This window comes from Thermococcus sp. Bubb.Bath (assembly GCF_012027595.1).
GTDB lineage: Archaea > Methanobacteriota_B > Thermococci > Thermococcales > Thermococcaceae > Thermococcus.
In genome coordinates this window covers 1-55,165 of record NZ_SNUR01000005.1, presented here as the reverse complement: position 1 = coordinate 55,165, position 55,165 = coordinate 1, and the positions used below count along the sequence as shown (strand labels likewise).

The window sequence follows — 55,165 nt, the reverse complement described above, 5'->3', positions numbered from 1 at the left end:
GGCAGGGAGGCGTGGGGGCAGCCGATGAGTATCATGTCTATCCCACTCCATTCCTCGCTGAACTGCTCCCTCACCGCTTTTATGTCGGAATCTTCGACGGTTATCGTTTCCAATTTGTCGGTTATGGCTTCTCTATACTCCGGTGTTTCACCTTCGACGTGGTAGAGAGCCACGCTCCCGCTCGCGGCCATCGCCGCCCCCATTTCCTTTAAAAACTCCGTCATGGCGGGTTTTATTCCTCTGATGTATGGCACGTCGTTGCCAAGGGTTCTGCCGAGGTGGTATCCCAGGGCCGCGTAGTCCACAAAAGTTTCCACTTTGGCCTGAACGTCCACCATCACCGTTGCTTTTCTGTTCTCGTCGAGGTGAAGGCCGTAGTTAGGGGTCTTGCCAACGATTGCAGCGGCGAGGCTCGAAGGCCCGCCCTCCCTGTTGGTTCTCGCACCTATCACGGAGTTCGCGAAAATCACCGCTGAGCTCTCGCTCCAGGCTATGTGGTCGCCGAACTTGGGAAGGTTTGCGCCGTAGTAGGGGGTGCAGGTGGATGTGGTTTCTATGCCCATCTCCCTGTAAAGCTCAATAACCTGCATCTGCTTCTCCATGAATTCATCGTCGCCTATCCCGGCCGGGTTCAGCGTTGTGTAGACGGAGACCTTTGCTCCAGCATTAACGAAGTCCCTCAGGAACTCAACACCTGCCTCACCGATGTTCTTGTATGAAACCCCAGCCACCTGGGCGCTCTTGATTGGGATGAGCTGATCGGCACCGTAGATGTCGCCGAGTGCAACCAGTATCTCCATTGCCTTCTGGAGCGCATAGCCGTACTCTCCAGCCAGAATAAGCTCCTCTTCCTTCGTGAGGTACATTCTATCACCGTGAAAATTAGGGGGCCCGGAGTTATAAATCCGTATCCGCAAGATTTATAAACCCTGTACGGTTCATTAAGAACGGGTCGAGCAGCGGGGTGGGGCAGCTAGGAGTGCCCGCCGGGCTCATAACCCGGAGGTCGGCCGTTCAAATCGGCCCCCCGCTATATAGAACTTTTTGTGTAGTTTTCTTCCAATTTTTGTGTTTTCTGTTGTGATAACCCAAAAAAGTTGATCAACTTGTTCTGTTTTCGGGATATAGTGAATCCGACTTCACGCATGTATCTGTAAACACTTTCGAGTCGATATATCTTAAGTGTGAACAGGTCGGAAGTGTAATGATATTGCTCCCCTCTTATGACTACAGGTTGTCCTTTTCTTTTTGTTCTGTATATCTTGGAATATATATCGAGTCCGTTTAGCAATTCCTGACAGAATTCCAGGACTTCCTTATTGTAGTTACAAGCTTCTACTCTAATACGATTCCTTGTGATGATAGCGCTCCCCTCGCTGTCAAAGAATCCCCTCAGGAATTCCCTCGGATATTTCGTTGCCACTTCAAAAAGACGCTCTTTTGACCCCTTCAGGTACAGGTAAAGACTCTTGCTGGATGTCTCAACGTACCAGCGACCGCTTCTTGTCCTGTCGTTCTCGAATCCTGACCTTGGTTTTAGTCCAATATCTTTTAATGCCTCAGCAAACGCGTCTGCGAATTCTTTGTCCACTACCTTTAATTTGACGTTGTATTTGTATTCTGCCCCTTTAGTCGCTGTGGCGTCTCCAAAATAAACCCCGATTATGTATGCGAGCGCAGGAGACGAATCGAGGTTTACCCTTTTCATCTTGTTGAACGTGTTATGTGTCCCTTTGCACCAGCGAAGAACCGTCGCTTTGGAAACCTTCACGTCGAGCTCTTCTGAGATTTTTCTTACAATCTGCGAGTAGCTTAATCCTTTCTCTCTGAGTTCCAGCGTCAGTTTTTGCACTTCCTCCAGCTCTTTCTGAGACAGGTTCCTCAAGGTTCGCATGATAACTATTTGAATTTGGGATTTAAAAACTTTGTTTTTTAGTAATTCCTCCTCCGTCCGAAAGCGGGCAAACCTTTTTAAACTCCTTCCGCAACGCCGATGCGAAGGGGCGGCTGGCTTTAGCTGGCCGTCACCCGGAGGTGTATGATATGGCAAGGATACACGCGAGAAAGAGGGGAAAATCCGGTTCAAAGAAGCCACCGAGGACCGCCCCGCCGGCCTGGGTTGAGTACACGGCGGAGGAGGTTGAAGGGCTCGTTATCAAGCTCAGGAAGGAAGGATACAGCGCGGCCATGGTAGGGACGATTCTCCGCGATCAGTACGGCATCCCGAGCGTCAAGCTGATAACCGGGAAGAAGATAACCAAGATCCTCGAGGAGAACGGTCTCGCTCCTGACATTCCGGAGGACCTCATGTCCCTCATCAGGAAGGCCGTCAACCTTAGGAAGCACCTTGAGCAGCACCCGAGGGACATCCACTCAAGGCGCGGCCTCCAGCTCACCGAGAGCAAGATCAGGCGCCTCGTCAAGTACTACCGCAGGACGGGCAAGCTCCCGGCCAAGTGGCGCTACGATCCGGAGCAGGCAAGGCTCCTTGTCCGCTGACCCTTTTCCTTCTTCTTAAGGTGATAGCATGGACAAGGGAGCTTTCCTTGAGCGCGTCAGGGAAGGGGCCGAGTTAATCAAGATGCACATCGAGCTAGGCCACACTATCAGACTCATCTCCCACCGTGATGCCGATGGTATAACCGCGGGGGCGATTCTGGCGAAGGCAGTGACGAGGGAAGGCGGCAGGTTCCAGCTCAGTATAGTCAAACAGGTCAGTGAAGAGCTAATAAAGGAGCTGGCGGCTGAGAAGAGGAAAATCTACGTTTTCAGCGATCTCGGCAGCGGTTCTGTCTCGCTCATCGAGGAACACTTGGAAGATGCGACGGTCGTCGTTGCCGACCACCACCCTCCGGAGAGGGACTCCTTTTCATCGGATTCACACGTTATCGTTAACCCGGTTCCGTTCGGTGCCAACAGCGTCCGCGATTTGAGCGGCTCCGGCGTCGCGTACTTCATTGCCAAGGAAATGAACCGCGACAACAGGGATCTTGCATACATTGCGACCGTTGGGGCCGTTGGAGATATGCAGGAGATAGATGGCCAGTTCCATGGCATGAACATCGACATCCTTGAAGATGGGAAGGAACTGGGTACCCTTGAGGTCAGAAAGGAGCTCAGGCTCTTCGGCAGGGAAAGCCGGCCCCTAAGGCAGATGCTCGCCTACGCCACCAACCCAGAGATACCGGAGATAACGGGGGACGAGAGGAAGGCCATAGAATGGCTCCGCACGAAGGGCTTTGACCCGGACATTCACTACTGGCAGCTCAGAGAGGAGGAAAAGAAACGGCTTCATGATGCCCTGGTTCTCCATATGATAAAGCACAACGCTCCTAAGGAGGTAATAGACCGCCTCATAGGTGATGTTGTCCTCAGCCCTCTTTATCCCGAAGGAGACCCCAGACACGAGGCCAGGGAGTTCGCCACGCTACTGAACGCGACAGGAAGGCTGAACGCAGGGACTGTAGGCGTGGCCATCTGCCTCGGCGACGAGGAGGCCTACAGAAAGGCCAGGAAAATGCTCGATGACTACAAGAGGGAGCAGATAGAGGCCAGGAAGTTCATCGTGCAGAACTGGAGCATGGCGGAGGAAGGAGAGCACTCCTACGTCTTCTACGCCGGCAAGAACATCCGCGATACACTCGTTGGTATAGCGGCCAACATAGCGATAAACGGCGGACTGGCCGACCCTGAGAAGCCGGTTGTGGTAATAGCGGACAGCGATGAGGACGAGAGCCTCGTGAAAGGCTCAGCCAGGACGACGGAGAGGGCGCTTGCGAAGGGTTACCACCTTGGGGAAGCTCTGAGGGAAGTGGCCGAGAAGCTCGGTGGAGAAGGGGGTGGACACGCCATAGCCGCTGGAATACGCTTCCCGAAGTCCCGTCTAGATGAGTTCATTAAGCTGTTCGACGAGACCCTAGGAAAGCAGGTGAGGAAGGATGGAGATTGAGGCCAGGGTGGAGATAATGTGGCACTACGAGAATCCCACGAAGGCGAGGGCCGTTGCCGAGTCAGTCCAGGTGGACAACGTGAGCATCCCCCCGGGCCTTAAGAAAAGTTTAAATGTGGAAACCCTATGCGAAGATGGAAGCGTCAGGACAAAGGTTAAATACCGGGGTGAGGTTGATACACTCATCAAAGCGCTTGACGATCTGGTGTTTTCGGTCAAGATCGCCGAAGAAATCACCGAAAAGGTCTGAACCGGAGGTGTTAAGATGGCGAAGGCTAATCCGAGAAAAAGGGCCGCTGCGGCAAAGGATAAGTGGAAGTTGAAGGAGTGGTTTGCTGTTTACGCTCCTGACTTCTTCGGGAGCAGGGAGATAGGGCTTACCCCAGCTGATGAGCCGGAGAAGGTCGTGGGAAGGGTCATCGAGACCACCCTCAAGGACGTTACCGGGGACTTCACGAAGGGGCACGTTAAGCTGATATTCCAGGTGTACGACGTTAAGGGACAGAACGCCTACACCAAGTTCAAGGGACACACCCTCGCGAGGAGTTACATCCGCTCGCTCGTCAGGAGGAGGACAACCAGGATCGACGGCATATACAATGTCACCACCAAGGACGGCTACAAGCTCCGCGTTATGGGCATGGTCATAGCCTACAGGAGAATCCAGACCAGTCAGGAGAGGGCAATCAGGGAGATCATCAGGGACATAATTTACAAGAAGGCTGGGGAGCTCAACTTCACTGACTTCGTTCTCCAGTCCGTCAGCGGACAGATAGCCGGCGAGATCGCTAAGGAAGCTAGGAAGATCTACCCAATAAAGAGGGCCGAGATAAGGAAGATAAAGGTCCTCGCAGAGCCGGAGGCCTAATGGCCTCTCAGTACCAATTTTACGTTCCTAAGCTTTTTCTCTGGCTTGTGGGTGTTAACCTTAGGTGGACTCTCTATAGGTGTTATCTTTTTTTCTGTGCAAAACCACCTAAAACCTTAAATATCCAACCGAAGACCATTAAGATGAAAATCTAAAGGAGGCGAAAGCCATGGTTGATATGGAACTGCTTAAGAAAATCGTTGAAGCTCCAGGCGTTTCTGGCTATGAGTTTCTCGGAATAAGGGATGTTGTCATAGAGCAGCTGAAGCCCGTAGTCGATGAGATAAGGGTCGACAAGCTGGGCAACGTTATCGCCCACAAGAAGGGAAACGGGCCGAAGGTCATGATAGCCGCCCACATGGACAAGATTGGCCTCATGGTGAACTACATCGACAAGGAGGGCTACCTACACGTGGTTCCGATTGGTGGCGTTGATCCGAGGAACCTCGTTGCCCAGAGGATTCGCTTCTTCACGGACAAGGGGGAGCGCTACGGCGTCGTCGGCCACATTCCGCCGCACATTCAAACCCCTGAAGACAGGAAGAAAGCAGCTGACTGGGACACCATAGTGATTGATGTTGGCGCCGATAGCAGGGAGGAAGCTGAGGAGATGGGCTTCCGCGTTGGAACTGTTGGCGAGTACGCTCCTGCATTCACCCAGCTCAACGAGAACAGGATTGCCACTCCATATCTCGATGACAGGGTTTGCCTCTACACAATGATAGAAGCTGCCAAGAGGCTGGAGAGCCACGAGGCTGACATCTACTTCGTTGGCTCCGTCCAGGAGGAGGTTGGTCTAAGGGGAGCGCACGTCGCGAGCTATGCAATAAACCCTGAGATTGGAATAGCGGTGGACGTCACCTTCGCCAAGCAGGTCGGCGACAAGGGCAAGATAGTTCCGAAGCTCGGCGGCGGCCCGGTTATGGACGAGGTTGGCCCGAACATCCACCCAAAGGTCAGGCGCTTCGCCGACGAGATAGCCAAGAAGTACGACATCCCGCTCCAGGCCGAAGCATCACCGAGGCCGACCGGAACTGACGCCAACATAATCCAGATGGCGAGGGAGGGCGTTGCCACAGCGGTTCTGAGCGTTCCGATAAGGTACATGCACAGCCAGGTGGAGACTGCTGACTTGAGGGACGTAGAGCAGACCATAGAACTCGCCAGACACTTCCTTGAGGAGCTTCGCCCGATGGACCTTACTCCGTGAACACGGCCTTGTGTTTTCTCTTTCCTTAATCCTTAATATCCTCATTCTCTAAGCGTGCTTTTCCTCGAAAAGGTTTAATATGGCTTTCCCATAACTACTTTTGAATTTCTGAGAGGGGAGGAACATGATAGAGGTGGAACTCAAGGGTTATGCTAATGAGGCTGTGTTTCAGCGCGTCAGGGAGAGATACCGCTTTCTCAGGAAAGAGAACCATGAGGACACCTACTACACCCATCCGTGCAGGGACTTCTCTGAGACTGACGAGGCGCTGAGAATCCGTATCAAGCGTTTTGATGGTCATTTTGAGGCCGTTATTACGTACAAGGGCCCAAAGCTCGATGAAAGGTCAAAAACTCGCCGGGAGATTGAGGTCCCCATCACAGACCCGAATAAGCACAGGGAGATCCTTGAGGCCCTTGGATTCTCCGAGGTAATGAGGGTTCGTAAAACCCGGGAGAAGTACTACGTGGAAAAAGGTGTCGTTATAACCCTGGACGAAATCGAGGGGCTGGGCAAGTTCGTGGAGATAGAAAAGTTGACTGAAGAAGAGGAGGAAATTCCAAAAACCGTGGAAGAACTCCGGGGAATCCTTGAATCTCTTGGTGTGGAGAGGTTTGAAAGGCGCTCCTACCTCGAACTCCTACTGGGGAGGGCCTGAATGGGAAAGCTCGACGAGCTCTTCGGGAAGCTCAGTGAATCAATGGGAGGGGATTCGAAGTCAGACCTGGAAAGACTTGAGTCTATCGAGGAGTTCTTGTCCTCTGGAGATTTTGAAGCCGCCCTGAGAGAGCTGGAGAGGATTAAGAAGGAGGAGAACCTGTACGTTGGAGCCGTTATCTTTGTCAGGACCCTGGTAAATCCCCCCGATGACCTTCCGCTTAACGGCTCCATAGCGCTGGAGTATCTAACCAGACTTCTTCCTATCATAAACGGGATAGAAAACTGGCGTTACAGGGCTCTGGCGCTTTCGGAGGTTGCCATGGCATTTTACCTCCTTGGAGACGAGTTCAACGGGGACCTCGCCCTTAAATCTGCCCTTAACCTTGGTAAGGTGGCCGGTGATGACGTCCTGTCGAGCATGCTTCGGGAGCTTATAAAGAGGGAGCTTATTGAAAAGGCCGCCCATGCGTTTTCCCTGGTCAGGGACAGAAAAAGGATCGATTTTCTTCTCAGTCAGCTTGTGGAGGTTCTTTACCTTTCAGGGGAGCTTGAAAAGGCGGATGCGGCTCTGTCACACATTCAGGATCCTTTTTACAAGGCGATTGCGCTGTACAACCTTGCCCTCGTTGAGGCAGGCAGAGATAAGAACGCGGCCCTTGCGTTCGTTGAGAACGCCATTAAGTTCGCGGAGGAGATAGAAAACAAAAACGCGAGGATAGAGCTTTTAATCAAACTTGGAGACCTGAAGGCCCAGCTTGCGGGGAAAGGGATTTCTCTGGCGGAGCTTATTCTAAGGCCCTCACCTTCCGAGCTTTCGGAACATGGCGAGCACGCTGACGATGAAAACCAGGATTGAGAATATCTCCAACCTCCCAACCCACATGAGGATTATCAGGAGGGTTTTAACGTCTACCGGCAGGGTAGGGGAGGTTATTCCAACGCTGAGCCCAACGTTACCCTGGGCGGAGGCCGTTTCAAAGAATGCATCAACGAGGGGAACGTTCAAGCGGAGCATGATGTACAGTGTGCCGACCAGAAGGAAAGCGAGGTATGTTATTGTAAACCCTGTTACCTCTTGGACGTCCTCGGAGGTGAAGACATAGTTCCCGACTTTCCTCTTTATTACCGCTCCCTTTGGGAGGAGGGACTGCTGAACCGTCCACTTAAGGCTCTCGTACATCAACGTAAAGCGGATGAGCTTTATACCGCCGGCAGTGCTCCCCGCGCCACCTCCTATGACCATCAGAAGGCCGAGGACGAACTTTGAGAGCTCCGGATAGTTCGCGAGGTTTGATATGTCAAATCCGGTACAGCTTATAGCTGAGACGGCGTGAAAGACCGCCTGTATTATTGCATCTCCAAGCGTGTCCCCGTGCTGGACGAGGTCGTAGGCTATTATTGCTATTGCGGGGACTACAAACAGGAACATGTACCTGACCTGAACGTCTTCGAAGAACGGTCTGAGGCTCTTTTCCTTGAACATCCTGTAATGGACGGTAAAGTTGACGGCACCCATTATCATCAGGAATATCGTTATGGCATCTATGCTCATGCTATGGAAGTACCCTATACTCTCATCGTGGGTGCTCATACCGCCAGTTCCAAGGCCGGTCATCGCATGCGTGAGTGCATCGAAGAGGCTCATGCCGTTTATGTAATACAGATACGTACCGAGGAGAGTTAGGATTAGGTATATCTCAAATATAACCCTCGCGGTGTTTGCGAGGTTTGGAAGGATCCTCTCGCTCCTAGCCTCGGCCTTGTACAGCCTGGCGGCAGCGACACCTGGCCTTATGAGGACAGTGAGGGCCACCAAAACGATGCCTATTCCTCCCAGCCACTGCATCCACGCGCGCCAGAAGAGCAGTATCCTTGGATAGCTCTCCAGGTGGCTCATCATCGTGAGCCCTGTTCCAGTCCAGGCGCTCATGCTCTCAAAGTATGAGTCGATGAAGCTCATCCCCGCTATCCTCATGAACGGGACGACGCTCACGAAGGAAGCGAACAGCCAGATGAACGCCGCGGATATCATGGCCTGTCGGAGGTTAACGTCCTCGATCTTCCCCTGATGACGTGACATCCAGGCCCCGAGGAGGATGCTGAGGAAGCCGGGCACCGCGAAGTAGTAAACGTAGCGGACCTCATCAGGATGGAACCACACGAGCAGAACTGGAATCAGGTACGCTACTCCAACGCCCTCAAGGATGGCCCCGATTAGATTCCTGACTACGAAGAGGTCTTCCGCCAAGTTCACGTACTTACTGAACTCGAACATGGTTCCATCACCCTACGGATGGAGGGAGGGGATAAAAGGTTTTCGAGCGGCAAAAGGTTTAAGGGTTAGGGCATCCTAAAAGAAGTGGTGTTGAGAATGGACGAAGTAGAGGCACTCATAAAAGCCGGTGAAATCGCCAGGCAGGTCAAGAAGGAAGTAGCCCCGATGATAAAGCCCGGGGCAAAGCTCTATGACATAGCGGAGTTTGTAGAGAAGAGGATCGTTGAACTCGGTGGGAAACCAGCATTTCCGTGTAATCTCTCGATAAACGAGCAGGCCGCCCACTACACCCCCTACAAAGGCGATGAGACCGTCCTGAAGGAAGGGGACTACCTCAAGCTCGACCTCGGTGTTCACGTTGATGGGTATATAGCCGATACCGCCCTCACCTTCCGCGTTGGCATGGAGCCCGACGACCTCATGGAGGCGGTTAAAGAGGCCCTTGACAACGCCATAGCAACGGTTAGGGCCGGTGCAAGGATCAGGGACATAGGGAAGGCGATAGAGGATACCATCCGTGGAAAGGGCTTTAATCCGATAGTGAACCTCAGCGGCCATAAGATAGAGCGCTACAAGCTCCACGCGGGGATAAGTATCCCTAACGTCTACCGCCAGGCGGACACCTACGAGCTGAAGGAGGGGGATGTCTTCGCCATAGAGCCCTTTGGAACCACTGGGGCAGGTCAGGTGACGGAAGTTCCGCCGGCGCTGATATTCATGTACGTCCGCGACAGGCCAGTCAGGAACGTTCACGCGAGGAGGCTTCTCATAAGGATTAAGAACGAGTACAAGACCCTCCCCTTCGCCTACCGCTGGCTCCAGGGGTTCTTGACGGAGGGACAGCTTAAACTCGCCCTTTCACAGCTTGAGCGGGCTGGAGCGATATACGCATATCCCATCTTGAGAGAAGTGCGCGGAGGAATGGTGGCACAGTTTGAGCACACGATGATAGTCGAGAAGGACGGGGCACTCGTGACAACCTGATTTTTTGTTTCTCTTTTTGTTGTCTTGTTCTCCGTGTAATGTTTTCTGAATAGTCCATTGCTACGCTGCATGTATATTGACTATTCAACTTGCTATGGTTGGCAGGAGAATCTGTAAGAGAAAGGGGAGTGAAAACCCTCATGGGCTCGGCGTTGGCGCCGGGGCAGGGATTTGAACCCTGGTGGGCAGGGCCCACTGGATCTCGAGTCCAGCGCCTTCCCAGGCTAGGCTACCCCGGCACTTCAGGGGTTCACTACAGCCCGGTGTTTATAAATCTTATTGCCTTCCCTGCAGGAAGGCGAAAAATTTATTAACCTGTATTTACTAAAACCATCACGGTTGCAAAGGTTTAAATTGTTGGGCACCCTACTAAATAGTGCAGGGAGGTGACAGCATGGTCGGAATTCTCGTGCAGGAAGTTATGACCGACAGGTTCCAGAAGATAGACGTCGACGCCCCGCTTTCTGAGGCGATAGGAATACTGGAGAAGGAAGACCCGGACCTGATTCTGGTTTTTGATGGGAACCTGTACAAAGGTGTCCTGACGCAGGACCTGATAGTCCGCTCCCACCTCAAGTGGGACCCGACTAAGGCCAAGGTTAGGGATGTCTACAAGCCCGCCCCGGTTTTGAAGCCCGATGAGGACCTCAGCAGGGCGGCCAAACTGATGCTTGAGGTTGACCTCCGCTCTCTCCCGGTTGGTGAATCCAAGGCGGAAATCATGGGTGTTGTAAGTGATATCGTCCTCCTCGAAAGGGTTGCCCGGGGGGCCTTTGGTAAGGAGAAGGTAAGCGGGTACATGACGAGGGACGTTATAACCCTGAGCCCTGACGACACGGTTGCCAACGCACTGGCCACGATGCGCGACAACGCTATCTCTAGGATACCCATAGTGAGCGAGGGGGGCAAACTTGAAGGACTCGTCACGCTTCACGACCTCATAATCCGCTTCCTTAAGCCCCGCTTCAAGGCTCAGTATGGTGAGGTGGCTGGTGAGAAGATACCGCCCTTTAGCATGCCCCTTAGAGATATCATGATACGCGGTGTCATAACCGTTTCCCCGGACACAACGGTTAGAGAGGCAGTCAGCATCCTTAAGGAGAACAACATAGACGGCCTCGTTGTCGTCAATGAGAACGGTAAGGTTGTTGGCATACTGACCGTCAAAGACCTTCTGCTCCCGATATCAAAGATGACAGAGAAAGAGGCCCGCTTCTACCTCCAGCTGGCCGGTGATGCCCACGTACTAAGCGACTTCAGCAGGGAGAGGATAATAAGCGACGTTAGGCGCTTCATAGACGGCTACGAGGACCTTCTTGGTCAGGAGGGGGTAATCTACCTCTACATCAGGCGCTTTAAGGAGAAGTTCAGGGGAGTGCACCTCTACCAGGCCAGGATGAGAATCGTCACGGATAGGGGAGTGTTCGTGGCAACGGGTGAGACATGGGGAGCAATTCAGGCAGTCCACGACGCCCTCAGGGCGATAGAGAGGCAGCTGCTACAGAAGGTGGAGCTCGAAAAGGACGTCCGCTACGCAAAGAGGTTTATAGAGAAGCTTGAATTCTGATCCCTTTTCACTTCTTTCCCGACAAAATCTTTTGAGAACTTTGGGTAAAATAAGAAGCTCAAAGTTCGGTTCCCGAAAACAGCAAAACCAGATAAACCGCGTATAGGACCAAAAAGTAAACCCCTATTTTCCTATCAAGGCCCCCTGACCTTTTGAGTTCCCAAATCATCGGCAGCATCGCCATGAGAACGAGGATTATCGTAAGAGTTGAGGCTCCCGTGGGGATCGGACGTATCAGCGACGCCAGCCCCAGAACCACAAGGGCGTTCATGATGTTGGCCCCTATGATGTTACCGACGCTTATGCTTCCGCGCTCCCTCAGGGCTCCATAGATAGCATTGGTCATCTCAGGAAGGGAGGTGCCGACGGCGACTATGGTGGCACCTATAACATACTCCGCCACACCAAGGGCCTCGGCAATGTTCCTGCCACCGTAAACGACGAGTCTCGCCCCAATGACCATCAAGCCCCCGTAGATCAAGAGAAGGGCGTAATCCTGCGGCATTGCTCTGACGTGGTGCTTCTCCTCCCCCTTCACTCCCACCACAAAGTGTTTTTTATAAAGCCATCTCAGGTAGAGGGCGTAGGCGGTGAGAAGAAGGGCACCATCCAAGCGGGAGAGTGAGCCGTCAACCGACAAAAGCATCAGGAAGCCGAGGGAACCTAACATGACGAGGGAGTTCTCGTAGGCAGCGCTTCCTGCTTTTAGGGGTTTTATAACTGAGGCAAGACCGAGGACCAGTGCAATGTTGGCGAAGATGCTCCCAAGGGCGTTTCCTAAAGCTATTCCTTCAGCTCCCGTCAGGCTGGCCATAGTGCTCGTCGTTATCTCTGGTAGGGTCGTTGCGAGGCTTATAACGACGAGACTTATTATCAGAGGGGAAACACCGGCCTTTCCCGCCACTTCTACGATTTTATCCGACAGTCTGTCACCGAAGATGACCAGAAGGATTATCCCAAAGACTATTGAAAGGCTCCACACCAGCACCCCCACTTTTTCTCACCGGGAGAAGTTTGAGGGGGGTTTCATAAACTTTCTGTCCGGCAAAGCTTTAAACCCACTGCATTAGTCACTACTGGTGATAGACATGAAGCAGAGGAAGGGGCTTCTGATAATCCTCGACGGTCTCGGCGACAGGCCGATCAAAGAGTTCGGCGGAAAGACCCCGCTGGAGTATGCGAACATTCCGAACATGGACAGGCTCGCCAGGATGGGAATCCTCGGCCAGCAGGACCCGATAAAGCCCGGCCAGCCGGCAGGGAGCGATACTGCCCACCTCAGCATCTTCGGCTACGACCCTTACAAGGTCTACCGCGGCAGGGGCTACCTTGAGGCCATGGGCATCGGCCTCGATCTGAGCGAGGAGGATTTAGCGTTCCGCGTCAACTTCGCCACCATCGAGAACGGAATCATAACCGACAGGCGCGCGGGCAGGATAAGCACGGAAGAAGCTCATGAGCTTGCCAAAGCTATCCAGGAGAACGTCAAGTTCCCTGTGGAGTTCATCTTCGCTGGTGCGACCGGCCACAGGGCCGTCCTCGTCCTCAAGGGCATGGCAAAGGGCTACCGCGTCGGGGAGAACGATCCACATGAAGCTGGAAAGCCGCCCCACAGGTTCACCTGGGAGGACGAGGAGAGCAAGAAAGTAGCAGAAATCCTTGAGGAGTTCGTCCAGAAGGCCCATGAAGTCCTTGAGAGGCACCCGATCAACGAGAAGCGCAGGAAGGAAGGAAAGCCCGTTGCCAACTACCTCCTCATCCGCGGTGCCGGAACATATCCAGACATACCGATGAAGTTCACCGAGCAGTGGAAGGTCAAGGCCGGGGCAGTTATAGCGGTCTCGCTCGTCAAGGGTGTTGCCAAGGCGATAGGCTTTGACGTTTACACCCCAAAGGGGGCAACCGGCGAGTACAACACCGACGCTATGGCCAAGGCAAAGAAGACCGTCGAACTGCTCAAGGACTACGACTTCGTGTTCCTCCACTTCAAGCCGACGGATGCAGCCGGCCACGACAGCAACCCGAAGCTCAAGGCCGAGATGATAGAGAAGGCCGACAGGATGATAGGCTACATCCTTGAGCACATCGACCTTGAGGATGTCGTCATAGCGATAACCGGCGACCACAGCACTCCCTGTGAGGTCATGAATCACAGCGGCGACCCGGTTCCGCTCCTCATAACGGGCGGTGGAGTAAGACCCGACCAGACCGAGAGCTTCGGTGAGAGGGAGTGCATGCGCGGCGGAATAGGCAGGATAAAGGGCCACGACATAGTGCCCATAATGATGGATCTTATGAACAGGAGCGAGAAATTTGGGGCTTGAGGTCTATTCTCCTTTCTATTCTCCCCTTAGGCTTCTGTATCATGCACTAAATTCCCATTCTCTCAACGAGCCCTCTCAGCTTATCCTTCCCGTTCCCGATCAAAGGTTCCCCGTGCGCCGGAAGGAGATTCTCGAAATCTATCTCCAAAAGTTCGGTTATCCTTCTCCTGTTCATCTCAGGGTCGAGCGAGTACTGATGCGGAACCTCTTCAAGCTGTCCTCCACGCTCAATAACGAGGTCGCCAACGAAGAGGCTCTTTGTTGCTTCATCGAGCAGGCAGATGCTCCCAGTTGTGTGTCCGGGCTTGTGGAATACCTTGAGGCCCTCAAAGGTATCCCCGTCCTTCAGCTTGATATCCGGCCTCAACCCTGTCTTTTCGAAGATAAAACCTTCTTCGTCTTCATGGGCCGCTATTATCGCGCCGGCCTTCTCTTTCAGGCATCTCAGTGATCCCGTGTGGTCGAGGTGGCCGTGTGTCAAAACGATGGCCTTCAACGGCTTTCCGAGCTCTCTAGCGACCTCAAGAATTTTCTCGCAGGTAGTGTCTATCCCCGTATCGACGGCTACGAGATACTCTCCACGGTCGATGAGGTAGGCGTTCACGAATGTATCAAAAATCCGGTATATCCCGGGGAGGACTTCCCGAACCATCTGCCATCACCGGCTTAAATTTGTATCTCAACCCTGAAATCTTTTTCGATCCTCCATTTCTTCCCCCGTTTTATCGTTCAGAGGGAAACCTTAATTAAGGTCGAGTTCCAAATCGTTTTGGTGTGAAAGATGAAGAGGGTTAGAGTTTTTGACGACCTTAAGAGGATAGGCGATGACAGGATTACGGCCATCGGCATGGGCACCTGGGGAATAGGAGGCTATGAAACCGCCGACTATTCAAAGGACAGGGAGAGTGTCGAGGCTCTGAGATATGGCCTTGAGCTCGGTATCAACCTCATAGACACTGCTGAGTTCTACGGCTCCGGCCACTCGGAGGAGCTCGTTGGAGAGGCGATAAAGGAGTTTGAGCGAGAGGATATATTCATTATCAGCAAAGTGTGGCCGACACACTTCGGCTACGAGGAGGCAAAGAAGGCCGCGAGGGTGAGTGCAAAGAGGCTGGGAACTCACATAGACCTCTACCTTCTCCACTGGCCCGGCGATAGCTGGGAAAAGATCAAGGAGACGCTCCATGCGCTGGAAGAGCTGGTTGATGAGGGGCTCATTAGGTACATCGGCGTCAGCAACTTCGACCTTGAGCTCCTCAAGAGAAGCCAGGAGGAGATGAGAAAGTACGAGATAGTTGCCAATGAGGTCAAATACTCCCTCAGGGACCGCTGGCCCGAAACTACCGGCCTGCTCGACTACATGAAGCGCGAGGGGATTGCGCTGATAGCGTACACCCCGCTTGAGAAGGGAACCCTCGCGAGAAACGAATGCCTCGCGGAGATCGGGAAGAAGTACGGAAAGAGCGCCGCCCAGGTTGCGCTCAACTACCTCATCTTGGAGGAGAACGTGATAACGATCCCTAAGGCGGGAAGCAAGACCCATCTGGATGAGAACTTCGGTTCCATGGGGTGGAGGCTCTTAAAGGAGGATAGAGAAGAGGCGAGGAGGTGTGTCTGATGTACGGCTACCAGAACAAGATAGCGCGCGTGAACCTGACAACGGGAAAGGTTGCCTACGAGAAGCTTCCTGACGAGGTGATAAGTAGGTTCATCGGCGGAAAGGGCCTCGGCTATTACATCATCTATAAGGAGGTTCCGCCGGGGACTGAGCCTCTCAGTCCAGCCAATAAGCTCGCCTTCGCGGCAGGGGGGTTAACTGGCCTCGTTCCGGGTTCGAGTAAGGTCATAGCCGTCAGCAAGAGCCCTGAAACGCGGCTCATCAGCGACTCAAGTGGCGGTGACGCCTTCGGGCCGAAGCTCAAAGGGAACTTCGACGCGCTCATAATTGAAGGGAAGAGCGAAGAACCTGTTTACCTCTACATCCACGACGGAAAGGTCGAGATTAAGGATGCGAGCCATCTCTGGGGCAAGGGCAACTACGAGGTAGCCAAAGAACTCTGGAAGGAATATCCCACGGCGAGCATGGCAATGGTCGGCCCCGCCGGCGAGAGGCTCATCAGGATAGCGGACATTATTTATGATACCGAGAGGGCCAGCGGAAGGGGGGGCCTTGGTGCAGTACTCGGGAGCAAGAAGGTCAAAGCGGTAGTAGTTGAGCCCAGCGAGAAGCCCAAGGTGGCAAACCCCGAGGAGTTCCAGAGGCTCTGGCAGGAGTACTACAACGAGTTCGCCACCAACCCCAAGTACGAGCACACTAGGACTTATGGGACGAGCGACGCCCTCAGAAGTTCTGCCTCGATAGGAATGAGCCCTGCATACAACTTCTCAAGGCCCTACATCCCGGATGAACTGGCAAGCAAACTCGGCGGAGATGAGGTCAAGAAGTACGAGGTCGAGCCGGAGTGGTTCGTTCACGGAAAGAGCTGCCCGATAAAGTGCGCCCGCTACGTTGAAGTGGAATACAAGGGCAGAAAATTCCGCGTCAAGCCCGAATACGAGAGTATAGCCATGCTCGGAGCCGCAACAGGCGTCTTCGACTTCCCGGCAGTGGCATACTTCATTCACCTCGTCAACGACTACGGAATGGACAGCATAGCCACCGGAGCGACGATCGGCTGGCTCTTCGAGATGGCGGAGCGCGGTTTAATCGGCGAGGACGAGATTGGCTTCCCTGTGAAGGGCTTCGGCGATGCCGAGGCTGAAGAGAGGCTCATAAAGCTGATGGCCGAGCGGAAGGGCATAGGGGCAATCCTTGCCGACGGGGTCAAGCGCGCCTGCGAGCGCCTGGGCAGAGGTTGCGAGTTCGCCGTTCACGTCAAGGGCATGGAGAGCCCGGCCTGGGACCCGCGTGGAAGGAGAACATACGGACTGAGCTACGCCACCGCTGATGTAGGCGCCTCCCACCTCCGCGGCTGGCCGAGGCCACACCAGCTCCCGAACCAGGGGCCTGCGAAGGAGCTCGTGCCTTCGCTTATTGAAGGAAGGGACGAGAGCTATATCACCGACATGCTTGGAACATGTAAATTTGTACCCTATAAGATGGAAGACCTGGCTAAACTCTACTCGCTCGCCACAGGCGAGGAGTGGACCGTTGAAGAGCTAAGGAGGAGAGCCTGGGCCGTTGAGAGCATAGCGAGGATACACAACGCCCTCGACTGGGTGACACCGCCGCTTGACGACACGATTCCACCGCGCTGGTGGGAGCCCGAGCCGGACGGGCCGGCGAAAGGCAACGCCGCCTTCATAAACTACAACGACTTCCTCGAAGCGAGAAGGGAGTTCTACAGACTGAGGGGCTGGCATGAGGAGCTTGGTGTCCCGCTACCTGAGACGATGGAGGAGCTCGGCCTTCCAGAGTTCAAGGGGGATGCAGAAAGGGCGCTTGAGACAATTAAGAAGAGGATGGGGCTTTAAAGTCCCTCCAGTATTTCAATTTGCCTTGGATAAATGCTTCAGTCCTCTTCCTCTACTTCTTCTCCAGCAAGTTTTCTGAGCTTATCAAGGTCAGAGCCGACGGCTATGAGAACGTCACCTTCCTGCACTACATCATCCTTGCCAGGGTTGTAGATGTAGCGGGTTCCACGCTTTATGGCCAAAATCCTCGTCCCTATCTTGCTCGGGAGTTTAAGCTGTTTGAGGGTCTTGCCGTGCAGAACCGAACCCGGCCTGACGGTTACTCTTCCGAGCTCCTCATCCGTGTCCTCCATTATCTCCTGGATTATGGGGTGCGGCTCGATGTCGTGGAGGATTATGTCTGAGACTCCGTAGGCTGCATCGCTGATGCGCTCGTTGATGTCCGCGAGGTCCATTATACTGAGAAGGCTCTCCGGGTCTTCCTCCTTCTTTGCAGCGCGAAGGGTGAGCTTTTTAACCTCAAGTGTCAGGTCGTCCATCCTTTCCTCAAGGAGGTAGACCTCTTCTGCTATCTCCTTGCTGTTGTACATGACTGAGGAAAACGCCAGGTCAATCATGAGGGCAGAGAGGTCCTTCATCTCAACCAGACAGCCCCTGATTCTCTCGAACTCATCCATTCGGCATCACCTTCAGGACTCCCCTTGCGAGCTCCTTGAGGTAGTCGAGGGCCGTCCTCGTGCCCCTTCCTATGAGTATGTCCCCCGGCATTATCCCCGTGTCCTCGTCCGGGTCAAAGAGCCACCTCTTACCACGCCTTATGGCTATAACCCACACCCCTGTGTTGGTCGGCAAATCAAGCTCCTCAAGGGTTTTTCCTACGAGAACAGACTCGGGAGATACAATGGCTTTGCCTATCGTCTCCTCGCTTTCCAGGATGACCTCGTTTATGAGCGGGTGGAGCTTCTCCTCTATAACCATCTTGGCCAAATCCGCCGCCGCGTTCGATATCTCATCTATGGAGTGCCCCATCTGAAGGATTGACGTTATCCTTTCCGCGTCGCGGAGGTTCCTGGCGGAGAGAACCGCCCTGACTGTCAGGTTGTAGTTTAGGAGGTCAAGGTACTCCTCCAGCTCAAGAACCTCCTCCGCCATCTCCTTCTCTCTGAAGAGCACCGCCGAATAGGCTAAATCGACCATCAGCTCCGCGGTGTTCTTCATCTCAACAAAAATCTCCTTGACGTTATCGGGAACCTCAACCTCGTCCCATTCCTCCATCGGAGTCCCTCCCCCGTGGGAAAGTCGAGAGAACTACTTATTTACTTTTCGTCTCGCAACGTTTATAAAAAGCGCCCCCGAAAGGGCCTGGGGGTGCGCGGAATGAGGGGTGATGACGATGCTTCCAGTGGAAGTAACCGTTGGAACGAGGGGCTGGCGCGAGAGGCTGAAGCAAACGTTTCTGGTAACATTTCCGGCATTGCTGCTTTGCCTGGCTCTTGATTTCGTCAGCGGCGGCGTTCTTGGTAAGAACTTTGAGATGATAACCACGAGTTATCCGCTCCTTTTGGTGATCCTCCCCGGTTTGAGCGATCTAAGGGGCAACGTTTTTGGGGCCATGGCCTCCAGGATGACGACCGCTCTCCACCTCGGTAGAGTCAGGGGGGTTCTGGACAGGGAGGTTATCGCCAACGTTTCAATGGCCATAGGCAGTTCCAAGATACCGCTTGTAGTCCTCTGGATCGCGGGGGCCATAAAACTCGGTTTCACCGGTTCATCTTTCGTGGTTCTCCTCATAGTTATTGCCTCCGCCCTTACCATTGGATTTATCCTCGGCTACGCAACCGCGTTCATAACCATCTTTCCCTACCGCTGGGGCGCCGACCCGGATATGATTGCTGCACCTCTGATAACCTCAGTTGCAGATGTAATCACGATTCCGAGCTTGATCTACCTGATTTTCTTCTATGAGGATTACCCGTCGCAGTTCTACATATTCACCGCCATCATGCTGGTTCTCTTCGTGATAATGATAATGAAATCCAGCTACACCCGTGAGCACAGGAGGGCATTTAAGGAGGTCGCGACGGTTCTCACAATCCTTGGAATCATCGAGATATTCTCCGGTTCAACCTTCGAGTCCTTCAGCGGCATTATCTCCAAAGTGATAATCCTCAGCGTCATCTATCCCTCCCTCCTCGACAGTCTTGGCAACTTCGCCTCAATAGCCGCCGCGACCACCTCAACGAGGCTCAACCTCTCCGGAAAGGGGGCTCTGAAGAACCGTGACTTCTACTTCGACGTTGGCAGCCTTCTCTTCCTTGCTCCGATAATAGGCTTCCTCACCAATTACATCGCCGTTTACGTTACTCGTCTCATAGGTTATCCCGGAGGGCTTATCTGGCCTTTTGTAATTGGCTATCCCTTTTTAGTCCTCATTGGCATCTTCATAGGCGTAATCATAGCCTACATCGCCCACCGCTTTGACATCGACCCTGATAATGTGGCCATACCTACGGTTACCACGATATCTGACGTCATGGGGACACTCTTCATTGTATTCCTCGCCAAGATGCTGGTGGGAACATGATAGGCCTCTCGATGACAGCCTATGGTGGGAAGAGCCTTGAGGGGTTTGAAGCGTGGGTTGGGAGTGCAAAAGAGCTTGGCTTCGAGTTCATTGAGATACTGAGCGAGTGGCCGCACTACCTGAAGCGAGAGAACGCGAGCTTTTTCAGGGAAGTTCTTGATTCTTACGGCCTGAAAGCCACGGTCCACGCTCCCTTCAGCGATTTGAACATTGCCTCCTTCAACGAGCGCATAAGGGAGGCTTCACTGGAGGTAATTAGTGAAACAGTGGAACTGGCCTCGGAACTGGGAGCCCTCATCGTCACGGTACACCCCGGCCACTGCTCCCCAATCAGCGTGAAAAACAGGGAAAACTACCTGGAAATCCACCGCCGCTCCTTAATGGAGATAACCCGCTGGAGCGAGGAGTATGGGATTAAAATCGGCGTGGAGAACATGCCCTGCTTCCCGATTCTAGATGCCCAAAACTGCGACAGGTTGATGGAGATAATCGGAGGGATGGAGATAGATGTCACCTTCGATGTCGGGCATCTTAACACGACCACCAGAAACTTTGACCGCTTTATAGAGCTCTTCGGTGGTAGAATCGTTCATGTCCACCTCCACGATAACTCCGGGAAGAGAGACGAGCACCTTTCCCTTGGAGACGGAACTGTGCCGTGGAAAAGGGTCGTGCCAAAACTGCCTGACGTGACGTGGGCCCTTGAGGTGAGCGACCTGAAATCTGCCCGTAGAAGCCTCGAATTTTTGAGAAACCTGCATTGATGGACGTTTCAGTTCATCGGAGCTCAGTTTTTACAAAACGCAACTCTTTTATACATTCAGATTGAAGTTTTACCGAAAAGCAGTTTCTGATGGAGGGAGACCAATGGCGGAAAAGATAGTGGAGGAAATGAGGCCCTTCTTCGACCCGAAGGCGGTCGCTATCATCGGTGCAACCAATAAGAAGGGTAAGGTAGGAAACGTCATTTTTGAGAACTTCAGGATAAACAAGGAGCGCGGAATTTACAAAGGGGAGATATACCCTGTTAACCCCAAGCTCGACGAGATAGAGGGCTACAAGGTCTACAAGAGCGTTGAGGAGCTCCCCGGTGATACTGATCTGGCGGTCATATCGATACCCGCGCCCTTCGTCCCGGCCACGATGAGGGACATCGCGAAGAGGGGCATCAAAGCCGTCATAATCATCACCGGCGGATTCGGTGAGCTCGGTGAGGAAGGCAAGAAGATGGAGAGGGAAATCTACGAGATAGCCAGGGCCAACGGCATAAGGGTCATCGGGCCCAACTGCGTCGGCGTTTACGTTCCTGATACCGGTGTTGACACCGTCTTCCTGCCCGGGAACAAGATGGACAGGCCCAAGAGCGGTCCGATAGCCTTCGTCAGTCAGAGTGGTGCTTTTGCCGCTGCCATGCTCGACTGGGCGGCCGGCGAGGAGATAGGCATTGGGAAGATGGTCAGCTACGGCAACAAGATAGACGTGGACGACGCCGACCTTATGGACTACTTCATCCACGACGACGAGATAAATGTCGTTACCTTCTACATTGAAGGCGTTAAGGATGGGAGGAAGTTCATTGAGGCCGCCAAAAGAATAACCAAGGTCAAGCCAGTCATCGCTTTGAAGAGCGGCAGGACCGAATATGGCGCGAAGGCGGCATCGTCCCACACCGGCTCGCTCGCCGGAGCGGACACGATATATGATGCAGTCTTCAAGCAGACCGGCATAATCCGCGCCGAGGACTTCGAGCACATGTTCGACCTCGCTAAGGCCTTTGCGGCTCTTAAAGACAAGCTTCCAAAGGGTAACAGGATAGGTATAATCACCGACGGCGGTGGAGCCGGAGTTATGGCCAGCGACGCCGTTGCCAGGTTTGGCCTCAAGATGGCAGACCTCAGCGAGGAGACTGTAAAGTTCCTGAGGGAGAACTTCCCACCGCACGCGGTTCCAAAGAATCCGACGGATGTAGTCGGTGACACTGATGCCGAAAGGTACAGAATAGCAATAGAAGGCTTCGTGAACGACCCGAACGTGGATGCGATAGTAATAATAGTCCTCTTTCAGGTCCCGCTCCTCGAAGAGGAGAAGATAATTGACATCCTCGCTGAGTACCAAACGAAGAGCGACAAGCCGATCGTTGCCGTCGCAATGGGAGGTAAGAAGACCGACTACTATGCGAGGATGCTTGAGGAGAAGGGAGTTCCCGTTTATCCAACCCCTGAAAGGGGTGTTCGCGCCATGGCAGGCCTCGTTAAGTATGCTGAATACCTTCATAGGGTTGAGGGGGAATGAGTTATGAGTGCTAAAGAAAAAGCCCTCGAGGTTATTGAGAGCGTTTTAAAGTCCGGAAGAACGGCTCTGGTAGAGTACGAGGCGAAGCAGATCCTGAAGGCATACGGCCTTCCTGTTCCTGAAGAGAAGTTGGCGAAGACCCTTGATGAGGCACTCCACTATGCGGAGGAGATAGGCTACCCGGTTGCCATGAAACTCATGTCGCCGCAGATTCTCCACAAGAGTGACGCGAAGGTCGTTCTCCTCAACATAAAGACCCCAGAGGAGCTCAAGGAAAAGTGGGAGGTCATCCACGAGAACGCGAGGAGGTACCGGCCTGACGCAGAGATACTCGGCGTTCTGATAGCGCCAATGCTCAAGGTTGGCAGGGAGATAATCATAGGTGTCACAGAAGACCCGCAGTTCGGCCACGCACTCATGTTCGGTCTCGGCGGAATCTTCGTCGAGGTCCTCAAGGACGTCACCTTCCGCATAATCCCGATAACAGAGCGCGACGCTAGGAAGATGATCAGGGAGATAAAGAGCTACCCGATCCTCGCCGGTGCCCGCGGTGAGGAGCCGGCAGACATAGACGCCATCGTCAACCTCCTCCTCAAGGTCAGCGAGCTAGTCGACGACCTCAGGGACTACATCAAGGAGATGGACCTCAACCCGGTCTTCGTCTACAACGAGGGCGAAGGAGCGGTCGTCGTCGATGCAAGGATAATCGTCAAGGAGCCGGTCGAAAAGAAGGAGGAAGAGATAGGTAGCGACTACAAAGAGAGGTGCGCCTGATTCTTTTTTGCTTTTTTCATTCAATTTACCTTTTGGGCATTTACTTCTCCTGTTCTTACGAGGAATATCCCCAGTGTGGCCAGTCCGAAGATTCCCAACGAGAGGAAGCCTAGTTTGAGCCTCAGGAAGCTTATACGAACCTGTCCCTTGAGAAAACTACTGCCCCCTGTTATCACTGTCCAGAGCTAACTGGAGAATGCGAAAGCGAAGGTCACCAGGCCCACTATGACCATTCCGGTTACTATCGGCTTTCTCCTCCCGTAGAAGTAGGTGAGAATGCCGGAGGAGGAGTTCACAAGGATTCCGGTCACGGTAATGCCACCGCCACAAGGCCTATACCACTCCCACCCGGCCCGAGGCTCTCAGCGTAGAGTGGGAGCTCTGGAGACTCGCTCATCGTTGAGCCAAGGATCGCAAAGAAACCGGTCAGGAAGAGCGGGTAGAGGGGTTTGGTTCTTACTCACCCCCCTTGGTTCGTGCTTTACACCACCCCACCAAGCAATTATTAGGAATTCTAACCCAACCCACTCGGCCTTGAAAATTCAAGGAAAATTCAGTAAAGGCGCTCAGCCGAAGATGCTTGGGCCGAACAGGTTGAGGAATATCTCAAACGCGACTAGGATGAGCGTGAGTGCTATAACACCCTTTGGGCTGACTTTGATTGCCCTGGTGTCCTCATCGAAGAACCGCATCAAACCGGCACCGGTTGGAGGAAGCGTCGTCTTGTCCTTTGCCATTCTCATCACCGTTTCAAATTCTACCTGCAGCTAATAAAAGTTTCGCCGGCTTCTCTCTTTTAAGCTTTTTCGCTAAACTTTATTAAGATTGAGGGAGAGGGGAGAATTGGTGGTGAGGGTGGAATACGACAGTCTGAGTCCACGGCTCAAAAGGGTTTACACACAGGTCCGTTACCTTGATGACTATCACTGGTCAATACGCGATGAGAGCATAGAGGGCGTTCACAAGAAGAGCGGGCTCCAAGTTAGAATTCTGGCCGCTGACAACAGGGAGCACGCCATCAAGCTCGCCGATGAAGGGAGCGGGAGCGGCATAACGATAATCGCAGTTCCTGACAAGGGCGTTTTCACGGTTCACAACGGCGTTTTCATAATGACATACAGGTACGTCCGCGCAACACTGAGCGATGTTAACGATCACATAGTGTGGAACGGTTTCAAAATCTCAAGCAACGGCGACGCCCTCGTTCAGGAGGATTTCTACGACTACCTCGGGGGAAGGCTTATAGAGCACATCAAGGAAAACGCCGTCATAGGCCAGGACTATGTTTTCTGGCAGTTCTACAAGTGCGAGAAGTGCGGCAAGTACGTCGATATAGACAGCCTTGAGCTTCACCTGAAGGGTCACGGCATAAAACTCCACGAAAAGTCTGAGGAGAGGTATGAAATCCTCGAAATCAACTTCAGGGACGGCAAGGTGTACGACCGCTTTGGGGAGGAAGTCCCGACTTCAAAGTTCAGCGAGGAGGCCAAGGAGTTCCTCAGCGAGTCAATGCACAGATGAAAATGATGGGCATTTAGAGGCCTCCTTCTCCAAACTCCTTTATCAGGAGTTTCCTCTCCTTCTCATCGAATGCGTTGAGGTTTGCCACCAGAATCATGGTCCCCCCGTGGGATATTGCTATATCCTTGACTGCAAGAAGGAACTTCATTGCGGTGTTGAAGTCCATCTCGTTTTTCAGGTACTCCAGCGCGTCCACGTAAACTCTCTTGTACCCCTTCTCCAGCTCCTTTGATATCAAATCCTGGAGGATTCCCAGCTTTTGAGGTTCAATTGCAATTATGCGGGGATGTTCCTCCCTGATTATGCCGTCTTTGGCTTTGGTGACCCAGAAAACGACGGAATCACCGTGGAAGGCTGAAGCCGCCTTCTCCGGGTCCATCCTGACGACCGCAACACAGCTCGACACGATGTCCTTTCCGAGCTTTTTGATGGCTTTTTCCATACTACTAAAGATGTAAGCGCCGGGTATTAGTCTCGTCTTCACCTTTGCACTGTATTCCGGTTCTTTTATTGGATAGAACACAAAGAACAGTGCCCCCACTGCAGATGAAAGCCTTCCCAGAGCCGCCAGGAAGAAGGCCATTGTCGAGTACCACTCTATCGGCCGCCCCACGGGATAGGTCAGGTTTAGGGCACCTACAAGGATGAGCCCAGTCGGAAAGAGCCTGTCCCAGAGGCGAGTGGACACGACGTTGCTCCAGAGCACGTAGCCAGCGTATATCATGGCTCCTCCGAGCACGAGGGAGGGGACACTTGAATTGACTGCAAAGTTGTCTCCAAAGGCGTTAATCGCAAGAAGGAACAACCAGACGTAGGAGACCACCACTATTGTTCCGAGGTAGATAACATGCCGGAAGGTCGTTTTTCCGTTCTTTAAATGGGCGGCTCCCCAGGGAAGCAGGAGTCCTATGTAGAAGTCGGAAATCTTGGATGCCAGGGGGTAGACGCAGTCGGGTATTTTTATCCCAAGTGGGGTCAGGATGTAGTTCTCTATGTTGAGGGCGTCGATAAAAAACGCTATCGAGAGGAGGGCCCACCCTTTGTCCTTGGTTTGATATGCTTTGTACGTCACGGCTGCAAACAGGGCCCATCTCGACAAAAAGTTGAGGATGGCCACCCAATCGGCCACTCACTGCACCTCCCGGATGGCCTTCTCCTGCTTGACAACCAGCAGGCTCTTGGGAGGGACGTTCTTATCAACTACCGCTCCAGGCCCGATGAAGGAGTAGCTTCCTATCTTCCTTCCTGGGTAGATGCTGACGTTTATTCCCGTTTTGACGCCGTGTCCGATTATGGCCCCAAGCTTGTGCCTCCCCGAATCCTCAAGCTTCCCCTTTATCTCCACCTTTACGTTGCCCCTGTCGTGCCTCAGATTGGCGGTTATCGTTCCAGCTCCAAGGTTGCTGTTCTCGCCAATTATCGAGTCGCCGACGTAGTTGAGGTGGGGTGCGTTGGAGTGGTCCATTATGATGGAGTTCTTCACCTCTACTGCGTTTCCGACGTGGCAGTTGTTGCCGATACTCGTGTAGGGTCTTATGAAGCAGTTCGGGCCAATGTTGGAGTTCCTGCCTATTTTGACGGGCCCGATGATGTACGCTCCGCTTCGTATCACAGTCCCCTCTCCGACCTCCACGGGGGGAATTAGAACAGCTCCCTCCTCGACCGTCCCCCTGACGTCGTGTTTGAGCTTGTTCTTGAGGAGGTACTCGTTGAGCTCCAGCAGGTTCCAGGGCCTTCCGATGTCGTTCCAGTAACCGTCGTAAACCGCGCAGACGACCTTCCTTCCGTCTTTTATCATCAGGTTCAGCGTGTCGGTTATCTCGTACTCTCCGCGGTCGCTCAGGTCCGTCTTTTCTATGAAGTCGAAGACAACCGGTTTGAACGCGTAAATCCCGAGGTTCGCGTACCCTCTGACCTTTCCGGGTTTCTCCCTCACACCTTTGACAAGGCTCCCTTCGACTTCTATCATGCCGAAGTGGCTCAAATCCTCGAACTCCTTAACTACGAGGGCAGCGTCCGCGCTCTCACGCCGAAAGGCCGATATAAGCTCCCTCAACGCTTCAGCCTCAAAGTATATGTCGCCGTTAACCACTATGAAGTCCTCATCCCCCACGTGCTCCCTCGCAGACTCTACGGCCTTGGCCGTCCCGTCTCCAGGAAGCTGCTCGACGTAGGTTATCGGCTTTCCGTTGAACTCGTCTCCAAGGGCCTCAATGAGCTTTTTACCCATGTATCTGGTTACGATTATAAATTCGTCCACGAATGGGTCTAGGTTCTCAAGCACGTACTCTATTATGGATCTGTTCGCTACCTTCAGAATGACCTTTGGTCTGTCATCCGTCAGAGGGCGGAGCCTTTCACCTCTGCCGGCGGCAAGCACAACACCCTTCACAGTACCACCTCCACTGCGTAGATTATCACTGGGATGAGGGCATACACGGCCAGTCCCTTCCAGCCGAGTTTCCCAAGATAGATTATAACGTGAATTGCGACAAGCCCTACGAGAAAAGCAGAAGCGGAGGCAATTGCAGGGAGAATGGCGCTTCCACTGAACTTCCATCCGTCCATTAGAACAACCGCCACCGTGTAGTAGCCGATACCCGCTATCAAACTTCCTCTAAAGACCTTCTCCCCGTTCTTCTCCCCTAAGGCGAGGAAAAGAACGCTCAGCCCCCCTCTGGAAGGTCCTACGATTGAGATTGCGTTGGCGACGCTGACGAGAACGGAGTGTAGCAACGCCCCCCCATCATCGGAACCAGATACCACCTTTTCAATTGATTTGCTAATGCCCTCTCCCCTTCTCCAAAGGAGGAGAGATAGCCCCAGCAGCACCGCCCCAATAGCAGCGTTCAGAGCGTCGAGCTTTTCATCCCCCACGATCCATCCGAGCCTTCTGCCAACGGGGTACGCCATGACGACTGTGAACATAAGTGAGTATATGAAAAGTCTTCCCTCTCTGATTGGCTCCTTTCGGAGCTCGCTGGTTGGCAGGAGGCCTATCTCCTTCCTGAAATAGAACAGTATGGCAAAGAGAAACCCCACGTATGATGGCACTAGGTACTCCTTTCCCACAAGGGTTTCAGGGCTCGCCGGAAAGGCAGAAGCCAATGCTCCAATGGCGCCGTGGACTATCGGGGGAATGTAGTCAATAAGTCTCATCATCACAATCACGCTCAAACTAGGCCCTTTTGAACATAAACTTTTCTGGAACCTCAATTCGATATGGACGATATCTTTTTATATTTTCACACCAAAGTGGTTCCAAGAAACGACCCGGAGGTGGTGTTATGAACCTGACAGGCATTATCCAGGGTTTGAACAAGTACGAGGGGCTCTTTGGCAAGCTCGGAATCCTGACGGTTATACTGTTCCTCCTGTTCATAATAGGGGGTTTCACCAGCTCAGGGATCGCGGGCAAAATAATGACGCTGATACTGCTTTCCCTCGTGAGCTTAATAATCTGGTTTGCCTACGAGGTCAACAAAGACCTGAACGAATGATGCCAGTTTTTTTATTCAGGCATCTTTTTAAACCCCTTTGAAAACTCTTCTCCGCGAGAGATTCAAGAGCAGTGAGGTGATTCTAATGAAAAACCCGTTTGAAAAGATGCCAACGGTTCTTACCGCTGATGAGCTCATCGATAAGGCCTTCAGGAGAGCGGAGAAAGCCGCCTCCGCTTCAACGCCAAGGGGAGGTCCCAGGGCCAAGGCGAGGGAGAAGGAGGAACTCCGCGTTAGGACCGTTTCCAACGTAATAAGGGACAACCTCCGCAAGCTCCTCGACAGAACCCCCGGTGTCTCAGAACTCCCTGCTTTTTACAAGGAGCTCGTTGATACACTCGTTGATCGCGACCAGTTCCACCGCTCCCTCGGAAGGGTGAACTGGGCGATAAAAACCATCCGGAACCTTGAGCAGCGCTACGTTGAGAAAATCCGCTACTCCAGGGATCCAGTGGAGATGGCGAGGCTCAGGAGGGGGTTCTACGGCCGTGTTGCGGACGTCATAAAGAGCATCGCGGAAGACCTGGAGTACCTCAACCAGGCCAGGAACGTGCTGAAAGACCTCCCAGTTGTCGATTTGGAGCTCCCGACGGTTGTCATAGCGGGCCACCCCAACGTGGGCAAGAGCACCCTCCTCAGGGCCCTCACCAACGCAAAGCCAGAGGTCGCGAGCTATCCCTTCACAACCAAGGGAATAAACGTCGGTCAGTTCGAGGAGCACTACCTCAAGTATCAGGTCATAGACACACCAGGATTGCTCGACAGGCCGCTCAGCGAGAGGAACGAGGTTGAGAGACAGGCGATTTTGGCGTTGAAGCACCTGGGGAATGTCATCGTCTACATCTTCGACCCCAGCGAGTACTGCGGCTATCCCATAGGAGAGCAGACCCACCTCTTTGAGGAGATTCACAGTGAGTTCGGTGAGTTCCCGTTCATAGTGGTTCTCAACAAGGTGGACATAGCCGACGAGGAGAAGATTAAGGCTGTTGAGGAGTTCGTCCGCTCCAAGGGTCTTGAACCTCTCAGGATTTCGGCCCTCAACGGAGAAGGGCTCGACGAGTTGAAAGAGCGGGTCATAGAACTCGTCAAGCCGATGGTTGAGGAGCAGGCCAAGCGGACGATGGAGACGCAACTGGCTCGCTTCAGAGAAGAGCTCAAGCTTTGACTTTCGTTGCCTTTTTATTCTGTTTTCTATCCATTGTTCCAGGAGTCCATCTTCATTCCACGATTTTTCTTGTTCTTTTCCATGAGGGAAAGTATATTAAGGGCTCTATTGGAATTGTTGTGGAATAACACTGGGGTGATAATATGGCTCGTAATGTGTACCTGAGTGGTGCGGCGGTTTTTTTGCTGCTTTTGTTAGTCCCTCCAATGATTCAGGGAGCGGACAACGGATCAGTGGGGCTTTCGATTGTTGCCAAGCCTCTCCACCCAATAGATAAAAACATGGAGGCTCAAGTTGCAACCATCATCAAGAGCAGGCTCCTTGCATTTGGAATAGAAAATGTTTCAGTTAACACCACAATCAACTCGAGCTCCGGTGAAACTCTCTTTGTCATCAGGGTATTCCCAGTTAATTCAACGGATGTTGAACTGATAAAGCACGTCATCTCAGACAGCGGTCTCCTCTACCTCGAGTTCGGTGGAACGGTGTTTGCCACCGGTGCGGACGTTACCGTTCCCTCCGGCCAGTACGGTCTAGACCTTCGGAGGGGCCCGACTGTAGGGTACGTGGGTTTCCAGCTCTCAGACAAGGCTCAGGACAAATTTAAACAGGTCGCCACCCATAAGGTAGGTGGCCTGTTGACATCTTCTTCGGTCCTCCGCTCGATTCTTTGATAGTGACTTCTCCCTCTACCCACCAGGCGCTACAAGACGTTCATACTTTCAACGGTCAGGCAGGTTCTGAAGCCCCAACTCTTCTTGAGAGGATTCAGAAGGCCCTTAACATCACTGTCATTCAGTATTCCAACCAGACTCCTAAGGAGATCGTTAACAGAGCTGTCAGCCTTAACAAGAATTCCATAGTCCTCGCCGGCGTTTCCCAGGATCTCTACAATAATGTGAGTAGCATTGTAAAGAAGGAGAACCTGGGAATAATTGTCTCTTATTTTGCCCCCAAGTCAGGCGAAGACGTTAAATTCTTTATCAAGCGGGTTCTGGGCCTCTAAGGTCCCTACACCCTTACGTTCGATCCTGCAGAAGGCAACATCCGGAATCTGCAGATAACAGGTAGTGCCCCCACAAGAGAGGCTGCTCTACATGAGGCCAAGACTCTGTATGCCGTCCTGAGTGGAGGAAAACTCCCAGTAAAGCTTACTGTAGTTTCTGTGAGTTACGACACTTCTTCGACATCTTCGGCTCCAACATCTTCTACAGAGAAAAACAGCAAGGAATCAAGCACAGGGGAACAGGCTGCCTCTACCGGGGCTGGAAAACAGGGAAGTGCGATATGCGGCCCTGCCCTTGTGATCCTTCTTGGCATTGCACCCCTCCTCCTGCGCAGAATAAAATGAAGGGCTTGTCGTTTTTTGTTTATTTTTATCGTTAACCCTTGTAAACCCCAAAATTTTACGATAAGAATTATCTGCCGTAAACTTTTTAGGCTCATGATAGTTAACGATAAACATGAAGGTGGAATCCCTTATTGAACTCCTCAAAGAAGGCGAGAATGAGAGGGTCGAGTTCAAGGCCAAGGCAACCCCCAACATAGCGAGAGAAATCTGTGCCATGGCAAACGCTGAAGGCGGTTACCTCCTTATTGGAGTCTCGGACGAGGGAAAAATTGTTGGAGTGGACATCAAAAAGGCGAGAGAGGTTCTGTCCTCAGCTCTTCAAAACATAACCCCACCAATTAGCGTGAAAACGAGCGTGGTCAGCGTTGGAGATAAGGACGTTCTCGTCGTGGAGGTTCCGAGGTCAAAGACGCTGTGCTCCATTGGAGGAGTCGCCTACATACGAATTGGCTCAAGCATCAGGCCCCTCTCAATCCAGGAAATCCTGATGCTCTCCGCGGAAATGGGGACTGTAACGTGGGACGAGTTCCCCCTGGTGGACCTTTCAGAGATGAAAGATGAATACGTGGAATGGTTTTTCTCCGCCCTTGAGAGGGCCAGGGGCAGAAAGATACCGCGGGAGAACTGGATGAGATACCTCAGGAGTTCGAAGGCGGTGAAGGGAGAACGCTTGACGAACGCGGGGGTTCTCTTCTTCACGGATGCCACCGACTTCATACCCCACTCCGGCGGTAGAATAGTATGGATGCAAGGGGATGAGGCGATAAAGAGCGCTGAATTCTCTGGCCCGGTCTGGCGCGTGGTTGATGATATGTTCTACACCCTCACACGGGAGTTCAAGACGTATGAGGTTGTTGTGGGAACGAAGAGAGTTAAACTCCCGGAATATCCTCCAAGGGCGGTTAGGGAAGCATTGATAAACGCGTTTGCCCACAGGAACTATGCCATCCCCGCGGACGTTAGGGTTTTCGTTTACCCGGACAGGCTGGTGATAAGAAATCCCGGAGGTTTAATGCCCGGAGTTGACCTGGACGACCCTGAGCACGTTCCGAGGAATCCAAACCTGTGCTCCCTCCTCTACGATGCTGGGTACATCGAAAAGTACGGCTATGGTTTGAGGATGATAAGGGAGGAGTGCAAGAAACACGGCCTTGTCAGCGTTGAATTCAGAACCCAGGCAAACAGGTTCGAGGTCGTCTTCCACAAGTGGTCGGGCAGACTGCTCGATGAGCTTGACAGAAGAATCCTCTCGGCCCTGGAAGCTCCCCGGAGAAGCGGGGAACTCTCGGAAGAGCTTGGAGTATCAAAGCCCACCCTTCTTAAGAGGCTCAAGAAACTTGAAGGGCTTGGCCTTGTGAGGAGCGAGGGGAGGGGCTCTCAGAGGCGCTACCTCCTGAACCGTTAACCCCCAATAAACCCCAGAATTTTACGATGAGGGGTATTTACCGTAAACTTTTCCCTTTACGGTGATTTACGTTAGCTACCCAGCGAGGATTGAGAAAAGACAAAGAGATTCAAAGGAGAAGAGAGTTCAGGCGTTCTCTTCCTTGATGAGGACGGCGTTAACAACTCCGTCCTGGCCTGGCCTGCTGGTGACGATGGCCTTGCCGGCCTCGGTCTCTATGATGGCGCCCCTGGTGATTATGTTTCTCCTCGCGTACTGCCTGTTGGACGGGTTCTCTATAACGTCGAGAACCTTGACCTTCTTGCCCTTTCCGTTCTCGAAGACGTTGGCGTAGAGAGCCTCGACGAGGCGGACCTTCCTGTTGCCGCCGTAGGTTCTGATTATCTTCCTCTTCTCGACTTCCTCACCGACCTTGGTGTTGGCCGGCTCCCTGCCGAGCTCCCTTTTCCTCTTTTTCCGGGCGAAAACTATTCTGCCGCCCGAGGGTTTTTTGAGTGATCTTCCCTGCCAAATAGCCATTCTTTCTCACCCCATATGATCCTGAGTCCTTTCGACCTAACGCCACTTTGGGGGGTGCGTTTATAAGCTTTTCTTACCTTCAGGGGGTGGAGGGTGAGTGGATGCTCTTCGTCGTGAGACCCGGAAGGAAAAAGAACGAGCTTGAGGCGTTCTTCATAGAGAACGAGCCCGAGAAGCTCTCTCAAATGCAGAACCTCAAGGCCGACGCGATATACCGCTTCATAATGCGCGAGGGTAGGCTCTTCAAGGTTCTTGAGGGGAGCCAGTACCGGAACCCGAAGGAGATGGAGAAGCTCCTCCGTCAGTCCCGTATCGTCCTTGTGAACGCCGATGAGTGGGAGGATTACTTCAAGAGAAGACTGCAGAACAAGCGGGTCGAGAAGGCCGAACTCTGCCGCCTCTGCCTCCTTGAGGGCAGAATAACCGTCCTCACGGAGGGGAACCGCATAAAATACCACGACGAATCCATCTGCGAGCGCTGCGCCGAAGACGAGCTAAAGAGGGAGCTCCGTTTCCGCTTCAAGAGCATTGCTATGTTCGACCAGGCGAAGAAGCTCCTGGAGAGGTTCCGTGACCTCAATAAAGTTCTCTACGCATTCGACCCACGCTTTGACCCGACGAGACACCCGGAGATAACCAAATGGGACGAGCTGAAGGCGAAGCACGTTAAGGTTGAAAAAATCAAAGTGGACGAACTCCCGGTTCCGGAGAAGTTTAAGGAGGTTCTGAAAGGGGAAGGAGTGAACGAACTCCTTCCAGTTCAGAGCTTGGCGATAAAGAACGGTCTCCTCGACGGTGAGAGCCTCCTCGTGGTTTCGGCAACCGCGAGCGGTAAGACCTTAATCGGAGAGCTCGCCGGCGTTCCGAAGGCGATGAAAGGTCGAAAAATGCTCTTCCTCGTCCCGCTGGTGGCTCTGGCAAACCAGAAGTACGAGGACTTCAAGAGGCGCTATTCCAAGCTCGGCCTCCGTGTGGCGATAAGGGTCGGAATGAGCAGGATAAAAACCAAAGACGAGCTCGTGGTCGTCGACACAGGCATAGACGCGGACATAATCGTCGGAACCTACGAAGGAATAGACTACCTTCTCCGCGCGGGCAGGAAGATAGGGAACGTCGGAACCATAGTGATAGACGAAATACACACCCTCGATGACGAGGAGCGCGGGCCCCGCCTTGATGGTCTCATCGCACGCCTTAGAACCCTCTACCCAAATGCCCAGTTCCTGGGGTTGAGTGCCACAGTAGGCAACGCCGAAGAGCTGGCTAGGGAACTGGGCCTTAAACTCGTTCTTTACGACGAGAGGCCGGTGGATCTGGAGAGGCACATAATAATCGCTAGGAACGAGAGCGAGAAGTGGCGCCACATAGCGGTGCTCTGCCGCGCCGAGGCGAACAGGAAGTCCCAACAGGGCTACAAGGGCCAGAGCATAGTGTTTACCTTCTCCAGGAAGAGAACACACGAGCTGGCTGCTTATCTTACCAGCAAGGGGCTGAAGGCGAAGCCCTACCACTCCGGCCTGCCCTACAGGCAGAGGAAGCTCACGGAGATGGAGTTTCAGGCCCAGATGCTCGACGTCGTCGTTACCACCGCCGCCCTAGGAGCTGGGGTCGACTTCCCTGCTTCTCAGGTCATCTTCGAGAGCCTCGCGATGGGCAACAAGTGGCTGAGCGTGAGAGAGTTCCACCAGATGCTCGGAAGGGCTGGAAGGCCGCTCTACCACGAGAAGGGAAAGGTCTACCTCGTAGTTGAGCCCGGAAGGAAGTACTCAGCCCAGATGGAGGATAGCGAGGACGAGGTTGCCTTCAAGCTCCTTACCTCGCCGATTGAGCCGGTTATCGTCGAGTGGAGCGATGAGCTTGAGCAGGACAACGTTTTGGCCCATTCCTGTGTCTTCAACAGGCTCGACCTCATTGAAGAAGTGCAGTCTAAATGCCTCGGTGCCAACCAGAACGCCAAGAAGGTCCTTGAGAAACTCCAGGAGTTCAGCTTCGTGAGGATGAAGCGGCCGTTAGTTGAGGTCACGCCCTACGGGAGAGCTGTGAGCATGAGCTTCCTCCTGCCCAAGGAGGCCGCCTTCATCAGGGAGAACCTCGGAAAGAAGGAAGCTAGATGGATAGCCGTTAAGCTCCTTCCCTTTGAGGGCCTCTACCTCAGCGGAACTCTCCAGAGGGAGCTTGAGGGTGCCGTTAGGGGCCGCTTAAGCGCGAACGTCTTCTCACCGAGCTTCGCCTCGATACTCGATGAACTCGACAGGGTGATTCCGGAGCTCAGCCCCAACGCCGCCGAGAGGCTCTTCACGATGTACCAGGAGTTCTTCATGTGCCCCGAGGAGGACTGCACTGAGTACGCCATGGAGCGTGTCAGCAACATGATAATCGAGCTGAGGAGGAGCGGAAAGCATCCCACCCAGATAGCGGAGCACTTCAGGAAGGTCTACGGGCTGATAGTCTACCCTGGCGATGTCTTCACGTGGTTGGATGGGATAGTTAGAAAGCTTGAAGCCATCGAGAGGATAGCGAGGGTCTTCCGCGTGAGAAAGACCGAAGAAGAGGCAAAGACACTCAGAAGGGAGATCGAGGAGGGCAGAGCACTGCGCAGGTAATCACTCCCCTCTGAACGCCGAGAGGATCCTCTCGAAGATTTCTCTCTCCTTCCCCCTTCTCCGCCGGGCGAGGCTCTCCACTATGAGCTCGGGCGTGCTCTTTCCAGGTTTTCCAAATTTGGGCTGTCTGTCGACAATCAGGTTCAGGTTCTCGTCCAGGCCTTTGGCTTCTATTCCATCCACCCTCGCGAAGGGGAGCTCCTTTTTTAAATCTTCTCCCAAGTGGGAGACGATGACGACGTAGAAGCCCTTCTCGTGCGCCACCTTTAGGAGCTCCCCGATTATCTTAACTGCCGCACCGGGTTCTGTTATCGCCTCGAACTCGTCTATTAGTATGAGCTTCCGCCCTTTTCCTTTGAGGGCCCTGACAAAGGAGCGGAGCGCGGTTTCGAAGGCCCCAGCCCCGTAAACGCTCCTCTTTCTTCTGAAGAAAAAGACCTCGTCCAGGGGCTCCACCCACGCCCTCTCCGCCGGCACGGGGAGCCCCATGTGTGCGAGAATCGTTATTTGGGTTATGAGTTCGAGCATCGACGTTTTCCCGCCGCTGTTGGCGCCTGTCAGTATTGCCACGCGCTCCCCTTCAGGTTTTTCGGCTCCTTCAACAATAAACTCCTCAGGAACCCTTCCAAGCGTGTAGCTCACCGGCTGGGAGTCATCAATAAAGAGGTGCTTGCCGTTGATGAATGAGATGCCGCCGCCCCATATCTTAGGGAAGGTGAATCCCTTGGAAAATCCCTTTAACGCCTGGAGAAAGTCCAGCTCATGGACGCGGGTTAGCTCCTCCCTCAACCCCTGGAGAAGCGGGCGGATTTTCTCCAGAACCTCCCGGCTCTTCAGGTAGAGCTCAACTTTAAGCTCCTCTTCCAAGCTGTTTCTCAGAGTCTCAATAGCCTTGGGGGATACACTTACGGGGTAAAGCTCCTCGCGGGAGAAGAGTTCTACTCTAACCCCCAATCTCTCGCTCAGCTCCTCCTCCGCCTCAGTTACCATCGAGAGTATCTCCCCCTCAATGGAGCCGAAGTGTCTGAATATTCCCTCGTAGTTTCCCTCCTTGAGCTCGTTCAGGAAGTGGATGAGCTCCCTTCCGCTGAGCGTCAGACTGAACCTCTCCAGCCTCTCGGAGATTCTCTCGTTCAGCTCACGTTCCTTCTCCGCTACTAGCTCGTCGAGCTCTCCGAGGAGTTTCGTCCTCCCCATGACCCCCTCCAGCGGGGCGAGCTGCTCCAGTATCCTACCTGCCACGCTCTCAGAACCCGTCAATTCACCTATCTTTGCAAGGGCCCTGAGGGTCTCTCTGTTTTCCCAGAGGGGCATCACGTAGAGCTCAGGGGCTATCTGTGCCGGGGTGAGTTCGACGTCGATTCCGTATCCGACCGTGCTCAGAACCAGAGGGTAGCCCTCCGCCTCCTGTGGGGAGGTCACGACGTCGCACAACCCAAGGCCCTGGGCCCTTTCGAGTTCCCTCTCTTCCACGATAAGAACCCTGTCGTGGAGGTAGTCCCTGCGGAATTTTATTGGCCTCACCCTTTCAAGGACCTTCCCCAGCTCCGGGCCCACTCTGGGCAGGTTCTCACGGAGGTAGCGCTGTCGCCTGAGAATCTCCTCCACATCCTTGACAGGTTTGAAATCGTCTAAAATGGACTCGCTTCCAGGGAGGACTAACCTCTTCCTGATTTCATCGCGGATTCCCCTGTAAACTGCCCTGGTCTCTGGGTTCATCTTGAGCTTCATCGCTGGGAAAAACGGTGGGGGCCTAAAAAAGTTACCTGCCGCTTTCCAACCATCAATTTTATAAAGCCCAAAAGTAACTTTAAAACGATCCTTCGGGGTGGTCATCGTGTTCCTCGAACGCGTCGTCAAACCTAAGTATCGAGGGTTGGTCTTCAAGTTCAAGAACGAAGGCCCTGAGAGCGTCCTCCGGGTTCTGAAGGAATGGGGGTTTAGTTTCTACGAAGTCTCCTCCCCTTCTATTGGCTTTGATGTTGAATCCCTCGTCCTGTCGAGCGGAAAACCTTACGTTTACCTCTTCATGTTCCCGGGAGGAGAGGCGTTTCTTGCCATGGGCGGTAAGGGACTGAAGAGGAGAGGATGGCCTGAGCCAAAGAAATACCTCATAAAGGACGGGAGGGGGATTGAAAACCTGCTCCGTAAGGAACTGGCCCCTAAATCTCTAATATCTCCAAAACTAGCTTACATCGCTTTTTGGATTCTCGTGTGGGTGGCCCTGCTAATCGTCTCGCGGGGAAACTTCCTTCTGTCCACTTTGATTTCCCTGATTGGACTGCCACTAAATTACCTTGAGTCATTTCTGCACTACCACCTTTTTGGCTACTGTGGGGCTTGAAGGCCCTCCCTGCACTCTTCCACGGCTTTTCCGAACTCCTCTCTCCTCAGGCATTCCTCGCCCCTCTTCAGCTTGACCGCGGCCACCTTGTAGTTTCCCCTGCCCCTGAAGCGGCAGACCTTATCCGGCTCGTCAATGAGCCTCGCCACCGCGAGCGTTTCACCGTCGCACTCAACGTAGTCTATCACCGTGTCCTGAAAGCCCGTGAATAATATGACGCACTTCCTCGACGGGTTCAGGGGTTTCAAGTCTTCGTCGATGGGTGGGAGCTTTTTAACGATGAACCCCTCTGGGTACTCGCCCGCTTTTATCCTTTTGATGAGTTCTGGAGGCTCTTCCGTCTTCTCAAACCTATCTATCTCCTCCGTTGATACGTTCACGGGCCTCGGAGAATAGCATAGGGTCTTCTCGTCATGGTACATCATGTAGGTTCCGTCCTTGAGGAACATGAACGCTATCCTCTCGCGGGGTTTATCGAAAATATAACCCGATTTGCTCTTCTTAACCTGATACATCCCTAACATCACCGTGGGCACTCCTCTTACACACTTATAATCCTTTCTACCCAGATGTGTCCAAAATTGGGGATTAACTTGAATAAACGAGCGATGGGTGCGGAAAGAATAAATGAGGATAAAGCGCAGAATAACGCGGACAGACTATTATCTCGCTTCTTTCACCTTTTCGACGACGTGAATGTTCTCTATTCTCGTGAACGGGTACTGACCCTTCTCGTCCTTCTCGACGGCCTTCACCATGTCCCATATCGTGAGCAGGGCAACGCTGACACCGGTGAGGGCCTCCATTTCAACGCCCGTCTTGTAATAGGCCCTGACCTCGCAGGTGGTCTCTATGTAGTCCTCCCCGAACTCGAAGGTCATGTCCACGCCAGTCAGCGGTATCGGGTGGCAGAGGGGGATGAGCTCCGGTGTTTTCTTCACCGCCAGAATGCCGGCTATCTGTGCCGCCGCTATGACGTTCCCCTTCTTCGTCTTCCCGGCTTTGATAAGCCCTATCGTCTCCGGCTTCAGTCTTATCCTGCCCTTTGCAACGGCCTTCCTGAAAACCACGTCCTTGTAGCCCACCTCAACCATCTTAACGCCCTTCTCATCGACGTGGGTGAGTTCCTTCCCCATTGTTTACACCGATTCCAGTTGTCTTCCTCTTTAAAAACGGTTGCGGAAAATTCTAAAACCTAGAGGTCGAACTTTAGGCGGGTGAAAACATGGATGGTAAAATTCTCTCAAAGGTTGGCACGCTGCTCATCGTGTCCATCATGATCTTGGCGAGCTTTGCAAGCGGGTGCATTGGAGAGGGGAACGGCAAGAATTTGACGTCTTCTTCAAGCAGTTTGAGCACGTCTTCCGTTCAATCAACGACCCATTCCAGCAGTTCCACTACTTCGGCTTCCCCCTCCACTGCGACATCGTCGCCTCATCCCACATCTACCACGTCCAGCTCCACTTCCTCGCAGACTGGCCCCAAAGAGGTCACGGTAACGTTTATCGTCTCGGTTCCGAAGTACACCCCCAAAAACTCATCGATTTACATCGCGGGGGATTTCAACGGCTGGAACCCCGGGGATGAGCGCTACCGCTTGAAGCCTCTTCCCGACGGCACGTGGGCTATAAACCTCACCTTTCCCTACGGCAAGGTCATCCAGTTCAAATTCACCCGCGGCTCCTGGGAAACCGTGGAAAGGGGACCCAGCGGTGGGGAGATGCCGAACAGGGTTTTTGCCTTCCTAAGCGGTGGGGTCAAGCACTTCACCATCTACAACTGGCGCGACTTCGTGGAGAGCACCTCCGGGGGCACCCACACAATAACAGGGAACGTTAAGACCTTCGACATCTTCGTCCCGCAGCTCAACACAACGCGGAGGATATGGGTTTACCTGCCCCCGGATTACAACAACGGCACGAAACGCTATCCCGTCCTCTACATGTTCGACGGCCAGAACCTCTTTGACGAGGCCACTTCATTCGCCGGTGAATGGGGCGTTGATGAGGCCCTGGAGAAGCTGTATCGCGAGAAGAACTTCTCTTTAATCGTCGTTGGGATAGACAACGGCGGGGATAAGAGAATCGACGAGTACGCCCCCTGGGTGAACGAAGAGTACGGGAGGGGGGGCCTCGGAAACGCGACCCTTGAGTTCATAGTGGAAATACTTAAACCCCTGATAGACAGGCAATACAGGACGATTCCAAACGAGACGGGGATAATGGGTTCCTCCCTTGGCGGGCTGATGGCCCTCTACGCCGGTTTCTGGAACTCCAGCGTTTTCCGCTACGTTGGGGCTATGAGCTCTGCCCTCTGGTTCAATCCAGAGATCTACGACTTTGTGAAGAACGCCCCCTCCGGTCCGGCCAAGATTTACATTGACTGGGGTACGGATGAGGGGGACAATCCAGCGGCTTTCGCCGAGAGCAACGAGAAGATGGTCCAAATTCTGGAGGAGAAGGGCTATGTGGAGGGGAAGAACCTCAAGGTCGTGGTCGATGAAGGTGGGAAACACAACGAATACTATTGGGGCAAGAGGTTCTCCGAGGCCGTGCTCTGGCTCTTCGGCGGTTGATTTTTAAACCCTCCCTCTTTTCTTCAAACATGCTCCTCCACATTGGAATCGACGACACGGACTCACCCAACGGCATGTGCACCACCTACCTCGGTGCCTTACTCTACCGCGAGATTTCACGGATAGCGGAGCCTCTGGATTTACCGAGACTCATCCGCCTCAACCCGAACATCCCCTACAAGACCAGGGGCAACGGGGCTGTTGTTATGACGTTCGAGGCGGAGGAAGAAGTCATCCCCCTAATCAAGGACACGGTTCTCTTCTACGTGAACCAGCTCGCAGATTTTGAACACGAAAACACCAACCCAGGAGTGGTCTTCTTTGAGGGGGAGGTTCCGGAGGAGTTGAGGGAGTTCTCGCTGAGGGTCCTTCGCGAGCATGTGACCATTGAGGAAGCCGGGGAAGTTGCGAGGAATGTAGGAGCGGAGTACTTCAAGTTCAAGCTTGGGAGGGGGATTATCGGCTCGCTCGCGGCCATTGGCTACCCGCTGGAAAAGTTTACCTACGAGCTTCTCGTTTACCGGGAGCCGGAGAACTTTGGAACCCCCAGGCGGGTGAACGCTGAGAGCGTCTTTCTGGCGGATAAATGGGCATATCCCTTCAGCTACGACAACGTTGACCCATACAAACGGGTCGTTTTAATCACTCCCCACGGAAAAGACCCGGTCTTGGCTGGAATCAGGGGAATTGACAAGGCCAGGGTTCTTCAGGTCTTCGAGAGCGTTGAGTTCGAGGAGCCGGTAGCGTTCTACCAGCTCTACAAGACGAACCAGAACACCGACGACCACCTCACCCCAAAGAAAATTGGCGAACTCAAGCTCTACGACAGCGCAGTCGTAAGAGGTAGGGTAGCAGGCCCTTACTGGGAGCGAGGGAGGCACGTCTTCTTCGAGCTTGAGGACGAGACAGGAAAAATCCGCGTGGCAGCGTTCGAGCCGACCAAGAAGTTCCGCAACTGGGTGAGGAAGCTTCTGCCGGGGGATGAAATCATCGCCGCTGGTGGGGTCAAGGAGCACGAGGGCGTTCTGACACTTAACCTTGAGAAGTTCTACCCGGTTAAGCTTGTCCCGAAGGTGGAGTATCAAAAGCCGCGCTGTCCCGTCTGCGGCGGGACGATGAAGAGCAAGGGAGATTATTTGAAGTGCAAGCGGTGCGGCTACAAGATGCCGAAGAAGCTCGTTCTCGTTGAAGTGCCGCGCGAGTTGGAGAGAAAAATCTACGAAGTCCCTCCTGACGCGCGGAAGCACCTTTCGAGGCCGCTCGTGCTGCCCGGCGGGGAGGATAAGATTCTGGAACTCCTGTGAGCTCACCTTGTATCCTTTTAGTTATAATCCTTAATCTGTTGTTGACTTGCCGCTGCCGGTATCTTGTGTTTATCTGTCATATAATCGAAACGCATTTATATATAAACGCGATTATATATAATGGTGATTAGATGAAATTCATCGACCGCGATAGGGAAATGGGAATCCTTGGGAGGGAGTGGGAAAACAGGCCATCCTTCGTCGTCCTCTACGGCAGGAGGAGGGTTGGAAAGACCCGCCTCCTGAGGGAGTTCTCAAAGGGCAGGAGAACCTTCTTCTTCACCTTCCCCGAGGCCCTCAAGGAAGTCCAGATGCGGGAGTTCAGGGAAGCAATGGCCGACTTTCTCGGTGATGACCTCGCCAGAAAGCTGAAGACGGATGACTGGCTCGACCTTTTGAGGTACCTGGCGGAGAAAGTTGACGACTGTCTCATTGTCCTCGACGAGTTCACCTACGCCATAAAGTCTGAGAGAAAGATACTGAGCGACCTTCAGCGGGTCTGGGATAACATCCTAAGCGAGAAAAACGTCATGCTCGTGCTTTCAGGTTCGCTCCTCGGCATGATGTGGGACGACGTACTGAGCCATGCGTCTCCACTTTACGGTAGGGGGACGAGGAGCATGAACCTTAGACCCTTTGACTATCCGAACGCCCTTAAGTTCTTCTCCGATCCGGAGTTTGGGATAAGGGCTTACATGCTCGTCGGCGGAATTCCTTCCTATCTGAGGCTTGCGAGTCGCTACAACACCGTAGAGGAGTTCTTAATGGAGGAGTTCCTGAGCGACTACGGCTTCTTCTACGACGAGCCCTACGTCCTCCTCGGCGAGGAGCTGAGGGAGCTGAAGACATACTTCTCGATACTGAGGGCGATAGCTGAAGGCAACAGGAGGCTTGAGAAGATAGCGAACTTCGTCGGCCTGCCCGCGAGGAGCGTTTACCCCTACGTTGAGACGCTGATGAGGCTCGGCTTCGTCGAGAAGGAAAGCCCAGTCCTGGGGAGCAGGAAGGTGAGCCTCTACCACATCAAAGATCCGATGCTCCTCACGTGGTTCACCATCACCTACCCGCAGATGGCCGAGATAAGCTCTGGAACGGCGAGACTCGACAACTTGTACAAGGTCTATTCCACCCGCTTTGAGGAGCTGGCGAGGGAGTTCCTAACGCTCTTCCGTCCAATAGAGTTCGAGAGCCTCGGCAGGTGGTGGTATAGGGGGGATGAGATAGACATAGTTGCAGTGGGCAAGAGCGAGACTACCCTCGTGGAGGTCAAATGGAAGGATTTGAGCAAGAGGGACGCCCTACGGGTTCTCCGGGAACTTGAGGCGAAGGCCGAAAAGGTTCGCTCCGCCGGAAAGGCCAGGTTAGGCCTTATAGCCAAAAGCGTGAAAGGAAAAGAGGAGCTTAGAGAGCAAGACTACTTAGTGTGGGATTTGGAGGACATCCTTGGGGCGGCCCGTTAGAGGACAAAAAGAAAAGATTCGGCAGTGCACTGTTAAATGAACTACATTCTAAGCCGAAGCCGTTAAAAGGCTCACGTCTTATTCTCCCTATCCTGAGGTGATAGGGTGGAGAAGAAGCGGATAACCCTCTTTGCGTACTCCCCCACGGAGTTCGTTGAAAAAAGGCTTGAGGGCCTCGATGAGGTCAAGGACTACATGAACTACCCCGTCGTCTGGGTTAACATCGACGGGATGGATTTTGAGGGACTGGAGGATTTGGGGTTTTCTAGGGCTTTTCTCCACGTGCTCAAGCGCTCCCGCGGTCCGAGAGCTCTTGTCCTGAAAGACCAGCTCCTCCTTCTCATCCATCAGGTTTACCGGATAGAACGTGGCCTGAAAAAGGAGAGAACCACCTTTCTCATGAAGGACAACCTCCTTGTCACCGTCCAGGAGAGGCAGGGGGACGTTTTCAACCATGTGCGCGAGGAGATACGGAACAAGGACAGCATCCTCAGGGGTTCTGGGCCGGACTACCTCATCTATGCACTCCTCGATGCGGTCATCGAGAACTACCTGCCCCTCCTGGAGGAGATAAGCAACTCCGTCGAGAAGCTTGAATCAGAGGCCCTTAAGCGAGCCGACAGGGAACTGCTGAGGCACATCCAGAGCATCAGAAGGCAGACCTTTTTCATCCGGCGGGCGATATTCCCCCTTCTTGAGGTCTTCAGGAGGATTCGGGTTGAGGGGGCCCACCTCTTTGGGGAAAAGACCCGCCTCTACCTCGAGGACCTTTCAAGCCACATTGTGGAAGTTCTAGACCTCATAGAGAGCCAGAGGGAGATGGCCGACGGTCTAATCGACATCTACTACTCCGCAATCTCGATAAGGACGAACGAGGTAATGCGCATCCTCACCGTGGTCTCCACGATCTTCATTCCTCTCACCTTCATAACGGGCCTGTACGGCATGAACTTCAATCCCCGTGCTTCGCCGTACAACATGCCGGAGCTGAACTGGTACTACGGCTATCCAGCTGTCCTTCTCGTAATGCTCGCCATAGCGGCTGGGATGATCGTTTATTTCAGAAGAAAAGGGTGGATTTAAGTGTTTCAATAAATCAGCCCAAAGAGGAAGAGCGGGATCTTATTCTTTCCTGTAATCAGTCCATCAACTGCTATGTAGTCAGGCTTCTGGTATCTTCCCTTTCCTTCTCCGCCAACCTCGATGACCCACTCTCTAACCCTAAAATCAGCGGTCTTCTCACCTCTCTTGCCCTTGAGGTAGCAGACGCCGTAGTGACGCAGATGGTTGACGAAGAACTCCTCCCTTAAGGCCCCCTGATTAACTTTAAACCCCTTTCTGGCAAAGAACTCCCTTAAGGGGACCGTTAGATAGAGTTTGGGCTCCTTTCTGAGGCTTTCGCATGGATTAACTGAAATCAAAAGACCCGCCTTGGAAAGGTCCTCCACGAGCCGGATCGCCATGTTCTTTGAAACCTCTAAATGCTTGGCTATCCTCGAGTAGTTCGCTTCGAAGGGTGCTGAACGAGCTATGAAGTAGAGGAGCTTGAATGCATCGGTCTCGTACTTGACGCTGATCTCCCGCAGCGCGGAGAGGTCCTCAAGGATCACCTTTCGAGTGGAGTTGTCGAGGGCATCGTAGAAACCGCTCTCCGGATAGAGCACGCCTCCCTCACGCATATATTCCTGCCACATTGGGTGGAGTTCAGCGTACATGTTTGTCAGGTCAAAGGCTTTTGAGAGGATTTCTTTTAGACTGTATCTGGGAACGTCAAATCCCTTTTTGATATTGAGCCACTCCCTGAAAGAAGCCGGGGGAAGCTCCTTCAGAACGACCCTTCTTGATAGATCGGCCCCCAAATACACCAAGTCAATGGCAGATGAGCCTGAGAAGAATACCCGAACTTCATGCTCATCGTAGAGCGTCTTTAAGTCCTCGGCCCAATCCGGTTTCCTATGGATTTCGTCGATGAAAACGTTTCTGTACCCCATCTTGGCCAAAGCTTTCACGACCTCATAGAGCGAGAAGGGTTTAATAAGTATAGAATCCGCGGAAAAATAGACGCTTTTCTCAGTCTCGTTTGCCAGCTGGAGTAGGAGGACCGTTTTGCCAACGCCGCGGATGCCTCTGACACCGACATAGTACTCTTCATCGATGCTTTTGAGCTCATGGAAGAGGAAGCGCCTCTTTGGGAACTTTCTGGCCCACGCCTTTACCCGTCTGCTCGTTGCTACAAGGGATGTGAGTATCCTTTCGTCCATACCGGTATCTTCGAGTTACATATTTATAAACCTTGTCCTCATGCAAGGACGATATGCATGCATTTCGTTCTCACGAGAGGACGAAAAGAGATCATCCCTTCATCACCTTCCGCAAATAGAGAGCGAAAAAATTGTGGCGGCTCTTGGATGAGGGTGGGTCTATCTGACAATCTCAATCCCGTTAATATTTTCGAAGTCCGAGTCAAAAGTTGCTATCCTTAGAATTCCGTGTTTTATGCATGTCGCGAGGATCGTTGCATCGCTTGGCAGGAGGCCGTACATTGCGGCAACTTCTTTATTATCTCAGGTCTGTCCTCATCTGGAACAAGACTAATTCCAGCATCATCAATAAGGTCCAAAACCTTAGAAAACGCTGTTTCAATTAGTCTTGAGCCATCTGGCGTCTTGATGAATCTTTTCGCTTCGTAGATGTTCGAGATTCCATGTTTTTCCTTGACGAGCTTTCTGAATGAAACGTAAACAGCCTCGTTTATCGAGATAGGAGAAATCACCAGCTCGTTCTCTGGAATCAGTATATCCCTCGCCTTTGGTGTCAGGGATGTCATGAAAAGAAAGTTGTAGATGATATTGGCATCACCATACGCCCTCAAAGCTCCTCAGCCTCCAGAGCGTAGGCATCGAGCTCTTCAGAAGAAGCTCTTCCAAGTATTCCCATGTATTTTTCGATTGGGAGTTTTTTGCGCTCTTTTTTCCTGGATTTTAGTTCAAGGTACAGCCTAAGGGCATCGAGCTCAAGTTCTTTTTCAATTGTCCGCTTGGCATCCTCGCTAACATTACCAGGTATCCTCACACGGAGGGTTACCTCTTCCATCCTCCCACCACTTTTAGTTTTGGCCTCATTGAATATAATCCTATCCCTTCATCACCTTCCACACCAGCAGCGGGAACACCAGCGTTGCATCTGCCCATATCTCGACGTAGTCGGCCTTGGCCCTTATCTTGCCCCAGCTGACCCCCTCGCTCGGTGGCGCGCCGCTCAGGGAGCCGTCCCAGGGAACTGCGGTTGTGATGTAAATCGCGTAGTCGGTTCCCTCCCTGAAGAGGTTGGCGTTGATTATGGCGTGCTTTGGAAGCGAACCTCCAAGGATTATCGAGGCGGTTTCCTTTGCAGTGACGGCCAAATTGTTGAGCTTCACGATGTCGTTGGCGATGTCTATGACCAGCTCTCTGTCTCCCCTCTCCTCCTTGAAGAAGTAGAGCATGTCGCCGATGGAGCCGTCGGTTATGGCCGGGCAGAATATTGGCACGTTCCTCTTGTAGGCCCAGTAGATCACCGAGCGCTCCTTCTCCTTCCCGAGCTTCTCGTCCATGTAGCGGCCCATCTCGTAGATGAATTCGCTCGCGGTCAGCGGCTTTCCGCGCTCCTTTTCTATCTCCAGAACGCGCTCGAAGAATGGTATCATGTACTTCTCGAACTCGATGTAGCGGTCGTTGGGCACGAAGATGTTGCCTATCCTGTTTATCCCCTTTTCGCGCATCAGGGCGTCGTTTACGTTCCAGTCGCCGAGGATGAACGGCTTCAGAGTTTTTATGAAGTCCTCCTCGATTCCTCCGGCTGTCGTGACTATGACATCAACCTTACTCTCCTTCACGAGCCACGCAACCAGCTCGCGCAGGCCGGAGGAGATGATGTTGGAAGTGTAGCCGAGGAAAACCCTAACCTCCTTTCCCTCGGCGCGCCTTTTCTCGACCTTCTTCCAGATTTGGATGGCTTTTCCGAGGTGGGTCGCCTGGAAGCCTATTCTCTCGTAGTAGTCGAGAACCTCTTCAAGGCTGGAAACCTCGTCGGGCCACGGACCATCTATAGGGATTCCCTCTACCTCTTCGCTCTCTTTGAGGACTACATCTTTTGGCTCGGTCATGGATGGGGGTTGGAATGGGGGCGTTTAAAACTTTCGCGTATTAAAAGGGGAGATTAAACTTCATGAACCTTTGTTTCTATAACTTCCTTTACGTTGCCTTTTATGGCCTTGCTTATGAGGCAGTACCTATGGGTTAGCTCGACCAATCTTTTGACCTTGGGCCTGTCTTCCTGTGGAACAGAAAGTTCAATCGTAATGAACATCTTGTCGAACTTAAATCCTCCATCGCTGTCCTTAGCTAGCAGTGGTTTTACGGTGACTTGAAGTGATTTGAGATTAACCCTCATTCTCTCGCTGATGCTGGTCATTGTGGTTATGAAGCATGCGGCTAGGGATGCTGGTAATAACTGTTCCGGCCAGGTCATGTTGTCCTCTGGATTCATCGGGGGAACTGACAGCGGGTTGTCCACCTCAAGTTCCGTTTTGCTCAATCTTGTTTTTGTTCTACCGTCCCCAATCCACGTTGATGTAGCCGCGAGTAGTTCGGCTGCGGCTTTAAAGTCTATTTCTCCTTCGTTCATTTTTATACACCCCCATCTGCATCTTTTAGATTTTTATAATAATGTAGTGATTGAAATCTAAACTTTTCTCGTTGAATCTAAGGATGGCTTTCTTATAATTTTTTCGATATATTTATTAGTATCTCCTCGTAATTGGCTAATGTTTACTGCTAGTTAGGAGGTCAAAAAATGAAGGGCAGGGCATATACAACCGTCGCACTGCTGTTGATAATCTTCGGCATCCTGGTCAATTTTGTCCCCGTGGGGATGTACTATTTCGGGACATACTCCCACGTTCCCTACAAGGGGGCCATTGTAAATGGGAGTACACTGGAGTATCTAGTGATGGTTTCAAATCCATTCTATAATCTCACCAATGATAGACGTAATAATATACACTACGACTTGGGTCTTGATGTTAACATAACCTACTTAGGTAATGGAAAGTACAGTATCAACTACACTACATACAAATTGGCTTATAAGATGGAGAAGGGTAGTAAAGTTAAGGTTGATCCAAATTTGATGCCAAAGTTTCCGTTCTATGCTTCTGGTGGCGTGTACAGGGCATCAACCGGGCATAAGGTGATTAATGCCAGCGATGATCTGATAAAACACCTTATATCTCCAAGCCCTCCCCCGGGCTGCTGGCTGAACGATACGTTCAACACGATGCCCAACAAGTTCTATGGCATGCCGAGGACATTCATGTGCGTTGGCAATGATACGCGGGGGATGTATGTGGCCTTTGGCGACGGCCATTTCGTTCCCGTCAACATACATCCGACTAATGCCACTTTCCTGGGAACAATCGTTCCGGAGGAGTACATTAACCCCACATTAAAACCAGTGGTCACCATCTTCCTTGGCTGGGGGAACACCGTTCCCAAGCAGGACTGGAACGGCTGGTTAAAGCACGGCTTTTCGATTTCCTTCCCGCTCAACGTGAGCTTAGTGATAATCGGCATCCTCATGCTGATAGTAGCTTCGAGGAGGGCCTGATGTGACGATTGAGATAAACGTCGAGGGTCTGAGCTTCAGCTACGATTCACGGAACAGGGCGCTTGATGATGTTTCCTTTCACGTTGAGGGGGAGAGGATAGGGATAGTCGGCCAGAACGGGAGCGGAAAGACGACCCTCCTCTCCATCCTCATGGGCTTCTTGAAACCGGACGAGGGGAAGGTCACGATCAACGGTATCGTCCCTTCGAAGGAGAGGGGCAAGATCCTCAAGGTCTTCGTCCCTTCCTTTGAAAAGGGCCGCCTTCCCTACAGGATGAAGGTGAGGGAGCTCGTGGAGCTCCTTGGAAGGGTTACTGGCGATCCCTCTGGGGTGAGGGAGCTGGCGGAGGACATAGGCATAAGCGCCTTCATGGACAAGAGGGTTTACGGCCTCTCCTCCGGTCAGGAGCAGCTGGTGTGGATTTTCAACGCCTTGGCCGATCAAGGCAGAATTCCTGCCCTTGATGAGCCGTTCGTTCACCTCGACATCCACGCTTACAGGAGGGTCGTCAAGGCGCTTAAGGAACGGTTTGACAGCTACATACTCATCTCCCACGTCCCGGAGGATGTGGAACTCTTAACGGAGTCACTGGTGGTTCTTGAGATGGGAAAAGTCCGCTGGTACGGGGAGCTCTCCGGTCTTGAGCCTGCGTACGAGGTATTCGTGCCATCGGGAGCGAACGTGGATCTTCCAGAGGTCCTGGCGGACTTTGGGAACGTCCTCGTGTGCAAATGCAGCCCGGAGCTGCTCGATTCCCTGATGAAGGAGGGTAAAATCCTCGGATACAAACGTGCGGGGGTGCGGTTGCTCTATGCTCAAGTACTCGACTGAGACGTATCTGAAGGAGATACTGGCTAATTCCACCTACTGGCTCGTGCTGGCCCTTCTCCTTGGGGCTGAGTACTTTGCCGTTACCCAGTACAAGGGAAACCTCGCCTTTGTGGAGGTTCTCCAGTTCATAGTGATACCGGTGTACATATTCCTCGTTGCCGTCCCCTTCTTCACGGAGGACAGGGTCCTAACGTTCGAGCTCGTCATGTTCAGGGACTGGCTGACGGTTCCACTGGCCAGGATGCTCTCACTTCTGGCTTCCCTGCTTCCATTCCTCTTGACAACGGTTGGAATAGCATGGGGAATGGGTGAACGGTCCTTTGCACTTCCCATCTTGGCATCCACGCTCTTTTACGCCTCCCTGGTGCTCCTGATAACGGTCTTCGGGGGTGGGGGCAAAGTCTACGTCCTCTCGATGGGGGCTCTCTTCATGCTCCCCTTCTCCTCGCTGGTTCTCATTCAAAATCAGGCGAGCATGGGAAACACCGTTGGAGGGCTCATAGGTTATCTCACCTACGTAATGTCCCCCGTGTACGGCCTTCACGTTCATCACTCAGGCGTGCTAGCGATCAGCATCTCCGCGGGAAACGATGTCACGTTCCTTATTTCAGCGCTATGGATGGTTTCATACCTCCTGGTCTCGCAGGTGAGGAACGTGCGGCCCTCCGGGTGATTAACATTCTCAAAATTTTAAATTTTACATGTCTTATACTTACCCATGGGAGATGATAAAATGGTCAAGATCAAGAGTATCGCAGGGGTAATCTTAATATTCCTAGGAATTTTATTGGTCTTCCTCCCACTTGCATCATATTACCTTGAGAGCTACAAAAGCGCCGAGTTTAGAGATAAAATAGTTCCTGGGAGTGAGTTCCAGTATTTTGGCATTGTTGGACAGTTTCCGGCAGAATCTGGCGATATGTTGTCCTTTGGATTTGAAATCAATGTCACTTATCTAGGCCCCAATAAGTACAACGTATCCTACGCAGTGTACAAGCTCTATGGGGATGGAGGTCTCGATATTACTAGGTATCCTAAGTTTCCCCTGTATGCAAGGCTTATAAAAAAAGCTTCAGAGGGCAATTTGGTGACTTCCAAAGTTGGGCTTATCTCTAAGTTAATGCCAGAGGAACTAAATAGTGAGGATATTGTTAATGTAACTCACTCTTATCCGAATAAATTCTATGGCTATCCAAGGATCTACTTCATGAAATCAGGGGATGAGTATATGAAATATAAGAATTCATATGTAGCGATTTCCACTTCCTTTCAATCACCATGTGTGGATTTTGGGATGCTCTATAATCTTACCGGGATGTGTACAAAGTTGTCCCGTTTGTCTGGCCAGAATATGAGTGCGGTTGAAAAATCACTTGTAGGGGAGATCTATCTGGCTAGGGAAAATACTGCCCCTCCTCAGGATTGGGGAGGCTGGTTGAAGTACGGGATTAGTGTCGGATTTCCAGTGGACATAGCTATACTAATGCTGGGACTTATTACGCTGATAATCGGATCCAGGGAATAAGTACAAGTTTGATGATTTTCCTTTCAACAATTTTTGCCTCTTCCTTAGTGGGGTTAGCACTTCCCATTTATCACCTGGTTAACGAGCTTCGCCGCTACGGGGACCGGGAAGACCTTCCTAGGCGCCCTCTCAAGGAGCCACTCCTCTATCTCCCTTGCCCTCGCTTTTCCTTCCCTCATCGCGGTTCCTATGTTCCTGGGTGCAACAACGTCTCCTGCAAAGAAGATTCCAGCATCCTTCAGTATCTTCTCATTGGCACATGCTATTTCCCTTATCGGGCTGGTAGGAAGCTGGCCGATGGCGTAGGCAACGATGTCTGCATCGAGTATGAACTTTTCGTCTGTTTGAATGACGTTGCCTTCCACCAGCTCCGTCCGGGCGAACTCAACTCCCCGGGCTCTTTCGTCTCCAATAATCCTCACTGGGGAGGCAAACTCTATGAACTCCACTCCCTCCTCGACCAGCTTCCTTACCTCCGTCTTCGCGTAGCTGTGCTCCAGTCCCCGCCTGTAGACCATCGTTATCTTCTCCGCCCCAAGGAGCCTGCCCTCAATGGCAACGTCTACGGCGGTGTACCCTGCCCCGATAATGACGAGGCGTTTGCCCTTAATGTTCGGAATCTTCTCCCAGGAGTAGTACTCCATCCTCGCCATTTTTATGTGGTGGAGCAGGGTGAGGGCGTCATACACGCCGGAAAGCTTCGCCCCGGGGATTGTTAGTGCCCGCGGCTTCCACGCTCCCGTCGCTATCAGAATGGCATCGAACTCACCGAGGAGCCTCTCCAAAGAAACGAAGTGCTCGGCCCACTCATCACCCAGCTCCCTTGGAGAATCGTACACCACCTTCGTTCTGAAGTGGAAGCTCACCCCAAGCCTTTCAAGGTCTTTTATTCCATTCCTAACTGCCTTTATTGGTATCCTTGCCTCTGGAATTCCAAAAGCCACCATTCCGCCACCCTCTGGCATCTTCTCGTAAACATGGACTTCGTAGCCTCTGCACGCTAGGTAGCCGGCCGCAGTTAGCCCAGCGGGTCCGGCACCAATTATAGCAATTCTAAACGGTTTGGGCCCTTCTTTTGCTCTGCAAATGTAGAATCTCACACCCATCACCCCAAGATTTTTCAGAACTTCTGATTTTTAACAAAAAGTTTTCAACTTTAAGGCACTTTCTATGAAAAGTTTGTACAAACGGCGAAAACTCCTCAAATTCGAGAAGCCTAATTCGTTGTAAAGACAAGGTTATTAACCCGAGCGCCGGAGGGGTAAACATGACGGTGAAGATTGACCTAAACGGGATGAGGGTTCTCGTCACTGCGTCATCACGGGGGATCGGTTTCAACGTCGCGCGTGAACTCCTGAAGAGAAACGCGAGGGTAGTCATCAGCTCCCGGAATCCCGAACGCCTCCAAAAGGCTAAAAAAGAGCTGGCGGAGTTTGGGGAAGTCCACGCCGTAAGGGCGAATCTATACGATCAGGGGGACCTGGAGAACCTTGTAAAGACCTCCTGGGAGCTCCTCTGTGGGGTTGACGCCCTCGTCTGGAACGCCGGAAACGTCCGCTGTGAACCCTGCCTTCTTCATGAGGCAGAGTACATTGACTGGCTCGAGGCGGCCGCACTTCACTCGGTCGCACCCGGTTACCTTACGACCCTCTTACTTCAGACCTGGCTTGAGAAGGGGATGAAGGGGACGCTCGTTTATCTCAATTCTGTCTCGGTGAAGGAGCCAATGCCACCGCTCGTCTTGGCAGATGTAACAAGGGCTGGACTGATCCAGCTGGCGAAGAGCGTTTCAAGGACTTACGGAAAGAAAGGCATCAGGGCCTACTCCGTTCTCCTTGGAAGCTTCGATACCCCCGGCGCAAGGGAGAACCTCCGGCAACTTTCCGAGGAAAGGGGTGAGCCTTTCGAGGAGACCTGGGAACGGGAAGTCCTGTCAAGGACGCCACTCCACAGGACGGGCAGGTGGGAAGAGCTCGGCTCGCTGGTGGCTTTCCTGCTGAGCGAGGAAGCCGAATACATGCTCGGCTCGACGGTTGTGATTGACGGGGCTATGACGAGGGCGGTGGATATCTGACGAAAGGCTTATTTTATTCAGTTTCCAACACCCACAGGTGGGAAAAATGGTCAGCATGGAGGAGCTTCGCAGAGACTTCAGGGAGTTCAAAGACGCCTGCATGGGGATTCTTCTCTATGGCTCCCGCATCAAGGGAGAGGCAACTGGTCGGAGTGATGTTGATGTGTGCCTTGTGAGGCCAAAGCCTGGGACGTACGAGAAGGTTCTGGAAAGGCTCGGCGGTAAGTACGATGTGAAGGTTTTTGAGGAGCTACCGCTGTACGTTCAGGTAGATATAATCAAGAACCATAGGGTCATCTACGGGGACGAGCTCGAACTTTCGGAGTACTTTTACAGGTTCAGGAAGCTCTGGAGCGACATGGAACATAGGATACGTGAAAACCGGTTTAAAAGCGTGAGGGAAAAAGCCAGGCTGAGGAGGCGTGCCCGTGAGAAGGCAAAGGTATTTGGAAAAGCTTGAGAAGTTGGAGGGGGAATATGAGTTTATAAAGTCCCACGAAATGCACGATGAAGTTACACAGCGGGCGTTGCTTTACTCTCTGCAGGTTTGTGTCGATGTCGCCATGGACATTGTGGCGATGCTAACCAAAGACCTTGGAATTACGGTAGAAGACGACTATACGAATATTGAGCGGCTCATCAGGAAGGGCGTTCTTTTCCCACAGGAGGGCGAGCTGCTGAAGAAGTACAATGGCCTGAGAAACGCCATCGTCCACAAGTACGATCGGCTTAATTTAAACAGCGTCATTGACGGCCTGAAGAGAATCGATGAGCTGTACGAAGTAGTTCTCAAGCTCATCGAGACCTACGAGAAGCTCGAAGGAGAGTAAAAGATAAAATCAGAAGTAAATCCCCATCTCCTCCGCTATCTTCCTGAGCCTTTCTATCCTCGCCTCAGTTGGTGGATGGCTTGAGAAGAGGTTCGCTATGCTCATGCCCCTGAACGGGTTCACGATGAACATGTGGGCTGTGGCGACGTTGCCTTCTTTCATAGGTCTATAACGGACAGCCTGCTCTATCTTCATCAGCGCGCTCGCGAGCGCTTGGGGTTTGCCGCTTATCCTTGCGCCCCCCTCGTCCGCCAGGAACTCCCTTGAGCGACTTATGGCTGCCTGAATGAGCATTGCCGCTATTGGAGCGAGGATTGCAACGAGTATCGCTCCGATGATTTCACCGCTATCGTCTCTGTCCCTGCTGAAACCGCCGAATATTGCTATCCAGCGAGCCCAGTAGGCTAATTGTACTATCGCACCCGCCATTGCCGCTGCCACTGTGCCTATCAGGATGTCCCTATTCTTCACGTGTGTCAGCTCGTGACCTATGACCCCTTCCAGCTCGTCCCTATTAAGTATCCTGAGAATCCCCTGGGTCACCGCAACGACCGCGTGATTCGGGTCTCTCCCCGTTGCGAAGGCGTTGGGGGTCTCGGTGGGGATTATTGCTACCCTTGGGGTAGGCAGACCGGCTCTTTCGGCCAGATTTCTGACTATCGCATACAGCTCAGGGGCCTCGCTCTCGTCGACTATCCTCGCGTTATACCAGCTCAGCACGATTCTGTCACTGTACCAGTAGGTGAAGAAGTTGAATATCAGTGAGAAGATAAACATCATCAGCGCCCAGCTCGGCCCGCCGAAGATGTAACCTATGCCCATGAGCAGGCCGGTCAGGACTGCCATTAAGACACCAGTTCTCAACCACATTATCAGTCCCATAATTCTCACCCCATGACTAAAATAACCGTTGGATATTAAAAGTTTTGGGTTCAGCTTAACCCGACCCTCAACTGAGGGGTAGAAGAGATAGAAAAGGAAGGGGCATCACATGCCCATGTTCATGTCGCCCATTCCACCCATACCGCCAGGCATTCCACCGCCCTGGCCGCCTTCGGACTTACTGGCTTTGGCGGCGATGACGTCGTCGATGCGGAGTATCATTATAGCCGCCTCGCTGGCGCTCTTGACAGCCTGCTTGGTCACTCTGGCTGGGGCAATGATGCCGCGCTCGAGCATATCTGCGGGCTCACCTGCGAACACGTCAACCCCTATTCCAATGCCCTTGTTCTTGTGCTCGCTGATAACCCTCACGAGCACGTCAATGGTGTCAAGGCCGGCGTTCTCTGCAAGTGTCTTCGGGATTATCTTGAGAGCATCGGCGAAGGCCTCGATGGCCAGAGCCTCCTTGCCACCCACCTGCTTGGCGTACTCATCGAGCTTAATGCTGAGCTCAATCTCCGGGGCACCGCCGGCCGGAAGGATGGCACCGTCCTCCATGACATCCTTGACGACCTTGAGGGCATCCTCAAATGCCCTTTCAACCTCGTCAACGACATGCTCGGTGCCGCCCCTGATGAGTATGGTCACGGCCTTCGGGTTCTTGCAGCCCTCAACGAAAATCATGTTCTCGCCGGCGACCTTCCTCTCCTCGACGAGCTCGGCCTCAC

General features: G+C 52.9%; 60 protein-coding genes and 2 tRNA genes (1 of these 62 cut by a window edge). 36 read left to right on the top strand and 26 right to left on the bottom strand.

Annotated elements, in window-relative coordinates:
- On the bottom strand, positions 1 to 866 hold the 5' portion of the coding sequence (locus tag E3E29_RS09965; RefSeq protein WP_167910847.1) for an aconitase X catalytic domain-containing protein. 295 nt of this gene lie to the left of the window's left edge; the window shows 866 of its 1,161 coding nt (coding positions 1-866); it begins with the start codon at positions 864 to 866; the stop codon falls past the left edge of the window.
- A gap of 92 nt (positions 867 to 958) precedes the next feature.
- Here E3E29_RS09965 and E3E29_RS09960 point away from each other — a divergent pair.
- A tRNA-Met gene (locus tag E3E29_RS09960) sits at positions 959 to 1,033 on the top strand.
- Here E3E29_RS09960 and E3E29_RS09955 read toward each other — a convergent pair.
- Positions 1,031 to 1,894 (bottom strand): LAGLIDADG family homing endonuclease, encoded by an 864-nt coding sequence (locus E3E29_RS09955; protein ID WP_167910846.1) that lies wholly within the window; start codon positions 1,892 to 1,894, stop codon positions 1,031 to 1,033. The two genes, E3E29_RS09960 and E3E29_RS09955, sit on opposite strands and share 3 nt — an antisense overlap.
- Positions 1,895 to 2,043: 149 nt before the next feature.
- On the opposite strand from E3E29_RS09955, the gene E3E29_RS09950 reads away from it, so the two are divergent.
- The 7 genes from E3E29_RS09950 to E3E29_RS09920 all read left to right on the top strand — a co-directional run bounded on the left by E3E29_RS09950 (position 2,044) and on the right by E3E29_RS09920 (position 7,543).
- Positions 2,044 to 2,499, top strand: a complete 456-nt coding sequence (locus E3E29_RS09950) for a 30S ribosomal protein S15 (protein ID WP_167910845.1) — start codon at positions 2,044 to 2,046, stop codon at positions 2,497 to 2,499.
- Positions 2,500 to 2,527: 28 nt separating this feature from the next.
- Positions 2,528 to 3,949 (top strand): DHH family phosphoesterase, encoded by a 1,422-nt coding sequence (locus E3E29_RS09945; protein WP_167910844.1) that lies wholly within the window; start codon positions 2,528 to 2,530, stop codon positions 3,947 to 3,949.
- A complete protein-coding gene (locus E3E29_RS09940; RefSeq protein WP_167910843.1) occupies positions 3,939 to 4,199 on the top strand; it encodes a KEOPS complex subunit Pcc1 in 261 nt (86 codons plus the stop codon). Before E3E29_RS09945 ends, E3E29_RS09940 begins: the two co-directional genes overlap by 11 nt.
- Positions 4,200 to 4,214: 15 nt before the next feature.
- Complete coding sequence (locus E3E29_RS09935; protein ID WP_167910842.1) at positions 4,215 to 4,817, top strand: 30S ribosomal protein S3ae; 603 nt, start codon at positions 4,215 to 4,217, stop codon at positions 4,815 to 4,817.
- 169 nt (positions 4,818 to 4,986) lie between these two features.
- Positions 4,987 to 6,027 carry a M42 family metallopeptidase gene (locus E3E29_RS09930; protein ID WP_167910841.1) on the top strand — a complete coding sequence of 347 codons (1,041 nt, stop codon included), beginning with the start codon at positions 4,987 to 4,989 and terminating at the stop codon, positions 6,025 to 6,027.
- A 124-nt stretch (positions 6,028 to 6,151) separates the two neighbouring features.
- Positions 6,152 to 6,685, top strand: coding sequence for a class IV adenylate cyclase (gene cyaB, locus E3E29_RS09925; RefSeq protein ID WP_167910840.1), 534 nt, complete (start codon positions 6,152 to 6,154; stop codon positions 6,683 to 6,685).
- Positions 6,686 to 7,543, top strand: coding sequence for a hypothetical protein (locus tag E3E29_RS09920; RefSeq protein WP_167910839.1), 858 nt, complete (start codon positions 6,686 to 6,688; stop codon positions 7,541 to 7,543). It begins immediately after the preceding gene.
- Here the strand turns inward: E3E29_RS09920 and E3E29_RS09915 are convergent.
- On the bottom strand, positions 7,487 to 8,962 hold the full coding sequence (locus E3E29_RS09915) for a TrkH family potassium uptake protein (protein WP_167910838.1): 1,476 nt from the start codon (positions 8,960 to 8,962) through the stop codon (positions 7,487 to 7,489). The two genes, E3E29_RS09920 and E3E29_RS09915, sit on opposite strands and share 57 nt — an antisense overlap.
- Positions 8,963 to 9,058: 96 nt before the next feature.
- Between E3E29_RS09915 and map the strand changes: the two genes are divergently transcribed.
- On the top strand, positions 9,059 to 9,946 hold the full coding sequence (gene map / locus E3E29_RS09910) for a type II methionyl aminopeptidase (protein ID WP_167910837.1): 888 nt from the start codon (positions 9,059 to 9,061) through the stop codon (positions 9,944 to 9,946).
- Between the two features lie 153 nt (positions 9,947 to 10,099).
- Here the strand turns inward: map and E3E29_RS09905 are convergent.
- A tRNA-Ser gene (locus E3E29_RS09905) sits at positions 10,100 to 10,185 on the bottom strand.
- Between the two features lie 155 nt (positions 10,186 to 10,340).
- On the opposite strand from E3E29_RS09905, the gene E3E29_RS09900 reads away from it, so the two are divergent.
- The gene (locus E3E29_RS09900) at positions 10,341 to 11,513 is read left to right on the top strand and encodes a CBS domain-containing protein (protein ID WP_167910836.1); all 1,173 of its coding nucleotides are present in this window, start codon (positions 10,341 to 10,343) and stop codon (positions 11,511 to 11,513) included.
- Between the two features lie 58 nt (positions 11,514 to 11,571).
- Here the strand turns inward: E3E29_RS09900 and E3E29_RS09895 are convergent, their stop codons facing one another.
- Positions 11,572 to 12,507: a calcium/sodium antiporter gene (locus E3E29_RS09895; protein ID WP_167910835.1), complete on the bottom strand. Its 936-nt coding sequence runs from the start codon at positions 12,505 to 12,507 to the stop codon at positions 11,572 to 11,574.
- A gap of 94 nt (positions 12,508 to 12,601) precedes the next feature.
- Here E3E29_RS09895 and E3E29_RS09890 point away from each other — a divergent pair, with 94 nt between their 5' ends.
- Positions 12,602 to 13,837 (top strand): 2,3-bisphosphoglycerate-independent phosphoglycerate mutase, encoded by a 1,236-nt coding sequence (locus E3E29_RS09890; protein ID WP_167910907.1) that lies wholly within the window; start codon positions 12,602 to 12,604, stop codon positions 13,835 to 13,837.
- Between the two features lie 46 nt (positions 13,838 to 13,883).
- On the opposite strand, the gene E3E29_RS09885 is transcribed toward E3E29_RS09890, so the two are convergent.
- Entirely contained in the window at positions 13,884 to 14,489 is a 606-nt protein-coding gene (locus E3E29_RS09885) for an MBL fold metallo-hydrolase (protein WP_167910834.1), read from the bottom strand.
- Positions 14,490 to 14,618: 129 nt separating this feature from the next.
- Between E3E29_RS09885 and E3E29_RS09880 the strand changes: the two genes are divergently transcribed.
- Together E3E29_RS09880 and E3E29_RS09875 are read left to right on the top strand one after the other, a co-directional pair.
- Positions 14,619 to 15,455, top strand: a complete 837-nt coding sequence (locus E3E29_RS09880) for an aldo/keto reductase (protein WP_167910833.1) — start codon at positions 14,619 to 14,621, stop codon at positions 15,453 to 15,455.
- Positions 15,455 to 17,311: an aldehyde ferredoxin oxidoreductase family protein gene (locus tag E3E29_RS09875; RefSeq protein ID WP_167910832.1), complete on the top strand. Its 1,857-nt coding sequence runs from the start codon at positions 15,455 to 15,457 to the stop codon at positions 17,309 to 17,311. Before E3E29_RS09880 ends, E3E29_RS09875 begins: the two co-directional genes overlap by 1 nt.
- Before the next feature lie 38 nt (positions 17,312 to 17,349).
- Here E3E29_RS09875 and E3E29_RS09870 read toward each other — a convergent pair whose 3' ends face one another.
- Complete coding sequence (locus E3E29_RS09870) at positions 17,350 to 17,928, bottom strand: potassium channel family protein (RefSeq protein WP_167910831.1); 579 nt, start codon at positions 17,926 to 17,928, stop codon at positions 17,350 to 17,352.
- A complete protein-coding gene (locus E3E29_RS09865; protein WP_167910830.1) occupies positions 17,921 to 18,526 on the bottom strand; it encodes a potassium channel family protein in 606 nt (201 codons plus the stop codon). Before E3E29_RS09865 ends, E3E29_RS09870 begins: the two co-directional genes overlap by 8 nt.
- Before the next feature lie 112 nt (positions 18,527 to 18,638).
- On the opposite strand from E3E29_RS09865, the gene E3E29_RS09860 reads away from it, so the two are divergent.
- The 4 genes from E3E29_RS09860 (at position 18,639) to E3E29_RS09845 (ending at position 22,901) form a co-directional block, all read left to right on the top strand.
- Positions 18,639 to 19,835: a magnesium transporter gene (locus tag E3E29_RS09860; RefSeq protein ID WP_240922845.1), complete on the top strand. Its 1,197-nt coding sequence runs from the start codon at positions 18,639 to 18,641 to the stop codon at positions 19,833 to 19,835.
- The gene (locus E3E29_RS09855) at positions 19,832 to 20,599 is read left to right on the top strand and encodes a sugar phosphate isomerase/epimerase (RefSeq protein WP_167910829.1); all 768 of its coding nucleotides are present in this window, start codon (positions 19,832 to 19,834) and stop codon (positions 20,597 to 20,599) included. The genes E3E29_RS09860 and E3E29_RS09855 overlap by 4 nt, the downstream gene beginning before the upstream one ends.
- Before the next feature lie 103 nt (positions 20,600 to 20,702).
- Positions 20,703 to 22,127: an acetate--CoA ligase family protein gene (locus E3E29_RS09850; protein ID WP_167910828.1), complete on the top strand. Its 1,425-nt coding sequence runs from the start codon at positions 20,703 to 20,705 to the stop codon at positions 22,125 to 22,127.
- 3 nt (positions 22,128 to 22,130) lie between these two features.
- A complete protein-coding gene (locus E3E29_RS09845; RefSeq protein ID WP_167910827.1) occupies positions 22,131 to 22,901 on the top strand; it encodes an acetate--CoA ligase family protein in 771 nt (256 codons plus the stop codon).
- 185 nt (positions 22,902 to 23,086) lie between these two features.
- Here the strand turns inward: E3E29_RS09845 and E3E29_RS11975 are convergent, their stop codons facing one another.
- Positions 23,087 to 23,212 (bottom strand): hypothetical protein, encoded by a 126-nt coding sequence (locus E3E29_RS11975; RefSeq protein ID WP_277346702.1) that lies wholly within the window; start codon positions 23,210 to 23,212, stop codon positions 23,087 to 23,089.
- 255 nt (positions 23,213 to 23,467) lie between these two features.
- On the bottom strand, positions 23,468 to 23,638 hold the full coding sequence (locus E3E29_RS09840; protein ID WP_167910905.1) for a preprotein translocase subunit Sec61beta: 171 nt from the start codon (positions 23,636 to 23,638) through the stop codon (positions 23,468 to 23,470).
- A 118-nt stretch (positions 23,639 to 23,756) separates the two neighbouring features.
- On the opposite strand from E3E29_RS09840, the gene E3E29_RS09835 reads away from it, so the two are divergent.
- Entirely contained in the window at positions 23,757 to 24,422 is a 666-nt protein-coding gene (locus E3E29_RS09835) for a TBP-interacting protein (RefSeq protein WP_167910904.1), read from the top strand.
- Positions 24,423 to 24,435: 13 nt separating this feature from the next.
- On the opposite strand, the gene E3E29_RS09830 is transcribed toward E3E29_RS09835, so the two are convergent.
- Genes E3E29_RS09830 through E3E29_RS11890 form a run of 3 tightly spaced genes read right to left on the bottom strand, consistent with a single transcriptional unit; the run spans position 24,436 to position 27,584 of the window.
- Positions 24,436 to 25,551 (bottom strand): DUF835 domain-containing protein, encoded by a 1,116-nt coding sequence (locus E3E29_RS09830; RefSeq protein ID WP_167910826.1) that lies wholly within the window; start codon positions 25,549 to 25,551, stop codon positions 24,436 to 24,438.
- Positions 25,552 to 26,814 carry a bifunctional sugar-1-phosphate nucleotidylyltransferase/acetyltransferase gene (gene glmU / locus E3E29_RS09825; RefSeq protein ID WP_167910825.1) on the bottom strand — a complete coding sequence of 421 codons (1,263 nt, stop codon included), beginning with the start codon at positions 26,812 to 26,814 and terminating at the stop codon, positions 25,552 to 25,554.
- On the bottom strand, positions 26,811 to 27,584 hold the full coding sequence (locus E3E29_RS11890; protein WP_342764715.1) for an undecaprenyl-diphosphate phosphatase: 774 nt from the start codon (positions 27,582 to 27,584) through the stop codon (positions 26,811 to 26,813). Before E3E29_RS11890 ends, glmU begins: the two co-directional genes overlap by 4 nt.
- Before the next feature lie 125 nt (positions 27,585 to 27,709).
- Between E3E29_RS11890 and E3E29_RS09815 the strand changes: the two genes are divergently transcribed.
- The 5 genes from E3E29_RS09815 to E3E29_RS09795 all read left to right on the top strand — a co-directional run bounded on the left by E3E29_RS09815 (position 27,710) and on the right by E3E29_RS09795 (position 31,843).
- Positions 27,710 to 27,922 carry a hypothetical protein gene (locus E3E29_RS09815; protein WP_167910823.1) on the top strand — a complete coding sequence of 71 codons (213 nt, stop codon included), beginning with the start codon at positions 27,710 to 27,712 and terminating at the stop codon, positions 27,920 to 27,922.
- 85 nt (positions 27,923 to 28,007) lie between these two features.
- Positions 28,008 to 29,087, top strand: a complete 1,080-nt coding sequence (locus tag E3E29_RS09810; RefSeq protein ID WP_167910822.1) for an NOG1 family protein — start codon at positions 28,008 to 28,010, stop codon at positions 29,085 to 29,087.
- 143 nt (positions 29,088 to 29,230) lie between these two features.
- Positions 29,231 to 29,761, top strand: a complete 531-nt coding sequence (locus E3E29_RS09805) for a hypothetical protein (protein ID WP_206205875.1) — start codon at positions 29,231 to 29,233, stop codon at positions 29,759 to 29,761.
- 2 nt (positions 29,762 to 29,763) lie between these two features.
- Positions 29,764 to 30,093: a hypothetical protein gene (locus E3E29_RS09800; RefSeq protein WP_206205874.1), complete on the top strand. Its 330-nt coding sequence runs from the start codon at positions 29,764 to 29,766 to the stop codon at positions 30,091 to 30,093.
- A gap of 457 nt (positions 30,094 to 30,550) precedes the next feature.
- Complete coding sequence (locus tag E3E29_RS09795; RefSeq protein WP_167910819.1) at positions 30,551 to 31,843, top strand: helix-turn-helix domain-containing protein; 1,293 nt, start codon at positions 30,551 to 30,553, stop codon at positions 31,841 to 31,843.
- 126 nt (positions 31,844 to 31,969) lie between these two features.
- Here the strand turns inward: E3E29_RS09795 and E3E29_RS09790 are convergent, their stop codons facing one another.
- Entirely contained in the window at positions 31,970 to 32,362 is a 393-nt protein-coding gene (locus E3E29_RS09790) for a 30S ribosomal protein S8e (protein ID WP_167910818.1), read from the bottom strand.
- 101 nt (positions 32,363 to 32,463) lie between these two features.
- Here E3E29_RS09790 and E3E29_RS09785 point away from each other — a divergent pair, with 101 nt between their 5' ends.
- Entirely contained in the window at positions 32,464 to 34,965 is a 2,502-nt protein-coding gene (locus E3E29_RS09785) for a DEAD/DEAH box helicase (RefSeq protein ID WP_167910903.1), read from the top strand.
- Here E3E29_RS09785 and E3E29_RS09780 read toward each other — a convergent pair whose 3' ends face one another.
- Positions 34,966 to 36,696: an endonuclease MutS2 gene (locus E3E29_RS09780; RefSeq protein WP_167910817.1), complete on the bottom strand. Its 1,731-nt coding sequence runs from the start codon at positions 36,694 to 36,696 to the stop codon at positions 34,966 to 34,968.
- Positions 36,697 to 36,802: 106 nt separating this feature from the next.
- Between E3E29_RS09780 and E3E29_RS09775 the strand changes: the two genes are divergently transcribed.
- Entirely contained in the window at positions 36,803 to 37,309 is a 507-nt protein-coding gene (locus tag E3E29_RS09775) for a hypothetical protein (protein ID WP_167910816.1), read from the top strand.
- Here the strand turns inward: E3E29_RS09775 and E3E29_RS09770 are convergent.
- On the bottom strand, positions 37,294 to 37,833 hold the full coding sequence (locus E3E29_RS09770) for a hypothetical protein (RefSeq protein WP_240922849.1): 540 nt from the start codon (positions 37,831 to 37,833) through the stop codon (positions 37,294 to 37,296). The two genes, E3E29_RS09775 and E3E29_RS09770, sit on opposite strands and share 16 nt — an antisense overlap.
- A 138-nt stretch (positions 37,834 to 37,971) precedes the next feature.
- Positions 37,972 to 38,445, bottom strand: coding sequence for a cyclic pyranopterin monophosphate synthase MoaC (gene moaC / locus E3E29_RS09765; RefSeq protein WP_167910815.1), 474 nt, complete (start codon positions 38,443 to 38,445; stop codon positions 37,972 to 37,974).
- Positions 38,446 to 38,534: 89 nt separating this feature from the next.
- Here moaC and E3E29_RS09760 point away from each other — a divergent pair, with 89 nt between their 5' ends.
- The 4 genes from E3E29_RS09760 (at position 38,535) to corA (ending at position 43,731) form a co-directional block, all read left to right on the top strand.
- Positions 38,535 to 39,884: an alpha/beta hydrolase-fold protein gene (locus E3E29_RS09760; RefSeq protein ID WP_206205873.1), complete on the top strand. Its 1,350-nt coding sequence runs from the start codon at positions 38,535 to 38,537 to the stop codon at positions 39,882 to 39,884.
- Positions 39,885 to 39,913: 29 nt separating this feature from the next.
- A complete protein-coding gene (gene tiaS / locus E3E29_RS09755) occupies positions 39,914 to 41,188 on the top strand; it encodes a tRNA(Ile2) 2-agmatinylcytidine synthetase TiaS (protein WP_167910814.1) in 1,275 nt (424 codons plus the stop codon).
- A 131-nt stretch (positions 41,189 to 41,319) separates the two neighbouring features.
- Positions 41,320 to 42,648, top strand: a complete 1,329-nt coding sequence (locus E3E29_RS09750; RefSeq protein ID WP_167910813.1) for an ATP-binding protein — start codon at positions 41,320 to 41,322, stop codon at positions 42,646 to 42,648.
- 105 nt (positions 42,649 to 42,753) lie between these two features.
- The gene (gene corA, locus E3E29_RS09745) at positions 42,754 to 43,731 is read left to right on the top strand and encodes a magnesium/cobalt transporter CorA (RefSeq protein WP_167910812.1); all 978 of its coding nucleotides are present in this window, start codon (positions 42,754 to 42,756) and stop codon (positions 43,729 to 43,731) included.
- A gap of 5 nt (positions 43,732 to 43,736) precedes the next feature.
- Here corA and E3E29_RS09740 read toward each other — a convergent pair whose 3' ends face one another.
- The 6 genes from E3E29_RS09740 to E3E29_RS09715 form a co-directional block, all read right to left on the bottom strand.
- Positions 43,737 to 44,909: an ATP-binding protein gene (locus E3E29_RS09740; RefSeq protein ID WP_167910811.1), complete on the bottom strand. Its 1,173-nt coding sequence runs from the start codon at positions 44,907 to 44,909 to the stop codon at positions 43,737 to 43,739.
- A 159-nt stretch (positions 44,910 to 45,068) separates the two neighbouring features.
- Positions 45,069 to 45,191 carry a PIN domain-containing protein gene (locus E3E29_RS12095; RefSeq protein ID WP_167910810.1) on the bottom strand — a complete coding sequence of 41 codons (123 nt, stop codon included), beginning with the start codon at positions 45,189 to 45,191 and terminating at the stop codon, positions 45,069 to 45,071.
- Entirely contained in the window at positions 45,143 to 45,520 is a 378-nt protein-coding gene (locus E3E29_RS09730; RefSeq protein WP_167910800.1) for a hypothetical protein, read from the bottom strand. The genes E3E29_RS12095 and E3E29_RS09730 overlap by 49 nt, the downstream gene beginning before the upstream one ends.
- Positions 45,517 to 45,741 carry a hypothetical protein gene (locus E3E29_RS09725; protein ID WP_167910809.1) on the bottom strand — a complete coding sequence of 75 codons (225 nt, stop codon included), beginning with the start codon at positions 45,739 to 45,741 and terminating at the stop codon, positions 45,517 to 45,519. The genes E3E29_RS09730 and E3E29_RS09725 overlap by 4 nt, the downstream gene beginning before the upstream one ends.
- A gap of 40 nt (positions 45,742 to 45,781) precedes the next feature.
- The gene (locus E3E29_RS09720; protein WP_167910808.1) at positions 45,782 to 46,792 is read right to left on the bottom strand and encodes a deoxyhypusine synthase; all 1,011 of its coding nucleotides are present in this window, start codon (positions 46,790 to 46,792) and stop codon (positions 45,782 to 45,784) included.
- Between the two features lie 53 nt (positions 46,793 to 46,845).
- Positions 46,846 to 47,313, bottom strand: coding sequence for an OsmC family protein (locus E3E29_RS09715; protein ID WP_167910807.1), 468 nt, complete (start codon positions 47,311 to 47,313; stop codon positions 46,846 to 46,848).
- A gap of 168 nt (positions 47,314 to 47,481) precedes the next feature.
- Between E3E29_RS09715 and E3E29_RS09710 the strand changes: the two genes are divergently transcribed.
- From E3E29_RS09710 to E3E29_RS09695, 4 genes are read left to right on the top strand one after another with little or no spacing between them, the layout of a single operon-like run.
- Positions 47,482 to 48,294 carry a hypothetical protein gene (locus E3E29_RS09710; RefSeq protein ID WP_167910806.1) on the top strand — a complete coding sequence of 271 codons (813 nt, stop codon included), beginning with the start codon at positions 47,482 to 47,484 and terminating at the stop codon, positions 48,292 to 48,294.
- A 1-nt stretch (position 48,295) separates the two neighbouring features.
- A complete protein-coding gene (locus E3E29_RS09705; protein ID WP_167910805.1) occupies positions 48,296 to 49,126 on the top strand; it encodes an ABC transporter ATP-binding protein in 831 nt (276 codons plus the stop codon).
- On the top strand, positions 49,107 to 49,799 hold the full coding sequence (locus E3E29_RS09700; protein WP_167910804.1) for a hypothetical protein: 693 nt from the start codon (positions 49,107 to 49,109) through the stop codon (positions 49,797 to 49,799). Before E3E29_RS09705 ends, E3E29_RS09700 begins: the two co-directional genes overlap by 20 nt.
- 45 nt (positions 49,800 to 49,844) lie before the next feature.
- A complete protein-coding gene (locus E3E29_RS09695; protein ID WP_167910803.1) occupies positions 49,845 to 50,651 on the top strand; it encodes a hypothetical protein in 807 nt (268 codons plus the stop codon).
- 53 nt (positions 50,652 to 50,704) lie between these two features.
- Here the strand turns inward: E3E29_RS09695 and E3E29_RS09690 are convergent, their stop codons facing one another.
- Positions 50,705 to 51,751, bottom strand: coding sequence for an FAD-dependent oxidoreductase (locus E3E29_RS09690; RefSeq protein WP_167910802.1), 1,047 nt, complete (start codon positions 51,749 to 51,751; stop codon positions 50,705 to 50,707).
- A gap of 194 nt (positions 51,752 to 51,945) precedes the next feature.
- On the opposite strand from E3E29_RS09690, the gene E3E29_RS09685 reads away from it, so the two are divergent.
- The 3 genes from E3E29_RS09685 to E3E29_RS09675 are packed head-to-tail and all read left to right on the top strand — an operon-like array spanning position 51,946 to position 53,555.
- Positions 51,946 to 52,725 carry an SDR family oxidoreductase gene (locus tag E3E29_RS09685; RefSeq protein ID WP_167910900.1) on the top strand — a complete coding sequence of 260 codons (780 nt, stop codon included), beginning with the start codon at positions 51,946 to 51,948 and terminating at the stop codon, positions 52,723 to 52,725.
- A gap of 46 nt (positions 52,726 to 52,771) precedes the next feature.
- Entirely contained in the window at positions 52,772 to 53,185 is a 414-nt protein-coding gene (locus tag E3E29_RS09680; RefSeq protein ID WP_167910899.1) for a nucleotidyltransferase domain-containing protein, read from the top strand.
- 40 nt (positions 53,186 to 53,225) lie between these two features.
- A complete protein-coding gene (locus E3E29_RS09675; RefSeq protein ID WP_240922847.1) occupies positions 53,226 to 53,555 on the top strand; it encodes a DUF86 domain-containing protein in 330 nt (109 codons plus the stop codon).
- A gap of 9 nt (positions 53,556 to 53,564) precedes the next feature.
- Here the strand turns inward: E3E29_RS09675 and E3E29_RS09670 are convergent, their stop codons facing one another.
- Both E3E29_RS09670 and E3E29_RS09665 read right to left on the bottom strand, forming a co-directional pair.
- Positions 53,565 to 54,437 carry a zinc metalloprotease HtpX gene (locus tag E3E29_RS09670; protein ID WP_167910898.1) on the bottom strand — a complete coding sequence of 291 codons (873 nt, stop codon included), beginning with the start codon at positions 54,435 to 54,437 and terminating at the stop codon, positions 53,565 to 53,567.
- Between the two features lie 105 nt (positions 54,438 to 54,542).
- Positions 54,543 to 55,165 (bottom strand): TCP-1/cpn60 chaperonin family protein (locus E3E29_RS09665; RefSeq protein WP_277346701.1); only part of this gene is annotated, 623 nt, incomplete at its 5' end.

Coding starts and splice junctions, on each gene's coding strand:
- E3E29_RS09890 (WP_167910907.1), top strand. CDS start 12,602: ATGAAGCAGAGGAAGGGGCTTCTGATAATCCTCGACGGTCTCGGCGAC.
- E3E29_RS09855 (WP_167910829.1), top strand. CDS start 19,832: ATGATAGGCCTCTCGATGACAGCCTATGGTGGGAAGAGCCTTGAGGGG.
- E3E29_RS09885 (WP_167910834.1), bottom strand. CDS start 14,489: ATGGTTCGGGAAGTCCTCCCCGGGATATACCGGATTTTTGATACATTC.
- E3E29_RS09815 (WP_167910823.1), top strand. CDS start 27,710: ATGAACCTGACAGGCATTATCCAGGGTTTGAACAAGTACGAGGGGCTC.
- E3E29_RS09780 (WP_167910817.1), bottom strand. CDS start 36,696: ATGAAGCTCAAGATGAACCCAGAGACCAGGGCAGTTTACAGGGGAATC.
- E3E29_RS09845 (WP_167910827.1), top strand. CDS start 22,131: ATGAGTGCTAAAGAAAAAGCCCTCGAGGTTATTGAGAGCGTTTTAAAG.
- E3E29_RS09930 (WP_167910841.1), top strand. CDS start 4,987: ATGGTTGATATGGAACTGCTTAAGAAAATCGTTGAAGCTCCAGGCGTT.
- E3E29_RS09700 (WP_167910804.1), top strand. CDS start 49,107: ATGCTCAAGTACTCGACTGAGACGTATCTGAAGGAGATACTGGCTAAT.
- E3E29_RS09955 (WP_167910846.1), bottom strand. CDS start 1,894: ATGCGAACCTTGAGGAACCTGTCTCAGAAAGAGCTGGAGGAAGTGCAA.
- E3E29_RS09720 (WP_167910808.1), bottom strand. CDS start 46,792: ATGACCGAGCCAAAAGATGTAGTCCTCAAAGAGAGCGAAGAGGTAGAG.
- E3E29_RS09770 (WP_240922849.1), bottom strand. CDS start 37,833: ATGTTAGGGATGTATCAGGTTAAGAAGAGCAAATCGGGTTATATTTTC.
- E3E29_RS09860 (WP_240922845.1), top strand. CDS start 18,639: ATGACGATGCTTCCAGTGGAAGTAACCGTTGGAACGAGGGGCTGGCGC.
- E3E29_RS09945 (WP_167910844.1), top strand. CDS start 2,528: ATGGACAAGGGAGCTTTCCTTGAGCGCGTCAGGGAAGGGGCCGAGTTA.
- E3E29_RS09875 (WP_167910832.1), top strand. CDS start 15,455: ATGTACGGCTACCAGAACAAGATAGCGCGCGTGAACCTGACAACGGGA.
- E3E29_RS09710 (WP_167910806.1), top strand. CDS start 47,482: ATGAAGGGCAGGGCATATACAACCGTCGCACTGCTGTTGATAATCTTC.
- E3E29_RS09935 (WP_167910842.1), top strand. CDS start 4,215: ATGGCGAAGGCTAATCCGAGAAAAAGGGCCGCTGCGGCAAAGGATAAG.
- E3E29_RS09740 (WP_167910811.1), bottom strand. CDS start 44,909: ATGGACGAAAGGATACTCACATCCCTTGTAGCAACGAGCAGACGGGTA.
- tiaS (WP_167910814.1), top strand. CDS start 39,914: ATGCTCCTCCACATTGGAATCGACGACACGGACTCACCCAACGGCATG.
- E3E29_RS09695 (WP_167910803.1), top strand. CDS start 49,845: ATGGGAGATGATAAAATGGTCAAGATCAAGAGTATCGCAGGGGTAATC.
- E3E29_RS09805 (WP_206205875.1), top strand. CDS start 29,231: ATGGCTCGTAATGTGTACCTGAGTGGTGCGGCGGTTTTTTTGCTGCTT.
- E3E29_RS09880 (WP_167910833.1), top strand. CDS start 14,619: ATGAAGAGGGTTAGAGTTTTTGACGACCTTAAGAGGATAGGCGATGAC.
- E3E29_RS09840 (WP_167910905.1), bottom strand. CDS start 23,638: ATGGCAAAGGACAAGACGACGCTTCCTCCAACCGGTGCCGGTTTGATG.
- E3E29_RS09785 (WP_167910903.1), top strand. CDS start 32,464: ATGCTCTTCGTCGTGAGACCCGGAAGGAAAAAGAACGAGCTTGAGGCG.
- E3E29_RS09675 (WP_240922847.1), top strand. CDS start 53,226: ATGCACGATGAAGTTACACAGCGGGCGTTGCTTTACTCTCTGCAGGTT.
- moaC (WP_167910815.1), bottom strand. CDS start 38,445: ATGGGGAAGGAACTCACCCACGTCGATGAGAAGGGCGTTAAGATGGTT.
- E3E29_RS09685 (WP_167910900.1), top strand. CDS start 51,946: ATGAGGGTTCTCGTCACTGCGTCATCACGGGGGATCGGTTTCAACGTC.
- E3E29_RS09810 (WP_167910822.1), top strand. CDS start 28,008: ATGAAAAACCCGTTTGAAAAGATGCCAACGGTTCTTACCGCTGATGAG.
- E3E29_RS09915 (WP_167910838.1), bottom strand. CDS start 8,962: ATGTTCGAGTTCAGTAAGTACGTGAACTTGGCGGAAGACCTCTTCGTA.
- E3E29_RS12095 (WP_167910810.1), bottom strand. CDS start 45,191: ATGTACGGCCTCCTGCCAAGCGATGCAACGATCCTCGCGACATGCATA.
- E3E29_RS09865 (WP_167910830.1), bottom strand. CDS start 18,526: ATGGAGGAATGGGACGAGGTTGAGGTTCCCGATAACGTCAAGGAGATT.
- E3E29_RS09870 (WP_167910831.1), bottom strand. CDS start 17,928: ATGGATGAGTTCGAGAGAATCAGGGGCTGTCTGGTTGAGATGAAGGAC.
- E3E29_RS09950 (WP_167910845.1), top strand. CDS start 2,044: ATGGCAAGGATACACGCGAGAAAGAGGGGAAAATCCGGTTCAAAGAAG.
- E3E29_RS09680 (WP_167910899.1), top strand. CDS start 52,772: ATGGTCAGCATGGAGGAGCTTCGCAGAGACTTCAGGGAGTTCAAAGAC.
- cyaB (WP_167910840.1), top strand. CDS start 6,152: ATGATAGAGGTGGAACTCAAGGGTTATGCTAATGAGGCTGTGTTTCAG.
- E3E29_RS09795 (WP_167910819.1), top strand. CDS start 30,551: ATGAAGGTGGAATCCCTTATTGAACTCCTCAAAGAAGGCGAGAATGAG.
- E3E29_RS09750 (WP_167910813.1), top strand. CDS start 41,320: ATGAAATTCATCGACCGCGATAGGGAAATGGGAATCCTTGGGAGGGAG.
- map (WP_167910837.1), top strand. CDS start 9,059: ATGGACGAAGTAGAGGCACTCATAAAAGCCGGTGAAATCGCCAGGCAG.
- E3E29_RS09715 (WP_167910807.1), bottom strand. CDS start 47,313: ATGAACGAAGGAGAAATAGACTTTAAAGCCGCAGCCGAACTACTCGCG.
- E3E29_RS09940 (WP_167910843.1), top strand. CDS start 3,939: ATGGAGATTGAGGCCAGGGTGGAGATAATGTGGCACTACGAGAATCCC.
- E3E29_RS09920 (WP_167910839.1), top strand. CDS start 6,686: ATGGGAAAGCTCGACGAGCTCTTCGGGAAGCTCAGTGAATCAATGGGA.
- E3E29_RS09760 (WP_206205873.1), top strand. CDS start 38,535: ATGGATGGTAAAATTCTCTCAAAGGTTGGCACGCTGCTCATCGTGTCC.
- E3E29_RS09725 (WP_167910809.1), bottom strand. CDS start 45,741: ATGGAAGAGGTAACCCTCCGTGTGAGGATACCTGGTAATGTTAGCGAG.
- E3E29_RS09900 (WP_167910836.1), top strand. CDS start 10,341: ATGGTCGGAATTCTCGTGCAGGAAGTTATGACCGACAGGTTCCAGAAG.
- E3E29_RS09670 (WP_167910898.1), bottom strand. CDS start 54,437: ATGGGACTGATAATGTGGTTGAGAACTGGTGTCTTAATGGCAGTCCTG.
- E3E29_RS11890 (WP_342764715.1), bottom strand. CDS start 27,584: ATGATGAGACTTATTGACTACATTCCCCCGATAGTCCACGGCGCCATT.
- E3E29_RS09790 (WP_167910818.1), bottom strand. CDS start 32,362: ATGGCTATTTGGCAGGGAAGATCACTCAAAAAACCCTCGGGCGGCAGA.
- E3E29_RS09850 (WP_167910828.1), top strand. CDS start 20,703: ATGGCGGAAAAGATAGTGGAGGAAATGAGGCCCTTCTTCGACCCGAAG.